The sequence below is a fragment of the Natrinema hispanicum genome, assembly GCF_900111485.1.
GTDB lineage: Archaea > Halobacteriota > Halobacteria > Halobacteriales > Natrialbaceae > Natrinema > Natrinema hispanicum_A.
In genome coordinates, this window is record NZ_FOIC01000018.1 from 1 (window position 1) to 57,117 (window position 57,117).

The 57,117-nt window shown below is 61.7% G+C and carries 56 protein-coding genes and 2 pseudogenes (1 of these 58 only partly in view); 37 read left to right on the forward strand and 21 right to left on the reverse strand.

The annotated features are described in order from the left end of the window. Together BSG09_RS14415 and BSG09_RS14420 are read left to right on the forward strand one after the other, a co-directional pair. Positions 1–291: transposase (locus tag BSG09_RS14415; RefSeq protein ID WP_175542210.1), on the forward strand; the 291-nt coding region annotated here is incomplete at its 5' end. A gap of 1,334 nt (positions 292–1,625) precedes the next feature. After that, positions 1,626–2,561, forward strand: coding sequence for a glycosyltransferase family 2 protein (locus BSG09_RS14420; protein WP_092934318.1), 936 nt, complete (start codon positions 1,626–1,628; stop codon positions 2,559–2,561). 46 nt (positions 2,562–2,607) lie between these two features. Here BSG09_RS14420 and BSG09_RS14425 read toward each other — a convergent pair whose 3' ends face one another. The 3 genes from BSG09_RS14425 to BSG09_RS14435 form a co-directional block, all read right to left on the reverse strand. Further along, a complete protein-coding gene (locus BSG09_RS14425; RefSeq protein WP_092934320.1) occupies positions 2,608–3,579 on the reverse strand; it encodes a hypothetical protein in 972 nt (323 codons plus the stop codon). Positions 3,580–3,594: 15 nt separating this feature from the next. Beyond that, positions 3,595–4,365: an alkaline phosphatase family protein gene (locus BSG09_RS14430; RefSeq protein WP_217650130.1), complete on the reverse strand. Its 771-nt coding sequence runs from the start codon at positions 4,363–4,365 to the stop codon at positions 3,595–3,597. A gap of 394 nt (positions 4,366–4,759) precedes the next feature. Then, positions 4,760–5,914, reverse strand: coding sequence for a glycosyltransferase (locus BSG09_RS14435; RefSeq protein ID WP_092934324.1), 1,155 nt, complete (start codon positions 5,912–5,914; stop codon positions 4,760–4,762). Positions 5,915–6,054: 140 nt separating this feature from the next. Here BSG09_RS14435 and BSG09_RS14440 point away from each other — a divergent pair, with 140 nt between their 5' ends. After that, positions 6,055–8,964, forward strand: a complete 2,910-nt coding sequence (locus BSG09_RS14440; protein ID WP_092934326.1) for an oligosaccharyl transferase, archaeosortase A system-associated — start codon at positions 6,055–6,057, stop codon at positions 8,962–8,964. Between the two features lie 453 nt (positions 8,965–9,417). Continuing rightward, complete coding sequence (locus BSG09_RS21600; RefSeq protein WP_277613173.1) at positions 9,418–9,552, forward strand: DUF7503 family protein; 135 nt, start codon at positions 9,418–9,420, stop codon at positions 9,550–9,552. Between the two features lie 91 nt (positions 9,553–9,643). Here the strand turns inward: BSG09_RS21600 and BSG09_RS14445 are convergent, their stop codons facing one another. The 5 genes from BSG09_RS14445 to glpA form a co-directional block, all read right to left on the reverse strand. Beyond that, positions 9,644–11,719 carry a hypothetical protein gene (locus BSG09_RS14445; RefSeq protein ID WP_092934328.1) on the reverse strand — a complete coding sequence of 692 codons (2,076 nt, stop codon included), beginning with the start codon at positions 11,717–11,719 and terminating at the stop codon, positions 9,644–9,646. Between the two features lie 66 nt (positions 11,720–11,785). Next, the gene (locus tag BSG09_RS14450; RefSeq protein ID WP_092934330.1) at positions 11,786–12,970 is read right to left on the reverse strand and encodes a Cdc6/Cdc18 family protein; all 1,185 of its coding nucleotides are present in this window, start codon (positions 12,968–12,970) and stop codon (positions 11,786–11,788) included. Next, the gene (locus tag BSG09_RS14455; RefSeq protein WP_092934332.1) at positions 12,970–14,301 is read right to left on the reverse strand and encodes an anaerobic glycerol-3-phosphate dehydrogenase subunit C; all 1,332 of its coding nucleotides are present in this window, start codon (positions 14,299–14,301) and stop codon (positions 12,970–12,972) included. The genes BSG09_RS14450 and BSG09_RS14455 overlap by 1 nt, the downstream gene beginning before the upstream one ends. Before the next feature lie 112 nt (positions 14,302–14,413). Continuing rightward, positions 14,414–15,700 carry a glycerol-3-phosphate dehydrogenase subunit GlpB gene (gene glpB, locus BSG09_RS14460; protein ID WP_092934334.1) on the reverse strand — a complete coding sequence of 429 codons (1,287 nt, stop codon included), beginning with the start codon at positions 15,698–15,700 and terminating at the stop codon, positions 14,414–14,416. Beyond that, positions 15,701–17,410, reverse strand: coding sequence for an anaerobic glycerol-3-phosphate dehydrogenase subunit GlpA (gene glpA / locus BSG09_RS14465; protein ID WP_092934336.1), 1,710 nt, complete (start codon positions 17,408–17,410; stop codon positions 15,701–15,703). A gap of 296 nt (positions 17,411–17,706) precedes the next feature. On the opposite strand from glpA, the gene glpK reads away from it, so the two are divergent. The 4 genes from glpK (at position 17,707) to BSG09_RS14485 (ending at position 21,730) form a co-directional block, all read left to right on the forward strand. Next, positions 17,707–19,248 carry a glycerol kinase GlpK gene (gene glpK, locus BSG09_RS14470; protein ID WP_092934338.1) on the forward strand — a complete coding sequence of 514 codons (1,542 nt, stop codon included), beginning with the start codon at positions 17,707–17,709 and terminating at the stop codon, positions 19,246–19,248. A 3-nt stretch (positions 19,249–19,251) separates the two neighbouring features. Beyond that, positions 19,252–20,325 (forward strand): hypothetical protein, encoded by a 1,074-nt coding sequence (locus tag BSG09_RS14475; protein WP_092934340.1) that lies wholly within the window; start codon positions 19,252–19,254, stop codon positions 20,323–20,325. A gap of 178 nt (positions 20,326–20,503) precedes the next feature. Further along, positions 20,504–21,007, forward strand: a complete 504-nt coding sequence (locus tag BSG09_RS14480; protein WP_092934342.1) for a cupin domain-containing protein — start codon at positions 20,504–20,506, stop codon at positions 21,005–21,007. 39 nt (positions 21,008–21,046) lie between these two features. After that, positions 21,047–21,730 carry an HAD-IIB family hydrolase gene (locus BSG09_RS14485; protein ID WP_092934344.1) on the forward strand — a complete coding sequence of 228 codons (684 nt, stop codon included), beginning with the start codon at positions 21,047–21,049 and terminating at the stop codon, positions 21,728–21,730. 1,312 nt (positions 21,731–23,042) lie between these two features. Here BSG09_RS14485 and BSG09_RS14490 read toward each other — a convergent pair. Continuing rightward, positions 23,043–23,408 (reverse strand): hypothetical protein, encoded by a 366-nt coding sequence (locus BSG09_RS14490; protein WP_175542211.1) that lies wholly within the window; start codon positions 23,406–23,408, stop codon positions 23,043–23,045. Positions 23,409–23,645: 237 nt separating this feature from the next. Between BSG09_RS14490 and BSG09_RS14495 the strand changes: the two genes are divergently transcribed. The 5 genes and pseudogenes from BSG09_RS14495 (at position 23,646) to BSG09_RS14515 (ending at position 28,830) form a co-directional block, all read left to right on the forward strand. Beyond that, positions 23,646–24,641, forward strand: coding sequence for a phosphate uptake regulator PhoU (locus BSG09_RS14495; RefSeq protein ID WP_092934348.1), 996 nt, complete (start codon positions 23,646–23,648; stop codon positions 24,639–24,641). 87 nt (positions 24,642–24,728) lie between these two features. Further along, a pseudogene (locus BSG09_RS21750) lies at positions 24,729–24,911 on the forward strand (RNA-guided endonuclease InsQ/TnpB family protein); the annotation flags it as partial. 152 nt (positions 24,912–25,063) lie between these two features. Beyond that, the gene (locus BSG09_RS14505; RefSeq protein WP_092934350.1) at positions 25,064–26,338 is read left to right on the forward strand and encodes a Single-stranded DNA binding protein; all 1,275 of its coding nucleotides are present in this window, start codon (positions 25,064–25,066) and stop codon (positions 26,336–26,338) included. Beyond that, positions 26,335–27,984, forward strand: coding sequence for an RPA family protein (locus tag BSG09_RS14510; protein ID WP_092934352.1), 1,650 nt, complete (start codon positions 26,335–26,337; stop codon positions 27,982–27,984). The genes BSG09_RS14505 and BSG09_RS14510 overlap by 4 nt, the downstream gene beginning before the upstream one ends. A gap of 9 nt (positions 27,985–27,993) precedes the next feature. Further along, a complete protein-coding gene (locus BSG09_RS14515) occupies positions 27,994–28,830 on the forward strand; it encodes a metallophosphoesterase (RefSeq protein WP_092934354.1) in 837 nt (278 codons plus the stop codon). A 26-nt stretch (positions 28,831–28,856) separates the two neighbouring features. On the opposite strand, the gene BSG09_RS14520 is transcribed toward BSG09_RS14515, so the two are convergent. Continuing rightward, positions 28,857–29,168, reverse strand: a complete 312-nt coding sequence (locus BSG09_RS14520; RefSeq protein WP_092934356.1) for a hypothetical protein — start codon at positions 29,166–29,168, stop codon at positions 28,857–28,859. Positions 29,169–29,336: 168 nt separating this feature from the next. Between BSG09_RS14520 and BSG09_RS14525 the strand changes: the two genes are divergently transcribed. Further along, a complete protein-coding gene (locus tag BSG09_RS14525) occupies positions 29,337–29,570 on the forward strand; it encodes a helix-turn-helix domain-containing protein (protein ID WP_092934358.1) in 234 nt (77 codons plus the stop codon). Between the two features lie 108 nt (positions 29,571–29,678). On the opposite strand, the gene glnA is transcribed toward BSG09_RS14525, so the two are convergent. Beyond that, the gene (gene glnA, locus BSG09_RS14530) at positions 29,679–31,034 is read right to left on the reverse strand and encodes a type I glutamate--ammonia ligase (RefSeq protein WP_092934360.1); all 1,356 of its coding nucleotides are present in this window, start codon (positions 31,032–31,034) and stop codon (positions 29,679–29,681) included. Positions 31,035–31,278: 244 nt separating this feature from the next. Next, on the reverse strand, positions 31,279–31,632 hold the full coding sequence (locus BSG09_RS14535; RefSeq protein WP_092934362.1) for a hypothetical protein: 354 nt from the start codon (positions 31,630–31,632) through the stop codon (positions 31,279–31,281). 203 nt (positions 31,633–31,835) lie between these two features. Between BSG09_RS14535 and BSG09_RS14540 the strand changes: the two genes are divergently transcribed. Beyond that, positions 31,836–32,186, forward strand: a complete 351-nt coding sequence (locus BSG09_RS14540) for a thioredoxin family protein (protein ID WP_092934364.1) — start codon at positions 31,836–31,838, stop codon at positions 32,184–32,186. A gap of 187 nt (positions 32,187–32,373) precedes the next feature. Here BSG09_RS14540 and BSG09_RS14545 read toward each other — a convergent pair whose 3' ends face one another. The 4 genes and pseudogenes from BSG09_RS14545 to BSG09_RS14560 form a co-directional block, all read right to left on the reverse strand. After that, on the reverse strand, positions 32,374–32,700 hold the full coding sequence (locus BSG09_RS14545) for a hypothetical protein (protein ID WP_092934366.1): 327 nt from the start codon (positions 32,698–32,700) through the stop codon (positions 32,374–32,376). A gap of 91 nt (positions 32,701–32,791) precedes the next feature. Further along, positions 32,792–33,028, reverse strand: a pseudogene (locus tag BSG09_RS14550) (hypothetical protein); the annotation flags it as partial. 6 nt (positions 33,029–33,034) lie between these two features. Further along, on the reverse strand, positions 33,035–33,274 hold the full coding sequence (locus tag BSG09_RS14555) for a hypothetical protein (protein ID WP_092934368.1): 240 nt from the start codon (positions 33,272–33,274) through the stop codon (positions 33,035–33,037). A 380-nt stretch (positions 33,275–33,654) separates the two neighbouring features. Next, positions 33,655–34,581, reverse strand: coding sequence for a PGF-CTERM sorting domain-containing protein (locus BSG09_RS14560; RefSeq protein ID WP_092934409.1), 927 nt, complete (start codon positions 34,579–34,581; stop codon positions 33,655–33,657). Positions 34,582–34,901: 320 nt separating this feature from the next. On the opposite strand from BSG09_RS14560, the gene BSG09_RS14565 reads away from it, so the two are divergent. The 15 genes from BSG09_RS14565 (at position 34,902) to BSG09_RS14630 (ending at position 46,709) form a co-directional block, all read left to right on the forward strand. Beyond that, positions 34,902–35,288, forward strand: a complete 387-nt coding sequence (locus BSG09_RS14565; protein ID WP_092934411.1) for a DUF5789 family protein — start codon at positions 34,902–34,904, stop codon at positions 35,286–35,288. 105 nt (positions 35,289–35,393) lie between these two features. After that, on the forward strand, positions 35,394–36,005 hold the full coding sequence (locus tag BSG09_RS14570; RefSeq protein WP_092934370.1) for a translation initiation factor IF-2 subunit beta: 612 nt from the start codon (positions 35,394–35,396) through the stop codon (positions 36,003–36,005). A gap of 121 nt (positions 36,006–36,126) precedes the next feature. Continuing rightward, the gene (locus BSG09_RS14575) at positions 36,127–36,759 is read left to right on the forward strand and encodes an HAD family hydrolase (protein WP_092934372.1); all 633 of its coding nucleotides are present in this window, start codon (positions 36,127–36,129) and stop codon (positions 36,757–36,759) included. Between the two features lie 40 nt (positions 36,760–36,799). After that, positions 36,800–37,765, forward strand: a complete 966-nt coding sequence (gene cbiB, locus BSG09_RS14580) for an adenosylcobinamide-phosphate synthase CbiB (protein ID WP_092934374.1) — start codon at positions 36,800–36,802, stop codon at positions 37,763–37,765. 1 nt (position 37,766) lies between these two features. After that, on the forward strand, positions 37,767–38,525 hold the full coding sequence (gene cobS / locus BSG09_RS14585; RefSeq protein ID WP_092934376.1) for an adenosylcobinamide-GDP ribazoletransferase: 759 nt from the start codon (positions 37,767–37,769) through the stop codon (positions 38,523–38,525). After that, positions 38,525–39,109: an NTP transferase domain-containing protein gene (locus BSG09_RS14590; RefSeq protein WP_092934413.1), complete on the forward strand. Its 585-nt coding sequence runs from the start codon at positions 38,525–38,527 to the stop codon at positions 39,107–39,109. The genes cobS and BSG09_RS14590 overlap by 1 nt, the downstream gene beginning before the upstream one ends. Next, positions 39,110–40,123 (forward strand): nicotinate mononucleotide-dependent phosphoribosyltransferase CobT, encoded by a 1,014-nt coding sequence (gene cobT, locus BSG09_RS14595; protein WP_092934378.1) that lies wholly within the window; start codon positions 39,110–39,112, stop codon positions 40,121–40,123. After that, entirely contained in the window at positions 40,113–41,177 is a 1,065-nt protein-coding gene (locus BSG09_RS14600) for a pyridoxal phosphate-dependent aminotransferase (RefSeq protein WP_092934380.1), read from the forward strand. Before cobT ends, BSG09_RS14600 begins: the two co-directional genes overlap by 11 nt. Beyond that, entirely contained in the window at positions 41,170–41,964 is a 795-nt protein-coding gene (locus BSG09_RS14605; protein ID WP_092934382.1) for an adenosylcobinamide amidohydrolase, read from the forward strand. The genes BSG09_RS14600 and BSG09_RS14605 overlap by 8 nt, the downstream gene beginning before the upstream one ends. 26 nt (positions 41,965–41,990) lie before the next feature. After that, positions 41,991–42,413, forward strand: coding sequence for a hypothetical protein (locus tag BSG09_RS14610; protein ID WP_092934384.1), 423 nt, complete (start codon positions 41,991–41,993; stop codon positions 42,411–42,413). Positions 42,414–42,470: 57 nt separating this feature from the next. Next, the gene (locus BSG09_RS14615; RefSeq protein ID WP_092934386.1) at positions 42,471–43,232 is read left to right on the forward strand and encodes a fumarylacetoacetate hydrolase family protein; all 762 of its coding nucleotides are present in this window, start codon (positions 42,471–42,473) and stop codon (positions 43,230–43,232) included. Positions 43,233–43,305: 73 nt separating this feature from the next. Next, positions 43,306–43,479 carry a hypothetical protein gene (locus tag BSG09_RS20870; RefSeq protein ID WP_175542213.1) on the forward strand — a complete coding sequence of 58 codons (174 nt, stop codon included), beginning with the start codon at positions 43,306–43,308 and terminating at the stop codon, positions 43,477–43,479. A 158-nt stretch (positions 43,480–43,637) separates the two neighbouring features. Further along, the gene (locus tag BSG09_RS14620) at positions 43,638–44,150 is read left to right on the forward strand and encodes a YkgJ family cysteine cluster protein (RefSeq protein WP_092934415.1); all 513 of its coding nucleotides are present in this window, start codon (positions 43,638–43,640) and stop codon (positions 44,148–44,150) included. A gap of 120 nt (positions 44,151–44,270) precedes the next feature. Further along, complete coding sequence (locus BSG09_RS14625; RefSeq protein ID WP_092934388.1) at positions 44,271–46,352, forward strand: hypothetical protein; 2,082 nt, start codon at positions 44,271–44,273, stop codon at positions 46,350–46,352. Positions 46,353–46,424: 72 nt separating this feature from the next. Beyond that, on the forward strand, positions 46,425–46,709 hold the full coding sequence (locus BSG09_RS14630) for a translation initiation factor eIF-1A (protein ID WP_074854731.1): 285 nt from the start codon (positions 46,425–46,427) through the stop codon (positions 46,707–46,709). A gap of 132 nt (positions 46,710–46,841) precedes the next feature. On the opposite strand, the gene BSG09_RS20875 is transcribed toward BSG09_RS14630, so the two are convergent. Both BSG09_RS20875 and BSG09_RS14635 read right to left on the reverse strand, forming a co-directional pair. Further along, positions 46,842–47,015, reverse strand: a complete 174-nt coding sequence (locus tag BSG09_RS20875; RefSeq protein WP_175542214.1) for a hypothetical protein — start codon at positions 47,013–47,015, stop codon at positions 46,842–46,844. Between the two features lie 98 nt (positions 47,016–47,113). Further along, entirely contained in the window at positions 47,114–47,305 is a 192-nt protein-coding gene (locus BSG09_RS14635; RefSeq protein ID WP_092934390.1) for a hypothetical protein, read from the reverse strand. A 195-nt stretch (positions 47,306–47,500) separates the two neighbouring features. Here BSG09_RS14635 and BSG09_RS14640 point away from each other — a divergent pair, with 195 nt between their 5' ends. After that, positions 47,501–48,592 (forward strand): sulfite exporter TauE/SafE family protein, encoded by a 1,092-nt coding sequence (locus tag BSG09_RS14640; RefSeq protein WP_092934392.1) that lies wholly within the window; start codon positions 47,501–47,503, stop codon positions 48,590–48,592. Positions 48,593–48,636: 44 nt separating this feature from the next. Here BSG09_RS14640 and BSG09_RS14645 read toward each other — a convergent pair whose 3' ends face one another. Next, positions 48,637–49,335: an SDR family NAD(P)-dependent oxidoreductase gene (locus BSG09_RS14645; protein ID WP_092934394.1), complete on the reverse strand. Its 699-nt coding sequence runs from the start codon at positions 49,333–49,335 to the stop codon at positions 48,637–48,639. 162 nt (positions 49,336–49,497) lie between these two features. On the opposite strand from BSG09_RS14645, the gene BSG09_RS14650 reads away from it, so the two are divergent. The 4 genes from BSG09_RS14650 to BSG09_RS20880 all read left to right on the forward strand — a co-directional run bounded on the left by BSG09_RS14650 (position 49,498) and on the right by BSG09_RS20880 (position 53,117). Further along, a complete protein-coding gene (locus tag BSG09_RS14650) occupies positions 49,498–50,994 on the forward strand; it encodes a phytoene desaturase family protein (protein WP_092934396.1) in 1,497 nt (498 codons plus the stop codon). An 88-nt stretch (positions 50,995–51,082) separates the two neighbouring features. Beyond that, positions 51,083–51,952 (forward strand): prenyltransferase, encoded by an 870-nt coding sequence (locus tag BSG09_RS14655; protein ID WP_092934398.1) that lies wholly within the window; start codon positions 51,083–51,085, stop codon positions 51,950–51,952. Beyond that, complete coding sequence (gene cruF, locus BSG09_RS14660) at positions 51,945–52,877, forward strand: bisanhydrobacterioruberin hydratase (RefSeq protein WP_092934400.1); 933 nt, start codon at positions 51,945–51,947, stop codon at positions 52,875–52,877. The genes BSG09_RS14655 and cruF overlap by 8 nt, the downstream gene beginning before the upstream one ends. A gap of 81 nt (positions 52,878–52,958) precedes the next feature. Then, positions 52,959–53,117 carry a hypothetical protein gene (locus tag BSG09_RS20880; RefSeq protein WP_175542215.1) on the forward strand — a complete coding sequence of 53 codons (159 nt, stop codon included), beginning with the start codon at positions 52,959–52,961 and terminating at the stop codon, positions 53,115–53,117. Positions 53,118–53,360: 243 nt separating this feature from the next. Here BSG09_RS20880 and BSG09_RS14665 read toward each other — a convergent pair whose 3' ends face one another. Then, positions 53,361–54,311, reverse strand: a complete 951-nt coding sequence (locus BSG09_RS14665) for a phytoene/squalene synthase family protein (protein ID WP_092934401.1) — start codon at positions 54,309–54,311, stop codon at positions 53,361–53,363. Between the two features lie 118 nt (positions 54,312–54,429). Continuing rightward, positions 54,430–56,028 (reverse strand): bacterio-opsin activator domain-containing protein, encoded by a 1,599-nt coding sequence (locus BSG09_RS14670; RefSeq protein ID WP_092934403.1) that lies wholly within the window; start codon positions 56,026–56,028, stop codon positions 54,430–54,432. 580 nt (positions 56,029–56,608) lie between these two features. Between BSG09_RS14670 and BSG09_RS21330 the strand changes: the two genes are divergently transcribed. Together BSG09_RS21330 and msrB are read left to right on the forward strand one after the other, a co-directional pair. Beyond that, on the forward strand, positions 56,609–56,770 hold the full coding sequence (locus BSG09_RS21330) for an anaerobic ribonucleoside-triphosphate reductase (RefSeq protein WP_223174735.1): 162 nt from the start codon (positions 56,609–56,611) through the stop codon (positions 56,768–56,770). A gap of 92 nt (positions 56,771–56,862) precedes the next feature. Continuing rightward, positions 56,863–57,117 carry the 5' portion of a peptide-methionine (R)-S-oxide reductase MsrB gene (gene msrB, locus BSG09_RS14680; protein WP_092934407.1) on the forward strand. The gene runs 144 nt beyond the window's last position, so only the first 255 of its 399 coding nucleotides appear in the window; its start codon is at positions 56,863–56,865; its stop codon lies off the right edge, out of view.

Sequence of the window (57,117 nt, forward strand, 5' to 3'; positions counted from 1 at the left end):
CCGCCAGATTATGCCCAAGCGTATCTTGATCGCTTCGAGTTTCACTACACTCCCAAGAGAGGGAGCTGGCTGAATATGGCCGAAATCGAGATAGGCGTCCTCAAACGACAGTGCCTTGATCGCCGGATCTACCACGCAGCGACCCTCCGAGCGGAGGTCGCTGCGTGGCAAAGGCGTCGAAACACGACCAATCGTCCCATTGACTGGCAGTTTACTACTGACGACGCCCGGATCAAGCTACGGCAGCTCTACCCAATTGAGATTGAAAAGGATCTACAGATTCAGACTTGAAGCTACACTTAGTCGACGAGTCGTCACCGTCATGCTCGTCGTCCATGCTCATACCGTTGTTCAACCGATTCAATAATCTATGGCACTCCGAGCTGAAACGAACACACAGTAAACTTGCACTGGCCGCAACCTCGCACGGATTTGTACGAAAACTCACGAATATGCGACTGTGAGGCAAGATATGTATATAAGAACACCTAGTATGTTCAAGCACAAGAACGATCCGAAAGCCGAGACGTAACCGAGCTACGACGAGTACGAGCGTGATACTAGGTCGATCGATAACATATTCGGACATGGCGACACAAAGTTTTTGCAATTAACCGCAATGTTTGGGTCGGTGGGCCAATCCTTCGAAGCTAAAGGAATCCACCGATTTGCGGTCTAAGTAGTGCTACGAACTCGAAACGAAATCGGAACTTCTGGATTCAGAACACTACTTCCCGTGTGTCGAGATTATCTGTGAGTTTGATCTGTGAAATTCTGCCGACTTGGAAGAGATTATCAAAAACGATCACTGGAAACCCCGTCATTGCCCCGAGTGTGGGACGGTTAGCTTCGGTGGCGTGCTCGGTGATTGGGAAATTGAGACGTTCGCGGAGATCGTTGACTACGTGCTTGACATCGTCGACGACTTAATCATGAGCCGTCACGAACGATGTCGAAACCATTTGTTCTATATAAAAATAATAAAATATAATAAATCAATTTAGAATGAGACATCAGCAACCTGCTAACAGTAGATAATTAAGTACTGATTTTTCATAACATAGGCAAGGCATGGACGGTGAGCCGCTGGTCTCAGCTGTGAACCGTTTTGTGTGTGATAGTCCCCGTGGTCTCGTTCGTCGGTGACAACTCGTTGCCTGCACTGGTACCGAAACGGAGGCGACGATGAACGTCTCGTATTATAACAATTCCGAGGGAAACAGTAGTATTGACTGGGTGGTTTGGTCTATCGGCTCCAGTTTGACCTCTGGCATCATGAACACGAGTTTCTAGAGCAATCACTTGTTGTACAATAACACGAGCAAAGACAATAACATTAACTCCTATTGCTTAAGATTGTATATTTTGTTTAGAATGAATCATTTGATCACTTTAAAAAACCCCCGACACAATATAGCATGTCTATACGGAACGATAGAAGTACAGGTCTGCAACTCTTTTCCTATATGTGAATTTAATACATTGAAAATAATGGAACAGATACAATTAGTATGTGACAAATTGGAAACTATCTACTCTGTACCTACTAATAGAATATAACAGTTCTCCTGACTGAGGACAATCCTTGCTACTTATCAACACTGTATGAGTATGGCGAAGCAAAGATGAGTAGCACATCCCCGCTTGTTAGCGTCGTGATTCCTACCTACAACCGTTCAGAGGTTATCGGAAACGCGATTTCAAGCGGTCTGAATCAAACATTCGATGACCTGGAGATTCTAGTTGTCGATGATGGATCAACGGACCAGACTAAGAAGGTCGTGTCTACCTTTACTGATGAGCGAGTTCGATATATCCCGCTAGCAGAAAACCAAGGCGCAAACGCCGCCCGGAATACCGGCGTACGGCAGGCAAACGGAGACCTCATCGCCTTTCTCGATGCTGACGATGAATGGCAATCCGATAAGATCGAGAAACAAGTTACTCGCTTCGACGAAGTCGGCGCGGATGTAGGTCTGGTCTATACTGGAATTACTCGGAAGGAAATCGATGGGCCGATCAAAGATAGCTCAGTGCATGAGTTCGAAGGTGATGTTACTCGTCAACTCCTTCTCGGTAACTTCATCGGGACATTCTCCACAATCATGGTCCGGAAATCCGTATTTGACGATGTCGGATATCTCAATGAGCCCCTTCCGAGCTGGCAAGATTGGGAGTTCTATCTACGGCTCTCGACGGAATACAACGTTGCCGCTGTGCCAGAAGCACTGACTGTTCGGCGGTCAGGCGCAGCCGAACAGATCAGTTCTAATTTTCAGACGAAGCAGCAGGTCTCATATCAAAAGTTACGGCCCATGTTTCAGGAGTTGACAGAAAACGAAGGGGTCCTCTTCCAACGACGGAGTTTTGCCGCGCTTGATCGCGCCCTCGGCGATGCCGCCCTGGTAAATGGACAGACTACTCAAGCACGGCAGATATTCCTGCGAGCAATTAAACAATATCCGTTTGATCCACTTTTGTACTCATATCTCCTCGTTTCTCTCACAGGAACAAGAGGATACAGAGCGGCGCTCCGAGTCAAACGTCGGATAGTTGGATAGCGATTTGAAGTTGAAAGCCGAGCAATGGATACCGTTGAATGCCGCCTCAGGTCCCCTGATAGAGCCGATTCGGTAAGACCGTTCTTACTGCCTGGTGGAGTCGCGATCGGACAGGATACGGGACAACACGGCCAGAGTGGGCCGAAATGAGATCCAGGGCCATTGAACTCCAGTCGGTCATAGATAATGTCTGTGATTCCCAACCATACCGGCGGAGCGTTGTGGCAATTGTCGGATTTCGGATTCGAGAGAGGTTTTTCCACTTCCCATAGTGAATAATCTGCACATCGTCGGGACAGTGTATACGGCCAAGGAGTGGGAAGTTCTGCTGATCCGTGAGGAGTTCGGTCTTCCGATTTCGAGCAGCGAGTGCGAGCGCAATTTGGTCGTTGAAAAACGTCTCGTCATGCTCTAAGAATTCAGCGTTGAGCGTGTCGCGAGTAATCGAAAGCCAATCGTCAGGAAAATTTTTATCTGACGTGACGATAACGCCTGCATTGAAATATGGTCTGATCGTTCGGTTGTCACAGCTGGTCTGAACGGTCGCCGAGGGAGGCGAGAGATCGTAGGCGTCGTACAATCGGTGCCAGTCGGCCTCAGAATATTCGCTCGCCCAATATTGGGTACCGACGAAGACTGGGCTGGCATACAGTTCTGCGCTCGAGCTCTCGAGAACCGGTGGTGAAAGAATAACTGTATCGGTATCTAGCCCGACATAGTAATCCGTGTCGAATTGCTGAACTGCCTTACGGAGTGCCTGCTGCTTGGCGGAGATTGGATATTCAGGAAGTGGGATTTCGCCAGTAACAACCGTCGAGTTTGCCTTAATATCCTGTAAAATCGGATCAGCAATCTCGTCAATCGAGTCTTCCGGAACGAAGGTAAGAACATTTGCATTTGGACACGTCTGGCGAAGCGATGTCGTGAGCAACCGTGCTTGCGTCGCTAATTGCCCGGCGTCCGCAGTCAACGAGTAGGTTGCGTTCTGCAACGAAACATGGTTTGACTCAGGAGCCATTGTTTCTAGACTTCGTCACAGGTATCCGAGATCTGCTAGTTTCGACTTGACATCATCTTGTTCGGCACTGTGGGACTGTGTCTGTGGATCATACGTCTCCTCGTCAGTTGCGGATGTTTCGATCCATGGGACAGTACGCAGGACGTCAGAATCAATCTCGCTTGGATGGCCGTAGATCCCGTGTTCACCGAGACCGTTCCCGTGATCGGAGGTGATAACCACCGATTGTGCATCAATGTTCTCAAGCAGTAGCTCAACATCGTCAAGGACGGCTCGTAAATTGTCTTTGTAAGCCTCCCATACGGTCTGTTTGGGAATTTCCCCATCACGAAGGCGCATCCAGACGTTCTTTTTTTCTCCGGTGTAGAGTTCTTCCCACGAATCAGGAGAGATGCCAGCCTGGAGGTCGTGATTGATGAACGGGGCATGCGGTTGCATGTAATGAACGATCATCTGTTCTGGTTGATTGTTGCGCCAGTGGTGGATTGCGCGGTCAGTCAATGACCGTGGTTGAATTGTTCCGATCTCTTCATCCCAGTCATAGCGCCAGACTTCATCTACTGCATGAAAGTCAGACTCTTGAACTGCTTGTTCTGAGTAAGGATTGCCAGTGATATACGTCGTATTTGCCATCTCGTCGGCGAAGTCTGGAGAGAAGTTCCGTTCCAACCACTGGAGCGAGGAACTTCCGAGAGAGCGAAATGACCCAATCCCTTCACAAAATCGATACTCCGGACCAACCTCGTTCATTAAATCGAGACGACAGGCATCGAGGACGAGAAGCACGTCCCAATCCTGCGAAAATACCTGCTGTCCACGAGTAACACGGTCAGTGGTAGTGTGATAGGTTCGGAGAAGAGATTCGTATGCGTAATATCCTCCCGATCGTACTAGTTGGCGAAAACCACTATTCTGTTGAATATCAATTCCGGCGCGGAGTAGCGATAAGAGTGAAGTCATAGATACTGTTCTAGTTGATCTTTCTCTGAGAGAGAGGACTCTTCTAATATAAATTTTCTCGAATACGATACTGGGTAGCCACTCTATTGACCACGTCGTGGATAAGAGTGTAGTGAAATAATACATATGAATTAGAATTGGGATATAATTTGTGTGAAAGAGTTCCCTGAGTCAACGTCGCGAGAATGTTGTTGACAGTATCTAATCTATCGGAAGTGGGTTATTCATACGCATCGCGTAGCTCATCGTCAACATCCCATACTGCCGATCCGTCTCCGCGGAGTAGTTTCAGAGTTGCAAGGAACAAGGATACCTGAGTATCGAAGATTGCATACAGCGGCTGGAGCAGGCCGAGGCGTTCTCGAGAACCAACTGTGATAAACATCGCTAGGCTCGCAGGGATCACCAATCCGAACGGGCCAGCAATCATCAGTCCAACTATGCTCAACAATCCGACTGACATTGTCAAAAGCCATGGTGACACGAGCATGAACCACCAATTAAATGGAAGAACGATTCGTCCGAATAAGCCATGCTGGCCGAGTGCATCGCGATGTTGGACTAACAGTCGAAGCAAACCCATTGCCCGGCGATCCTTCTGCGTGCGTCGCTTGCTGAACTGGGAATGAGATGCTTCTTTGTACTTGATGTCCGGATCGAAGAGTACGCGCTTTCCGTTCCGTCGAATCTTAAGTGCCAGCTCTGTATCATCGGCAATAGAATTCGGGTCAATAGAAACAATCTCTTCGTTCTCAAACGCAGAGAACGGGCCGTGGAAAATCAGAGTCGAATCGATGTGTGACTCCAGCGTCTGGATAGTCGCTTGCACGTCACGGTAGCCCGCTTCGATTTCACTCCCTCCAAGAACTTCGACATTCCGTCCAGTCACGGCACCTACATCCGGATCAGCCAAGTTTGCAGCAGCCTCGCGGAGAGCATCTGCAGCCACTTTCGAGTCGCAATCGGTTTTAACGACCATCTCGTTTGCAGCGGCTTCATAGGCGTCGTTTAACGCAGGTGCAAGCCCGCGACGCTCGTCCTCTTCGAGAAGGACTAGATCTGGATTTTCGCGGTTTGTAAAGAAGTTTCGGACAATATCACGTGTATTATCGTCACTGGAGTCGACGACGACAACCTCAATCTTCTCCATCGGGTAGTCCAGTGAAACGATGTCGAGAAGTTTGTTCTCAATGATCCGCTCTTCGTTGTATGTCGGTAAGACAATGCTGACAGTCGGTTCAGAGTGCTGTTTCTCCGCCGGCGATCCTCGTGGGTCCCAGACCTTCGCGAGTAGCAAGTAGATCGCGTAGGGAAGTCCCGTAAGAGAGAGAAGTATCGTTACGACGCCGATGAGACGCCGAGCCATTTTTCGCATATGCGCTCCTTTTCATACTGCCACAAAAATTCTGACGGTCCACCTGTTGTCGTATCTTACTACTTTCCGGTCGGCACAAACATGAAAGCTGCCCGAATAGATGATAAGGCTTATCCAAGCGATGCGTCTGTTGACTTCTAATGAGTACCGACACCGAACGCGTCGAGGAAGGGACTGAAACCTCCCTCCTCGAGTCGTGGCGAGACTGGTATCACCTCCCCGTACTCGGGGTCGTGATGCTGTTTATGCTCTGGGTACGCACCCAGGCGTACGAGCGGTTCGTAGAAGATGGCACGCCCGCGTTCGCGGGTATTGACTCGTGGTATCACTGGCGGACGATCAACTGGACAGCAGAGAATTATCCGCATACGATGCCCTACGAGGTTTGGACGGGGTTCCCGACCGGCACCTACGTCGGCCAGTTCGGGACGCTGTACGACCAACTCATCGTCACTGTGGCGATGATCGTCGGGTTCGGTGATCCATCCCAGCAAACCCTATACACGGTCTCGTTACTTGCGGTCCCAGTCATGGCCGCTCTCGTCGCGATTCCCGTCTTTTACGCAGGCAGACGGCTCGGCGGGACACTCGGCGGCCTCGTTTCTGTCCTCGTTATCGCGCTCTCGACGGGACAGTTCCTCTCTCGATCGACGGTCGGCCAACTCGACCATCAGGCTGTCGAGCCGCTCTTCATGGCCATCGCGGTCGTCGCGATGATGGTCGCCGTCACCGCAGGTGAACGCGAGAAACCGATCTACGAACTGGTCGTCGACCGGGACTGGACCACGCTTCGAACACCTGTGATATATAGCGTTCTTGCTGGAGTCGCACTGACACTGTATATCTGGGTCTGGCCGTCGGGGGTTCTTCTCGTCGGCATCTTCGGCGTTTTCTTTGCCATTCAACTCACTCTCGACTACGTCCGTGGTAGCTCGCCGGATCATATCGCCTTCGTTGGCGCAGTCAGTCTCGGCGTCACCGCCGTGCTAACGACGCTGTTGATAGAACAGCCCGGCAGTACGGGTTCGACGAGCCTCGGACTCCTCCAGCCTTTGCTTGCCTTCCTCGTGGCAGCCGGCTGTGTCTTCATGGCCTGGCTCGCCCGAGAGTGGAACGATCGCGGGCTCGGGCGCCGGTACTACCCCGCTGCCATCGGTGGTCTGATCGCTGCAACGCTGCTGGTGATGTGGCTTGCCCTTCCCAGCCTGTTCGATTCGATCGTGGGTAACGCGACGCGCCGTATGATCCCCATCGGCGGGACGGCGACTGACCTCACCATTGTCGAGGCCCAGCCCCCCGAGAACTTCTTCAACCGCGTCTTCGCTGAGTTCGGCAGTGCGTTCTACACGATGCTTGCCGGCCTTGCGTTCCTCGCTATCCGCCCACTCTTCGGCCGCAAGTTCCGCGCCGAACACACCCTCGTCATCGTCTGGTCACTGTTCCTGATCAGCATGGCCGCGACGCAGGTGCGGTTCATGTACTACCTCGTGCTCGCGGTCGCGATCGTCAACGCGGCGTTCGTCGCCGAACTCGTCCAGTTGTTTAATCTCGACCTCAAGAGCGGTCTCAACTCCATCAAGTCCCTCGAGACCTACCAGGTGGTCGCTGTCGTGCTCGTGGTCTTGCTCCTCTTTGCGCCACTCCTCCCGCCGCTTGCACAGGCCGGTGGAACGGCGTGGGAGGTCGGCGAAGCGACGGGTCCGAACTCCGACGCCACGACGTGGGAGGCGTCGAACGAGTGGCTGCAGGAGAACACGCCCGCGCCGGGGAACTACGGCGGAGCGGACAACGCTGACCAACTCGACTACTACGGTACCTACACGCCGGGTGATGGTGACTTCGAGTATCCGGAGGGTGCCTACGGCGTTATGTCGTGGTGGGACTACGGCCACCTGATAACGACGCAGGCCGAGCGGATTCCCCACTCGAACCCGTTCCAGCAGAACGCCCGCTCGTCGTCGGCGTTCCTGACGGCTGAATCCGAAGACCACGGGGAATTGATCCTCGAGGGGATCGCCGCCGGCGAACCCGTTGCCGGTCGGTCGACCGAAGACCTTCAGCAGACGGTCTCTGGCGACAATTCGGACGAGGAGATCCGCTACGTCATGATCGACTATGCGATGGCCGGTGGCAAGTTCGGGGCGATCACCCAGTGGACCGGTCCTGGATACGGCCATTACGTGACGCCGGAAGACTACAGCGGCCAGCCGATCAGCGCCGACGAGGTCGGACAGGTCTTCGGTGACCTGCCATACGACGACACGATGACGTCGAAGCTGTACTTCGATGACGCCGAGGATATGGAACACTACCGGCTCGTTCACGAGAACACCGACCCGGGAATGGCCTTTTTCGTCAGCTACGCGCAGGTCAGTGACGGTCAGGTCGTCCACATTGGCGAAAACGGCCAGCCGGTTCAACCCGGACAGGGACAGCCCGCCGTCGTCGTCAACCGACGCGTCTCCCAGCAGACGCTGCTCCAGCTTCGGAGCAGCCCGAACTACCAAGTCTTCGACGCCAAGAGCGCTGCCGCCGTGAAAACGTTCGAGCGCGTCGAGGGTGCGACGATTACCGGCACTGTCGGCGACGGCGTGTCGAACGCTGACAACGCCACGGCCGCGGCCACAGTCGAACTCGAGACGAATTCCGGCCGGACGTTCAACTACACGCAGCGTGCCGATCTCGCGGCCGACGGGAGCTTCGAACTGACCGTGCCGTACGCGACGAACGACGAACTCGGCGTCGAGGACGGCTACACCAACAGTAGCGTCGAGGCGACCGGTAACTACACCGTCAGCGTCGTTGCGACCGGCGACGGCGAGCCAACCTACTACAGCGGCGAGACGGCTGTCTCCGAGCCCGCAGTGGTGGACGGTGACAGCGTCGACGTCTCACTCGAGGAAGTCACAACGCGGCCGAGCGGTGTGACTGACGGAACCGAAACTAACGATGGATCGACCGACACGGAAAGCACCGACGCGTCGGGGAACGAAACGGAGGCCCCGCCCACCAACGCGCTCGCGCCAGTGACGGCCGAACCAGCACTCTGAGGGAAAGCCGGCCGCGACAGTTCGCGTCGCGGCTTGAGCATCGATCCTAGTTTGCCGTGTGGCTGTTTTTGATCGGCGCTACAATTGGACCGACAATACGCTCGCCGCTATTGTACACTGTGATCAGTCCTCGGGTCAGCCGACGACATCTGTTGCAGGGGAATCGATATCGCAGATTGCGTGTGATGAGACAGTGGTGTGATCTGTGACACGCGCGTACAAGTAGACTGAGACGGGCTGCTGTAACGATCTACCGGTGGGGCTGTAGCGATCGCGGTCCCTCCCAATGGCTTCAGTGGTCCGTCCGTCTCATTCTACCCAGCAATAATACCCGGCGAAGCCGCCGTAAGCTGCCGATTGTGGTGCCATGCGCGTTTTTCGCTCAATTATGTAACCTTATATATGTAAGTATAAGATAATTTTATTTCGATCGGTGACAACCATTGGAATGTAATGTCCGAAGCAGACAGCATGAAGGACTACCTCGCACAGAACCCTCGAATGATCGGCGTCCTGTTCACCCTGTTCGTCCTGCTTAGTCAGGCGGGTACGGTGGCTGCAGGGAGCATGTCCCAAGTTGGGCCCTAATATTGAATTAAGAAGACACCGTCTCGTTCACGCGTAACCTCGAGCCGAACCGAACCACGATTCGACCAGTCGTTCTTCGTCGTGCTGTTTCTCAGTCGAGTAGCGACGTTCCGATGCCCTCGTTCCAGCATAACTCGCTCTCGGATAGCACCGGTAATTCCGTCCAAGTCAGATATTCCCGGAGTTCTGCCGTCTCTACTGCTAACCGTGGAGTCGATCCCGGCGTGAGGTGACAGTCGGAAACCGAATCAAGCGGTGATGCGGTCACTGTCCCCAGTTTGAACTCCTTTGTCGAGTACGATTTGACGGCGAAATTGAATTCATTCTCGCCGCGAGACCCGATCTCGACGAGCATTGGTGCCCCACCATCTGACTGGGCGATATCAGCCGACCCATCGCCAACGATGAGATACTGCTCGCCGAGCATCGAGTTCTCGCGAGCGATCTCGAGGGCACCCCGAAGCGGGAAGCCGCGATTTAACAGTCTGGCAATGGTCTCGCCGGCTGTCACTGCCCGTTCGTTGATGACGTCGGCGTACGTGCTGACACCGCCGAACGCGCCCCGCCGGGTGAGCGCAAGCCCCTGTTCGTAGGAGCGACAGGCGTTCAGGAAGAAGACGCCCACGTCGACGGACTCGAGGGTCCGGATGTCGAGGTCGCCGTCGGGACAGCGGAGGCCGTCTTCGGTCGCGTGGCCGATAAAGTGGAAGAAGTCATAGCCGCCGTCGGTCAGCAGAGTCGCCAGCCGGTCGGCGTCAACGCCGAACTTCGAGTCGATCTCGAAGGGGAGATCCGACCGGTTACCGTAGCTGCCGTCGAGTAGGTCGTGTTCGTCTATCATGCGCGCGTCGTTACAGACGAGCAAAAGCTCGATCGATTCGACGGGTTCCCGGTGCTGGAGTTGATGTCGGTACGCCTCGAGCGTCGCTTTCGAGGCCTGCTGTGGCACGCCGTCGCCGAACCAGGCATGTTCGACGGATTCGCCCGTCACAGCCGGCACGATGAACTCCGACTCGGCCGGTCCCGGCGAGGACGAGCGTGCGGTCGTCGCTGAGCGGACGAGTTGAGAACTCGTCGCATCCGTGTTCGGGATCGACTCGGGCGGTTGACTCGTCGTGTCGCGAACGATCCCCAGTTCGTTGACGATGAACGGCAGCAACGTCGCGCTTTCTGGTTCGGACGGAACGTGGGCGGTCAGCGGCCACCGCGGAATGTGTGGTTCAAGCACGTCGAAGGGGACCGCGAGGTACTGCTCGAGGCGCTCGGCGAGTGAACGGTCGTAGGTGGCCGCGAAGTCAAAGGGGAGGTCGTCTTCCAGCATCGATCGCTCGAGGAGGTCGTACTGGAAGACCCCCTCAGTCCGAACGATGCAATCGAGGAAGAAAAACCGCTTCAGGAGGTCGGCGATCTCGTCTTCGAACGTATGGCCAGCCGAGATCGGATGGGTAAACGCCGGTGTTTCGAGTGCCGGCTCGTCACCCGGTTGTATCGTGGCACCCAGGAAAAACGCGAGCGGCGCGACCTGATACAGCGAGGCGTACGATCGCGGCACGGTAATCGTGATGTCGCTGGCCGGCCGGTCGACGGTGTCGGGGATCTCGAGTTGGTCGCCGAGTTCGATCAACGGGGGATGGCCACGCAGTGTCGGCCACGTCCGCTCGGGCGAGGTGGTCTTCAGTGCGGACGGGAGCGCAGAGACGGCGTCCATCATCGCGTCGATATCGGGTGGCGTGGTGATCGTTCCCCGCGGCTGGTCATGCAGCGACCGGACACCGAGCTCGATCGTCGTCTCGCGGTCGGTCGTGATCGTGATCGACGTCAGTCCGATATCGATCGTCCCTGGTGCGTCGATGCGACAGTAGAGCTTGATCGGGCCGCTCAATCCGACGAACTGTGTCCGATCCTCGAGTTGCCCCGTTTCGCTGGTGTCGAAGCTCGCTTCCGTCCGCCCGGCTGCGTCGTGGACGGTGACGGAATACAGCTGATTGAACCCGAGTTCGTCGGTCTCGAGCCGGCAGGTCCGATCGACCGGGAAGCAAAACTGTGCTGGCTCGCTGGTGTCGAACGAGACGGAGCCGGGGGTCTCGATCTGGAGGCGGCGTTGCTCGATCGAGTCGTACACCTCGAGCCCGGTCGGGGCTGCCGTTTCCGCAAACGAGATCGTCATAGCTCAGCTGGTAGTGATTGCACCCACTCACCCCATGGTCAAAAAGAATTGTATCGGCCGGTCGGCCTATGCCCTGTCGATCCCACTGGCCGACGGGACCGACGCCGCGGTGAGCGCTTGGAACGCAATCGTCGGGAACAGTGGGTTGACCGTACTCGGCTGGCGACCGCTGCCGCGATCGGGCGTCGACAGCGGTACCCGTTCGATGACGCCGCGATCCGCGAGTTCGTACAGAAACCGTTTGACCGTGCCGGCGGTCAGCGACGATCGAGCCGCGATCGCGGTCGCGATTTCGCGAATCGGGCGGTCGGTCGCATCGAGCTCGGTAAGCGTCACCAGCACCTGCTGGCGCGTTTCCGGAAGTGCCAGCGCGCGACCGACGTGGACACCGTTTTCGGGCACGTCGGCCCGTGCAGTCTCGAGGTGGCTGTGCTCGATTCGATCCGCGTCTGCCTCGCGTGCGAGGACGGCGGCCCCGAACAGCGCCGCGAGCGCGTCGTGAGCGTTTCCATCGGCCCAGGCGGCGAGTTCGCGCACGGCACCGTGATCGAGTGCGCCCGCTGCAAGCCCCGTCGAGGCGCGGTCGGTGATCACGTCGACGAGTTCGTGATCACGGTAGGCCGGCACGGTGACAGTCGCACCGTCCCACCCGTGGGGTTCGCGCTGGCCAACCGGGACGATCGCGACGTGCGCGTCGACTGGTGTCAGAAGGTCGCGAGCGTGCCCGATGTCGAGCGTCTCGGGTTCGTCGTGGTGATCGATCGCGACGATCACGCGCCGGTCGGGACGGTCGAGCCTATTGCACAGCCGCGTGCGCAGTTCCTCGGTCCCGATGCCGCTCTCGGGGACCGGCTCGCTCGAGATCAGCGAGAGGACAGCCCGATAAAACGAAAAGGGGCTCTCGATCCGACGACCGTCAACGGTCCCGAACCACGTGATCGGGCCAGCAGCTCCGGCCCGCGTCGTCGTGCCGATCGACCGCGCCGAGCCGCTGAACTGGTCGTTGAGCGCATCGAACAGCGCGGTCACGATCGCGGACGTGCCCGATCCCGGCGGGCCGACTACCGCGACCGGTGGCGGCAGTTCGTCGTCGAAGACCGGCTCGAGCGCATCGAGTAGTTGCTCTAAGACGGGGCCACGGCCCACCGGCTCCGGTCGGTGGACAACGGGACTGAGCTGGTCGCGGTCGACGATAATGCGCCCGCCCTGTCGCGATGACCGCCGGCGAGCGATTCGCTCCTGTAAGTCCATTACTGGCCGTCTGCCTCCGCCGGTCCGACGAGCGCTGCCTCGAGCACCTCGAGCGTGTGGGTAATCTCGTAGCCGGTGCCGTGTTCCATCTGCATCGAGCAGGTCGGACACTCCGTGAGCCCAGAAGTTGCGTCCGCGTCTTCCATGTGCTCGAACATTTCCGAGCCGATTTTCATGGAGGTTTCGTAATTCTCTTTCTTCCAGCCGTACGTCCCAGAGATGCCAGAACAGGAGTCACCGACATCGTGGGCCGTGATGCCGTCGATGGCGTCGAGTACTTCGACCGTCTGGCCGTCCAGTCCCTGGTTCCGGGCGTGACACGGCGCGTGATACGCGAAGTCATCGAACTTGTCGCCGACCGAGGTGCCCTCGAGTTCGCCCTCGAGGTCCTCGTGGACTCGGAGGTACTCGACGGCATCCCAGGTGTTGGCGGCGACCTCCTCCGTACCCTCGAAGTCGAACAGTTCGGGGTACTCCTGGCGGAGCGACATCGAACACGAACTGCAGGAGGCGATGATGTCCGCGCCGTCTTCGAGAGCCCAGGCGAGCTCGCGCACGTTCGTCTCGGCCGACCGGCGTGCGTCCTCGAGCATCCCGTTTGCGAACATCGGCGTCCCCGAGCAGTGCTGGTTGGGGACCATGATCTCGTAGCCGAAGTGTTCGTAAACCCGAACCAGTGCCTTCGCGACTTCAGGGGTGTTGTAGTTGGCATAGCAGCCGTGGAAGTAGGCGATGCGCTTGTCCGCGTTTTCGACCTGTGCACCGCCCCTTGCCGTCCACCATTCACGAAATGTTTCGGTCGCGAATTCGGGGAACTCCCGCTGGCCCGTGATCCCGAGGAGCTTCTCGCCGAGCCACTGCGTCGCAGACAGCCCCATCATGAAGTTCGTCGTCCGCGGGAACATCGATCCGAGCGGGGCGAGTCGGCGGTAGTTCGCGAGCATGCGGTTGCGCCAGTACTCCCGCGAGAGTTTGCTCATGTTCTCCTCGACGTACTCAGCGCGGGCGGTGTTGTGCATCTGCGAGAGCGGCACCTCCGAGGGACAGGCACTGTCACAGCGCATGCAGTTCGAACACTTCATCACCGAGTCGTCGATGTCGTGGTCGTCCTGGCGCTTGAGCCGCCACTGTTCGGGCCCCTGGAACTTCGGGCCGGGGAACTCGTCGTCGACCTCGGCGACAGGACAGTTGGTATCGCAGGTCGAGCACTTGTAACAGTTGTCCGCCCCCGGTCGGAGGTCCATCTCCTCGGCCTCTGGAAAGACCTGAATCGGCTCGAAGTCGTCATCTCCCGGTCCGCCATCGTCAGTCGGCTGTTGTGCATCGCTCATCGAATCACCTGAGTGGGTCGGTCGCTGTCGGTCGCATCACTTGCTCGAGTCCGTTCACTCACGCCCAGTCGATCGCGTTCGCGACTCGAGTCGCACGGTTCGCCTATGCCCGTCATTGTCTCGCCTCCATCCCTGCGCGCTGGCCCGCGACGTAGCCCGTCGCGAGCGAGACGCCGCTGCCGGATTTCTCCGCCGCGAAGTCGTAGCCACCAAGCACTGCCCCCGCCGCACGGAGGTTCGAAAATTCGGGCTCGTCACCAGGATCGAGCGGCCTGAGATCGCGGTCGACTGGCAGGCCGAATCGTGCGTAGGGCTGGTCGCCGAAGACGTCGTCGACGAACCAGTCGTAGCGGTCTGCCGGATGCGGGACGTGACAGTCGAAGACCGGCTCGAACACCCGCTTGCGCTCCGATCGCACGCCCTTGCCGACCAACCCGCCCGTCGCCAGCACGTACTGGTCGGCGCGATGGGGAATCTCGGTGCCGTTGCGGTCGACGACGACGTGGTCGATTTGCCCGCTGGTGCCGGTCTCGTACTCGACTACCGGCACCCCTGTCGTCACCCGGACGCTGGCGTCCTCGAGCGCGTCGTAGAGCAGGTCCTCGAGTCGCAGCCCGGGCAGGCTCGGTGGCCCCATCGGGACCTCGAAGACGTCGACGCCGAGTCGCTCCGCGAGATCGGCTCTGACCGCGTTCGCGTGGTCGTCTCCGAGGATCGCGGGGAAGCCGACGCGGGCCTCGTCCTCGAGCTGGGACCGAACGATGTCGGCCAGCGCGTCGCGGGCCGTCGTCTCGCCGGCCGCCGTCGTCACGGCTTCGTCCTGATCGAGCAGGTGTGCGTATCGCGTGACCTTCGCGTCGTCCCGGACGATGCCGGGGAACCGGACTGTGATCCCGCGGGCTGCGAAGGGAGCGCCGGCGGCCTCGAGATGAGATGCTGCCAGCGGGGCCTCGAAGTCAGGCAGCGTCTCGAAGCCGACGAGCAGGGTATCGCGGCCGTCGCTCGCGAGACCGGCGGCGGTCGAAACCGGGTATCTGGCGGTCGGCTTGACCGTGCCGCCGTGGGTCGGGACGAGCGCGTTCGCATCCGTGTGGCCACCGTCGTACGCGTCGCCTGCGATCTCGTCGAAAAACGAGAGGGCCTCACGGACCGCCTCGAGCCCCACGCGCTCGTAGGGGTGGCCTTCGGGGAGATCGACGAGCGCTTCGAACGGGTCCACGAGCGGGCCGTCACCCGTTGGTGTGTAGCCGAGCACGTCGATCAACCCGCTGGCGTGGCGGAGCGTACTTTGTTTGTACGAGACGAGCCGGACCTGTGCGCTCTGATCTGCGGCGGCAAGTGCGGCGGTTACCCCAGCGAGGCCGCCGCCGATCACGAGGACGTCGTCTTCGATCGCCATCTAGCGGCCCCCTCGGATCCCGTCGATCCGGTCTCTCTCGGCTCGGCCGTCGTCGAAGGCCGCGAAATCCACGGTCGACGTCGCGCTCGCGGGATCGTGATCCCGATTCATCGTCGTCGCGTGCAGTGCGTAGTTGAGCATCGCTTGCGAGAGCTGTTCGCCCCACAGCGCGTGACGCTCGCCTTTCCAGCGTTCCTGAAAGAGTTCGTCGAGCGCCTCGCGGACCATCTTTTCGTCGTATTCGGGGTGGAGTTCGTTCGCCATCGGTTGACAGCAAAAGCCACCCTGACAGTTCCCCATCGAGGCCCGTGTCCGGATGCGAACCGCGTTCAGGTCCGTCCCCGACTGGGCGATGGCGTCTTTAATCTCCGCGCGCGTGACGCCTTCACACTGGCAGATCACCGGGTTCGGCTCGTCGGTCTCGAGCACCTCGCGTGCCCGACTACCGAGTCGCTGTCGGCTCCGGCGGGCCACCGGCGAGCGCAGACCGAAGTCGTCCATCCCGGCCTCGAGCGTCGCGATGTTTTCGCTGCCGGGCAGTGGCTCGTCGGCAGTTGCACAGGTGGCGGTTACACCTAGTTTCTCGCAGACGTGATCCGAGATCTGTTCGGCCATCATCCGGTAGGTAGTGAACTTGCCGCCGACGATACTGGACATCCCCGTGACGCCGTCGCGGTCGGCGTGATCGAGCAGGAAGAAGTCCCGGGTGATGTCGGTCGGGTCCTGCGTGCCGGTTCCCGGCGGCTCGTAGAGCGGGCGCACGCCCCAGAACGAGCGGATCGTCCGGGCCTCTTTGAGGATCGGCACCAGTTCTGAGAGAGTATCGATCATCTGATCGACCTCCCACTGCTCTTCGGGATAGTCGTCCGGATCATCGACCTCCTCGTCGGTCGTGCCTAAGATTGCAGTCGTCTCGTGAGGAACGATAATATCCGCGTCGCCTTTCGGATGGCAGCGGTTGATCACGGTATCGACCTGCCGGACGTTCATGATCGTCATCACGCCCTTGGAGGGCCGGACCGCGATCTCGAGGTCGGCCATCGCGCCGATCTGACCGGCCCATGCGCCGGTCGCGTTGACGACGTACTCGGCGGTGATCTCCTCGGTGGTCCCGGACGTGGCGTGCGTGCGTTTGCCGGGGCCCGAGTCGTGGCGCACCTCGACCCCGTAAATATCGTCGCCGTCGCGCAGGAGGTCGATCACCTCGGCGTGGGTCTCGATGCGCGCGCCGTAGGTCTCGGCGTCGATCGCGTTCGCGACGCAGAGTCTGAACGGGTCGACCGCACCGTCGGGGACCTCGATCGCTCGTTTGATGTCGTCCGCGAGGTAGGGCTCGACTTCGCGGGCTTCCGACCCCGAGAGCACGCGGGCGGGAATCCCACACTCTCGACAGCCCTCGAGTTTCTGCCGGAAGTAGTCGTCCGAGTCCTCGGGTCGCTGGACGAACAGGCCACCGGTCTCCTCGACGCAGTGGCCGGCGATCTCCCGAAGGACCTCGTTTTCTTCGATACACTCAGTCGCGCTGGCCTGGTCGGAGACGGCATATCGCCCGCCGCTGTGGAGCAGGCCGTGCATCCGACCGGTCGTTCCGTCTGTGAGGTTGCCTCGCTCGACGAGCGTGACCTCGAGGCCCCGCATCGCCAGATCGCGGGCGATGCCACAGCCAGTCGAGCCGCCGCCGAGGACGAGAACCTCCGTGTCACGGGCCATTCCTTCAGAAGCCACTACGGACAGCCACATCTTTATTTTATCGGCGGCGAAGGAACAGCCATAACAATGGGTTGCTATCGGGATTGGTAGTCAGTTGATCGGAACAATATGCAGCGACCGCATGTCGGTTTTCTTCTGATAACAGCGCCTATAGCGTTCATACCTCCCAAATTCTCATACTCTCTTATGTTGGCTATGTTATGAGTTCGGTAACTTTTATAATGATTGTAGGAATTGTTTACCAGTAGAACGCGCCCGTCAGTAAAGACATCGCGCGCGAGTGTGGGATAACACCTATGACAACCAATACCTACGTCGGTGCGGTAGACCAGGGAACGACCGGCACCCGCTTCATCGTCTTCGATCACGAAGGACAGGTCGTCGCGAACGCCTACGAGAAACACGAACAGATCTATCCCGAACCCGGCTGGGTCGAGCACGACCCGACGGAAATCTGGGAGAACACCAAAGCCGTCATCAGACAGGCCCTCGGGCAGGCGGGTATCGGCCCCGATCAGCTCGAGGCCATCGGCGTGACCAACCAGCGAGAGACGACGCTGCTGTGGGATGCAGACACCGGCAACCCCGTCCACAACGCCATCGTCTGGCAGGACCGGCGGACGACCGATCGCGTCGAGCAACTCGAAGAGGAGGGAATGGTCGAGACCATCCGCGACAAAACCGGCCTCGAGGCCGACGCCTACTTCTCGGCGACGAAAGCCGAGTGGCTCCTCGACAACGCCGACCCGATCAAACTCGAGCGCACGCGCCCCGCGGACATCCGCGACCGCGCAGAGCAGGGTGAGGTCCTGTTCGGGACCATCGATACGTGGTTGATATACAACCTCACGGGCAACCACATCACCGAAGTCACGAACGCCTCGCGGACGATGCTCTACAACATCCACGACCTCGCGTGGGACGACGACCTGCTGTCGGAGTTTTCGGTCCCCGAGGCGATGTTGCCCGAGGTCCGTCCCTCGAGCGACGACGCGACGTACGGGTCGACCGATCCCGACGGCTTCCTCGAGGCCGAGGTGCCGGTCGCGGGTGCGCTTGGCGACCAGCAGGCGGCCCTGTTCGGCCAGACCTGTTTCGACGCCGGCGACGCGAAGAACACCTACGGCACCGGCTCGTTCTTCCTGATGAACACCGGCAACGAGGCCGTCGAATCCGACCACGGCCTCCTGACGACGATCGGCTTCCAGCGCGCGGGCGAAGACGTCCAGTACGCACTCGAGGGAGCGATCTTCGTCACCGGCGCGGCGATCGAGTGGCTCGAGGATATGACACTGATCGACGATCCCGCCGAGACGGCGGAACTGGCCCGAAGCGTCGACACGACCGATGGCGTCTACGTCGTCCCCGCGTTTACGGGACTTGGTGCACCCCACTGGGATCAGCGCGCACGCGGCACCATCGTCGGGATGACACGTGGCACCCGCAAAGAACACGTCGTCCGCGCGACCCTCGAGTCGATCGCCTACCAGACCCGCGACGTCGCCGAAGCGATGGAGGCTGACTCGGGGATCGAGATGACGTCGCTGAAAGTCGACGGCGGCGCGGTCAAGAACAACTTCCTCTGTCAGCTCCAGTCGGACATCATCGGCTCGGAGATCGTCCGCCCGGTGGTCGACGAGACGACGGCGCTCGGGTCGGCGTACGCGGCTGGCCTCGCAGTCGGCTACTGGAGTGATCCCGACGAGTTGCGGAGCAACTGGCAGATCGACGCCGAGTTCGAACCCGAGATGGATCCGGACACCGCCGATCGGCGATACGACCGCTGGGATGATGCCGTCGACCGAGCGCGCGACTGGGCGCGGGATAGTGAGGAGTAAGCGATGGTCCAGACGCTGCTTCAGATTCCGGTTATCGGAATGGAGACCGACGCGTTCGTCCTCCTGCTCATTACCGCTCTCGCCGGCGGCGCGTTCGGGGCGGCACTCGGCGCACTGCCGTCGTTTGTCTTTACAGGCTTCGTCGTCTTCCTCGGCGAAGGTATCGCGATCCTTCAGAACGAAGTCGGTGCGGTCGAGGGGATTCCGGCAGCCGAACTCGGCGCTGGCATTACCGGAACGATCGGCTTCGGCGCGGTGACCGGCCCCCATATCGCCTTCGCTGGCGGTGTCGCTGCGACAGCCTACGCCGGCCGGCGGTACCCCGAGATGGAACCCGCCGGCTGGGACTACCACTTCGGAAAGAACATCCTGTACGCCTTCGGGACCAAACCAGACATCCTCGCCGTCGGTGCAGTCTTCGGCGTCGTCGGGATGCTCATCACCCAGGTGCTAAACGGAATCGGCTTCCCGACGGACAACATCGCGCTCTCGGTCGTCGCAACGGCCTTCCTGGCGCGACTCGCCTTCGGCTACCCGCTGGTCGGCAAGGTGGCTGGTTCGAGCATTCTCGATATGTCGCCGTTCGAGCGCGAAGAAAAACGGATGGCTGCCGACGGTGGCACTGAGACCGACCGGTTAGCGACCGAGCCCTGGCTCCCCCACCAGTACGAGTGGTCCGGCGTGGCGACCATCGGCGTCATCGGTGGGATCCTCGGCGGATATATCTGGCTCGAGACCGGGAGCATCTTCTTGGGCTATGCGATTTCCGCGATGAGCCTGCTGTTTCTCAACCTCGGCGTCGAGAAGATTCCGGTCACCCATCACATCACGCTGCTTGGCGCGGTCGGTGCGATCATCGCGATGCCGGCTCTCGGAAGTGAACCGGTTGCACTGCTCGTCGCCGGTGTCTTTGGTGCGATCTCCGGCCTGCTCGCCGAGGTAAGCCAGCGAATCTTCTACTCTCACTCCGGGACACACGTCGACCCGCCAGCGATGGCAATCGCGGAGTTCATGTTCGTTCTCGGGGTGCTCTATCTGCTCGGGCTGCTGCCCAACGCGGGTTACCTCGCGCTCTGAATGCGAGACGGTTCATCCGAGGCCCCTTTCTACTACCTATCTGATAACTACCATACGGCGCTGTTGTCGCCCGCAGCAAGTGATCGATTTGCGGTCGGCAGCTCGACCGCCGTGTCGTTGGACTTCCCTAACCACTCTCACTACTATTTTATCGCACTGTGTGATGTGATACCTAGACATGGATACACAGACAAGTCCAGAAGCGATGCCGACAGTGATGGGCGCGACCGATGGGAAGGCGGTGTGGTCCGTCGGTGTGCTAATGCTCTTCAAGGCCGATGCCGAGCGAACGGACGGCGCGTTCACCTTGCTCGAGCACACTGCTCCCGCCGGCTACGAAACGCCGTACCACGTCCACCACGGCGAAGACGAACTATTCTATATCCTTGACGGTGAGATCGACTGTTACTATGGCGATGACGGCGAGACCGTGAGCCGGGCACGTCCGGGAGAGACAGTGTTCCTCCCTCGAGACGTCCCACACGGCTTCCGTGTCGTCAGCGACGATGCCTGTCGAATGCTCGTCCAGGTGACGCCGGCAGGCCTCGAGGAGTTATTCATCGAGGTCGGTGAGTCGGCGAAGCGACTGGAGACGCCGCCGCAAGCCGAACTGGACACCGCGGCGCTGGCTGAAGCGGCTGCAGCGTATCAACTCGATATTCTTGGACCGCTCCCGGATTGAACCGACCGTTTTAGGTCACCCAGCCCTCGAGTCACGGCTATGACCGCCGATCCGCCCCTCGTGCTCGACGTCGACGGCACCCTGACCCGTCCCCAGGGATGGGGTATCGATCCCCGCGTCTTCGATCCGCTCCGCGAGTGGAACGCACCAGTCGTGATCGCCACCGGGAAGGCCTTTCCCTACCCCGTTGCGCTCTGTCACTTCATCGGCATTCCCGAACTCGTCGTCGCCGAAAACGGCGGCGTCGTCTACACCGGCGACGACGTCTTCTTCACCGCCGACCGTGAGGCCGCCCAGGCCGTCACCGAAGAGTACCGGGCCGCGGGCTACGACCTCGGTTGGGGCGACGAAGACACCGTCAACCGCTGGCGCGAAACCGAGATCGCCGTCAACCTCGAACAGCCCCTCGAGCCGCTGCGCGAGATCGCCGCCAAGCACGGCCTCGAGGTGATCGACACCGGCTACGCCTACCACGTCAAGGACACGAACCCGAACAAGGGGGCGGGACTCGAGACGATCGCCGAGCAGACCAGTATCGATCTCGAGGACTGCGTCGCGATCGGCGATTCGATCAACGACGTTTCGACGTTCGAGGCCGTCGATCGTGGGTTCGCCGTCAACAACGCCGACGAGTCGGCGAAAGCGGCCGCCGACGAGGTACTCGACGAGGTCCACGCCGACGGGACGCTGGCGGTGCTCGAGCGGGTCTGCGGGACAAAGTAACTGTCCTATAGACGCTGTCTGACTCTGTCACCCTGATATCCCAGAACTCAAGGGCGGCGAGGGATTCAATGAAGTCGGCTTAGAGTTCCATCGTAATCTGGTGTGACAAGAGAGCCCAAGTAAGAAGGAAAAATCCAGGTCGTGGGAGAGAGCAGAATTAGAAACACCAGCCAATAGCAGACGTTGACTCCTGCTTACGGTTGATGCTACCGGAGAAATCCAATGTACGATTTCAGAAAATCTCATCCCACTTTTGATCTCCTCAGTAGGAGAATATATGTAACGGGGAACACTCTCACGGCTACTGCAGGGGATTTCTGACGATAAATACTGGAGCGTGTCACAGACCCTTCCTCCCAACTTGACCATCTCGGCCCGTTTGCCTTCTCGCTCGTAGTCAATGATCGCGACGCCAAGCCGAAGGCACAACGCCAAAACTGCCAGATTTCGCTACTGACTTGGATCCGGCATTTCGTCGGGTTGATTCCTCTTAACCCGCCAAGCACGGATGAGTTGGTGACGACTGCTTCCGGACTCCTCTCGATAGTCAATTGTGACCGGTTCGTTGGCATTGAACGCGTCTTGAAGTAGAGAGAACATTGCCCGCGCCGCAGGTAACTTGTCGTTATTCTTCAACGGAAGTCCATACACTCGAGAGCTATCGTTTTCTAAGCCTATGATAACTTCTGCATCGAGTCGGTCATCCGGAGGTCCGTACATCGTCCCTGCTTCGTGAACACGGAAGAAGTTGATCCTTCCAGTTCTCTGTTTTATTTCTGCCATATTAGCCATGGGCCGGCAGTTCGCCAACCCATAGAGGCAATCTGGAGAATTAGTAATAAGTGAGAACGGCCGTTCCAGCTATTAATTTAAAAATATCATGCTAATTCATATTGCATCTCTCTTAATTATAAAATTATATTTGGCATTTTGTCTACGTGAGGGGTATTGCGGTCGGTAATTCTGAACTCCCGATAACCGAGGGGAACTTCAGCCTTCAAGTAAAAGTAAACGGACAGGCGTGGAAAGAGTGTTCTCTCCCACGATATACTGACGATTCTCTTCCAGTTCTCCTTCAAATTGAAGGCTACTGGCCAGACTTCTGGTTTTCATACACTACGGCTGGTGACTGGTAAGCCGACGTGCTCACGGAGCTGTTTCTCAGTTTCGAGACGAACAATCAGTACAGCTGTAACACCCGGAGAACTGGTTCCAAGCCATCTCAATGCCGGCCTCCTCTTCGCAGTAGATCCAGGGGTACAATGACTGGGTCGGCACTCGTCGCGAAAACCGACTGTTCGAGTTCTTGATCTTAGCTTTCGTCGGCGCTCGAATCACCATCGCCAGCTGTGTCGGTGCTCTCGTCGGTTTCCTCGTCGACCGACGACTGGACATCGTCGATGTCGATAGGCGTGCCGAGTTCGTCCGTGTTGATCGCCTGCTCGAGCGTTTCTGTATCGGTCACCGCCTGCAGTCCCTGCTCGTCGACCGCGGACTGGATCTCCCCGGCGTCGATCGCCGAGTCGACTGTCTCGTCGTTCGTCGACGATTTCAGCGCTCGCCGGACGACAATGTATCCAGCCAGCGCCGCCCCGCCGGAGGCGATCGCCCCCGGAACTCCGTATCGCCTGTAGCCGAACGTGGCTGCCTTCTTGCCGATAGTATACGCTCCGATCATGGCCAACGGTTGTACTGGGACGCGCAAGAGAGCGAGGCTTTCGTACGGAAGCGAGGAGAAATCTCGGCACTCGCATACGCTCTATATAGCTATCAGATATTTTATGAACGTGATTGTGTGGCGTAGAGACGCATTCGAAAGCGTATCGAGCAGCCCATCGAGTCGAATTGAGGGTGCATCTCGGCAACACTCTATAGATTTGCCCATATTTATATTCGATCGGTCGAATCCCGCTATATGGAGACGCGAAAGGTCCAGGTGACGGGTGGATCGACCTACACCGTCTCGCTACCAAAGACGTGGGCGACCAAAAACAACGTCAGCGCCGGCACGACCGTGGAGTTCTACCCCGAAGGCGACGCGCTGTTGCTAACACCCCAGAGCGAAACCGAACGGCAGGAGGGGACCCTCGACATCTCGAGTCTCGAGGGTGAGCGGTTGACGCGGGCCGTGATGACGATGTACGTCAGCGGGTTCGACATCATTCGACTCGAGGCGGGTCGGATCACGACCGATCAGCGCCGGGCGATCCGCGGTGCGACGCAGGGGCTGGTCGGCGTCGAAGTCTTAGAGGAGACGACCGACAGCGTGGTCATTCAGGACTTACTCGATTCCTCGGAGCTGTCGATCGTCAACGCCGTCACGCGGATGCGTCTGATCTCCCAGTCGATGCTCGAGGATGCCGTCATCGCGTTGATCGAGGACGACGACGACATCGCACACGACGTGATCGAACGCGACGACGACATCGACCGGCTCTGGCTCGTCGTCTCGCGGATCTTCCGGGCGACGCTTCGCTCCCCGCGAGCGGCCGAAGAACTCGGCGTTCCCCGCGAGGACTGTTTCGACCTCCACTCGAGTGCCCGCCAACTCGAGCGCGTCGCCGACCACGCCGCCAAGATTAGCAATCTTGCGCTCAAACTCGACGAGATTCCCGCGGACGTCGCTGAGGCGCTCGAGGGCCTCCACGAGGACGCAGCAACGATCCTGGAGAAATCGATGGACGCGCTGTTCGCCGAGGAGACCGACGAGGCGAACCGGCTCGGGCACAGTGCTCGCGAGGCCGTCCTCGAGATCGACCAACACACCCGCCAGATCGACGATATGCTTCGGGAACTCGACCCGGTGCAGGCCCAGTCGCTCGGGTTGATCGTCGACTCACTGTCCAGAAGCGCCGACTACGGCGGCAATATCGCCGAGACGGCACTCCAGAAGGCCGCACCGCGGCCCTGACGCCCGCTTGACTGCTCGTCGCTGTTCACAGGCGGTACGAGGCGGATGCCCCGACCCTTGAGGTCGGGGAGGAAGCCGACACTCGATGAAACGTGTGGGTACGAGGTGAACGTGGATTACAACGCAGCGAAGAACATCGCGAATCGGTATTGCGGGTATATTCATCGCGGGCAGAAGTCTCGCGGTGGATGGGCTACCAGTCAGCTAGCCCTCAAGTCAGGGACGTTGAACGTGAACGGCGACTACACGCCTACCGAATTACTCGGGTAGAACGGGAGTTCACTGACAAGCCTCGGGGTCGTTCGGAAGATATTCGATCTTCCGTGATGACGAGACGCCGGAGGCGTCTCGAACCACTTGACCCCGAGGCGGTTGACCCTCCTGCGGGAACGCTTTTTAAGCCCCACCTCGAAAGGAAAACGATGGAACTCGACGAGCGTGCCGAGGATCTCGCCTCCGACCTCGGTGTCGACAAAGAGGAGGTCAAAGCTGACCTGCAGAATCTAGTGGAGTACAGCGTCCCGATCGACGAGGCAGTGCAGAGCCTCCGACGGAAGTACGGCGATGGAGCAAGTGGCGGAAGCGAAACACCATCGTCGAAAGACGTTGCGGAGATCACGCCCGAGGATAGTTCGGTCACCGTCACCGGCATCGTCCTGACGGCCGGCAAACGATCGATCCGCTATCAGGGCTCCGATCACGTCATCGTCGAAGGTCGACTGGCTGATGAGACCGGTACCATCGACTACACCGCGTGGGAGGACTTCGGCCTCTCACCGGGCGAGACGATCACTGCGGGCAACGCTGGCGTCCGCGAGTGGGACGGCGAACCCGAACTCAACCTCGGTGAGAGCACCTCGCTTTCCTTCCTTGAGGAGTCGCTCGAGGTCCCCGACCAGATCGGCGGCGACGCCCAACTGGCCGACCTGCAGACGGGCGATCGCGCCGTCACTATCGAGGTGTCCGTCCTCGAGTGCGAGCGCAAGACGATCGACGGCCGCGACGGCGAGACGGACATCCTGAGCGGTGTTTTCGGCGACGAGAGCGGCCGGCTCCCCTTTACGAACTGGGAGCCAGCGCCCGAAATCGAAGAGGGCGGCTCGGTTCGCATCGAAAACGCCTACGTCCAGGAGTTCCGTGGCGTCCCCGAAGTCAACGTCTCCGAGTTCTCGACGGTAACTGCACTCGAGCGCGAGATCGACGTCGGCAGCGACACCGCGACGATGGATATCGGCGACGCGGTCGCGACCGGCGGAGTCTACGACGTCGAAGTCGTGGGCAACCTGCTGGCGGTTCGTGACGGTTCCGGGCTGATCCAGCGCTGTCCGGAGTGTTACCGAGTTATCCAGAAAGGACAGTGTCGCACCCACGGCGACGTCGACGGTATCGACGACCTGCGCGTCAAGGCGATCCTCGACGATGGGACTGGTGCTGTCACGGTCGTCCTCGACGACGAACTGACCGCACGGGTCTATGGCGGAACCTTAGAAGACGCCTTAGAACAGGCCCGCGAAGCCATGGATCAGGAGGTCGTCGCCGAGACGATCCGCGAGCGCATCGTCGGCCGCGAGTACCGCGTGCGCGGACATCTCTCGGTTGACGAATACGGGGCGAATCTCGATGCCGAGATATTCGAAGAGAGCGACGACGATCCGGCCGCACGTGCGACGGCCTTCCTCGAGGAGGTGGACGCATGAGCGCGAACGGCAACGGGAACGGCGACGAGATTCCCGGACGGGAAATCGCTTACCGCCTGTTCGCGGCCGAGTACGATGACGCCTCGCTTTCGTATGCCGAAAGCGACGAGGAACGCGCGCCGAACTACGTCATCTCGCCGACCGGCGCGCGGCTCAATCGCGTGTTCGTCGTCGGGACGCTCACCGAGGTCACGTCGGTCAATGACGAGATGGTCCGTGCTCGCATCGTCGACCCGACCGGCGCGTTCGTCGTCTACGCCGGCCAGTACCAACCCGACGAACTGGCCTTCCTCGAGCAAGCAACACCCCCTGCCTTCGTCGCGGTGACGGGCAAGGCTCGGACCTTCCAGCCCGACGATTCTGACCAGGTCTACACCTCGATCCGGCCCGAGAGCATCGCGGCGGTCGACGCCGACACCCGCGACCGCTGGGTCGTCAGCGCGGCCGAGCGGACGCTCGAGCGCGTCGGCACCGCTGCTAGGGCAGCCGAACTCGATGTCGAGGGCGACGCCCTGGCAGACACCCTCCGCGAGGCTGGCGTCGAATCCGGCCTTGCAGCCGGGATCCCGCTCGCACAGGACCACTACGGCACGACGCCGTCGTATCTTGCGGCGCTTCGTGACTGTGCACTCGAGGCGGTCGAAGTCGTCGCGGGCGAACGCGACCAGGTAAGCGGCCTCGATCTCGTCCCCGACGCAACGAGCCCGGACTCCGACGCGACGGCGGCGTCGCTTGCTGACCTCGCCGGTCTCGAGCTCGACGCGCTTGATGCCAGCGTCGAACCCGAGCCTGCCACGCCGTCCGACGACCGATCGGCGGAACCGGTTGCGGCGACGGCCGGCGATACGGCGGATGCGGGTGCCGGGTCCGCGGCCGGCACGGCGACGAGTACGCCTTCGGAGACGGCAGCTCTCGAGCCCGATCTCGAACCCGAAACCGAGACGGTCGACGCCGACAGCGAGGCAGCCGTTGACGAGACCGCCGAGCCGGAGACCGAGCCCGAATCGATGGCCAGTGAGCCAGCGAGCGACGAACCAGCGGAGATCGATGCCATAGCCGCCGACACGCTCGAGACCGAGGACGAAGGCGACGACACGACGGACGACCTCGGTGACTTCGACGCCGGCGACGTCGACGACGGGATGTACGAGATGGACGAGGCGGAACGCGAACAGCTCGAAGAAGAGTTTGGCGCGGAGTTTACGACCGGGAGCGAGGTCGACGATCCCGGCGAGGCCGATATCGAGGTCCCCGATCCGGACGACACTGACGACGCACTCGTTGAGGAATCAGCAACGGAGGACGCCACCGAACAGGACAGCGAGATCGGCGCAGCGCCCGAGTCCGGCCTCGACACAGCGGAGTCCGACGAATCGGAACCCGAGACCGAGGAACCGGAACCCGCCGCGGACACAGACGACGCTGCGAGCGACGACGAACCAGCCGCCGACGTCGACCTCGAGGACTACGTCGTCGAGACGATGGAGGAACTCGACGACGGCGACGGTGCCGACCGAACCGCGGTGATCGAGACGGTCGTCGACGACACTGGCGTTCCTGCCGACGAGGTCGAAGACGCGATTCAGGACGCGCTGATGGGCGGGCAGTGTTACGAACCCGACGACGAGACGCTGAAAGCGATCTGATCGACCGCGATGCGAGGCGATTCAGCTCGTTCCGATCCGGGGGGTGTGCCGCCGCCCGCACACGTCGAACCCGTCCCCGGTGAACCGGCCGCGACCGCCACGATCGCGGGCGAGCGCGCGTTACTCGTCGCCGACTACCACGCCGGCTACGAGGCCGGCCTGCGATACGACCGCGGCGTCGCGGTTCCAAATCATGCGGCCGACCGCCGGGAGCGATTGCTGGCGCTGTGTGACCGCACCCAGCCCGATCGGCTTGTCGTCCTCGGCGACCTCATGCACTCGATCGGAGACCCGGGTGGGGCCGAACGCGGCGAGCTCGAGGTGTTGTTCGAATCGTTCCCGGCCGACCTCGCGGTGACAGTCGTCAAGGGCAACCACGACGGGCGCATCGAAACCTGGCTCGACGAGAGCGACGAAATCGACGCGACGGTCGACATCGTCCCCGGCGGAGGGATCGCCCTCGGCAACCTCGGCGTCTGCCACGGCCATACCTGGCCCGATCCGGCGGTCCTCGAGACCGAGGTCATCTGTCTAGGCCACGAACACCCCTGCGTGCGGCTCACGGACGACGTCGGCGGGAGCCGCGTCGAGCGTGCGTGGCTTCGCGGTCGGCTCGAGCCCGAGCCGTTTCGCAACCGGCCCGAGTACGAGGGCGTGTCGTGGCTCGTAGCAGAGCCGGACCCACCGCGCGTGGTCGTCATGCCCGCGTTCAACGACCTCGTCGGTGGGACGTGGATCAACGTGGCTGGCCAGTCGTTTCTCTCGCCGTTTCTGCCCGCGGGGTTGGCTGACGGCGAGGCGTACCTGCTCGATGGAACGCGACTCGGCGCGTACGAGTCGGTTTGACGGCGCGGTCGATCAGCCGATAGAAACTACCGTCGTACCGTTTCCGACCGAATCTCGTCGCCGTCACGCCACTGATAATAGTAGTACTCGGTTCCCGCGATCTCCGTCACCGAGACTGTCGCTCGTTCCGGGACACCGTCGGGATACGTCTCCGGCTCGAGACCGTCTGCAGATGACGCGTCCTCGCCGTCGTGCTGGTCTTTCCACGCGGCCAGCGTTTCGAGATAGGAACTCACGGCACGCAGCGTCGCTTCGTCTTGTGCGATGAGTTCGTCGCGCGTCTCGTCGCTTACGCTGTCCAGTTCCGGCGGCGGAGTCGGTCGCTCGTCCGGAGTCATATCTCCTGCTGGGAGCGGGAGGCCCGTAAAACGTCGTTTTTGCGTTGTGGGCGGGTCGCTCGACGCAGTTTGTTACTCGATGGCACAACACATATAAAGTCATAATATTCACTAGTACCCCAACTACGTGCAAGTTTATATACAAGAACGTGGCCCGTTCTGTCGACAATGACGTCACAAACGCACCATCCTGCGACGCAGATCGGTCCAGTTCCGGACAACCTCGAGTCAGCCCGCGCGAAACTCGTGTATATCTATCTCGAAGCTAGCGGCGGGGCAACGGCCGACGAACTCGGCGAGTTCCTCTCGATGAAACAGATCAACACCCTGAGTGTGCTCAACTCGCTGTCGAAGAACGGCTACGTCGAGCAGTCGGGATCGGAGTACGTCGTCGCGAACTGATCGCCGAGACGTGGCGTGGGAGACGCGGGGGTCGTCGCTCGTTCTGTCGTGTGATCACCACTCGTCGGAAGCCGTGTCGCCGCTCGACGCGCAGAAACGCGGGCGGTCTCAGAACGTCTCGAGGTAGCGGTCGAGTTCCCACTGGGAGACGTCGATGAGGTACTCCTCGAACTCCTGGCGTTTGGCCTCGACGAACTTGGCGGCGACGTGATCGCCGAGTGCGCTGTAGATCACCTCGTCTTCCTCCAAAGCGTCGACGGCGTCGCCGAGATTAGACGGGAGCGTGTCGATCCCGTACTCCTCGCGTTTCTGTTCGTCGAAGTCGTAGATGTTCTCGCGAACCGGATCGGGACACTCGAGGTCGCGCTCGATGCCGTCGAGACCGGCGTGGATCATGACCGCGAGCGCGAGGTAGGGGTTACACGATGGGTCGGGCGAGCGCAGTTCGACACGTGAGGCGGCGGGGACACGGGCCGCTGGCTTGCGGATCAGCGCCGAGCGGTTGCGGTCGGACCAGGCGACGTAGACCGGTGCCTCGTAGCCCGGCACCAGCCGCTTGTAGCTGTTGACGGTGGGGTTTGCGACCGCCGTGATCGCTGGTGCGTGCTCTAAGATGCCGGCGATGAAGGCGTGGGCTGTCTCCGAGAGGTCGAACTCGTCGTCCGGATCGTGGAAGGCGTTCTCGCCGTCCTCGGTGAACAGCGAAAGGTGGGTATGCATCCCCGAACCGTTGATCTTCGGGATCGGTTTGGGCATGAACGTCGCGTGCTGGTCGTGCTGGGCAGCGATCGCACGGACAACGGTGCGGAAAGTGCCGACGTTGTCGGCCGTCGTCAGGGCGTCGTCGTACTCGAAGTTGATCTCGTGTTGGCCTTCGGCGACCTCGTGGTGGCTGGCTTCGATCTCGAAGCCCATCTCCTCGAGACCATAGATAATGTCCCGGCGGACATCCGAGGCGAGGTCCTTGGGTGCGAGATCGAAGTAGCCACCGTAGTCGCCGGTTACCGTCGTCGCACGGCCCTCCTCGTCTTCCTCGAAGAGGAAGAACTCCGGTTCGGGGGCGGCGTTGACCGTATAGCCCAGCTCGTCGGCGCGCTCTAAGGCGTTTTTGAGGACGCGACGCGGGTCACCCTCGAACGGCTCGCCCGTCGAGGTGTCGATAACGTCACAGATCATCCGGGCCGATGCGCCGTCCTCGTGGTTTTGCCACGGGAGGATTGCGAAGGTGTCGGGATCGGGCTTGAGCCGCATGTCCGATTCCTGAATGCGAACGAATCCCTCGATCGAGGAGCCGTCGAAGTAGATCCCCTCGGTAAACGCCTTCTCGGTCTGTCGAGCCGGCACGGAGACGTTCTTGACGGTTCCGAGAATGTCGGTAAACTGCAATCGGAGGAAGTCGATGTCTTGCTCCTCGATCTCGTCTAGTACGCTCGTTTCCGCAGCAGTTAAGTTTCCGTTCGTCATCTTTTGCTCGAGTCAAAGAACGGATTCTACTATTAAAGCTCTGCTGTTGTGGGCGAATATACGCAAATAGCTGAAAAAGTAGTCATACGTAGCGTATATTATGATGTTGGTCGAGAGATAGTTGATACTGGCTGAAAGCGGTCGAGAAAACTGGACAAACGTGTGCCATTCGATCGACAGGACGACTCATCTGATACTCATCTTCGCTCGAGGCCGCGGTTCGATCGTCGGGTTCCGGTCTCGGTCACTGGATCTCGGAATAGGGCTGTGAGCCGGCGGCTGCAAACTCGGTCAGTGCCGTCAGGTTCGAGAGGCTGGCAGTGATCGATGCCCGCCAAACCGTTGCTGACGCACGGAGTGTGCGTTGCCACGCGACGAACGGTCCCGACAACGCGCGGGGTGGTGCGATCTCGTTCGGCCGTGGGCGCTTGGCGAGCGTGGTCTCACATTCGGGGCAGACGTACGCGAGAGACTTTCCTCGTGGGCGCAACTGCCAGTCGCCGTCGATGGTACTCGTGTGATCACACTCCCAGCAGAACAGCGTTGCTTTCCGCTGGGTCGGCGTCCCGCCATCGTGGCCAGTTGCGGATCGGATCATCGAACGCGAGTACAGGCCCCACCCATAAAGATACAGCCGGTCAGCAGTTCACGTAATCATATCTTTCAGTGAATATTCGCTCTGATACCGTCAACTGATTCGAAACATAAATTGTGTTACCATGTACCGATTTACGGACGAAATTCGGTTCGACACCAACGCACGGCGTCACAGGTTTCCGTGATGGGGCGCTATGTCTCTCTATGACTTCGCCCAACAAGCCACGTCAGCTCGAGACCGGCGACGAACTCGACGAGTTCGTCGCGACACACGACGTTGCACTCGTCGAATTTTACACCAGCGGGTGTGCGATGTGTCAGGCGATGGAACCGGTACTGGGGAACGTCGCCCGTGCGACGGACATCGCAATCGGGATGGTCAACCCCCGCGACGACGCCGACCTCGTCGGCCGCTTCAACGTCCAGTCGGTGCCGCTGTTGGTCTTGTTCGAGGACGGAATGGAAACCGCGCGACTGGCGGACGGATTCCAGGGTGGCGACGCCGTCACTGACTTTCTGGCAACGAACGTCCCGGACGCCGTCGACGCAAGCTGACGTCACCGCTCGCTTGGACGTCCCCGATCGCCCGGTTTCGGCTGAGCCACACGACGCTGGCACAACATCGAGCGAAGCCGCGACACGTTGGATCGAACGGCTCTGCGGCCTCGCTGGCCGGTGAGCGACCGGGCGCGTGCCAGCCCACCGTGGGTGCGTGTAAGCGAACTACTGTTTGTCTCGGTCCTTACTCGTCTGGTTCGAGTTCGCTCGGGTCGAGCTCGCCGTCGAGATACTGTTCGCCTCGTTCGGATACCTCGTAGACGCCGGTCATGGGATTGTTCAGAAGGCCGTACTTGGTCAGCTCTCGACACCGGTAGGCACCGAAGTTGCCCGGACAGAGTCCCGCCTCGTCAAGCTGGGAGGGTTCGAAGGCGTCTTCGGATTGCAGGAACTCGAGGATCGGTTTGTCTGCGGGATCCATCCACTCGGCGTCCGTTTCCTGTTCCGCTTCGTTCTCGGATTCGGTCTCGGCTGCCGGTTCGTCCGACGTATCGGTCGTGGACTCGTCCATAGAGAACCCATTGCTCTCCTCGGAGGAATGTGTTTCTGAAACAGCCGCGAGCAGCACCGGGAACCACCGCGACGGGGAGCACAACTGACGGTCACTGCCGCCGTTCGTATGGCAGCCCGTCGATCGACGTTGCTATGGGCTCCTGCGTCGGCACACCGTAGTCGACGTGTACGTTCGGGATCGTCGCCGGTTCCTGCCCTGTGATACCGCGGTCGACGAACGTGACAGCAGTCAGGTCGCCGGTAAACCGGAACGTCACGGTTTCGGTCTCGATCGTCTCGTCGACGGTCAGTTCGAACCTCGAGGGCGACCCCTGTCCACTGATCGACTCGTTTCAGCTGTGACTCTCGTCGGTGTCCTCGAGAAGACCGAGTTCGGTGGCGACGAGATCTGCGATTTGATCGGCGATATCGGGATCGACCTCAGCGACGTCGTCACCGTCGTGGAGTTGCTCGTTGTGTCGCTCGACCGCGTCGGCTACGTCTGCAAGCGGGATACGGGAGGTCGTCTCGCAGGCAGCGCAGACGATCGGGACACGCGGGCCGGCCTCGTCGGCGTCGTTCGTATTCGCCATTTGCTGGGAGTCTCGCGCCGATCGTCAAAATCTAATTGATTCGACGCTCGTGTGTCGACCGCGGTATCGAGCTGTGACGCTCCAGATCAGCCATACCCCTGTCATTACAAACATATGTTAGAAGCAACGAATTTGCGCCCGTGTTCATCGCTCTCCGCCGATTTCGGCCAGCAGTATTATAGTGATACAATCGAATTATCAGTCAGACGGGGGTACGACAATCTGTTGGTGGGCTCTCCTACCTGATCCGTTCGCCCCGTCACCACATGCGAGGAGCTCCATGGTTCCGGGCTACATCTGTAGCCATTCCCTGTCTTTTGTCCCGACATCACGTTCGTCGGTGAGCCGTCACAGCGTCTCGAGCCGGGTGGCCGTTTGCGTTAGCTGCGATAGCGTGCGAAGACGGCAACTGACAGTGCGATGATGGCCGTGAGCACGCCGAATCCGGGCATCATATCGTCCGCATTGGCTGATTCATCGTCGTCATCAGTCGTCTGTGAGTCGGTCGGGTCGGTTGAGTTCGACTCGGTTGGATCAAACCGCTCGTCGGCCGGTGCGTCGAGTTGGAGGACGACGACGACCTGCGCGTGGGTCATGTTCTCGGCCGCGTCGTAGGTCCAGCCACCGCCCGCTTCGTCGTACGGTTCCGCAGCGTCGATCGGATCGATGTCCGTCTCCCAGCCGTCTCCCTTTGGAACCTGCTGGATGTAGCCGACGACGTCGATCCGGTCGGCGTACTCGCCACTGATCTGGGCTTCACCGTACGTGAGCGTCGCGTCTTCGGCGTTTCCGTGGAACTCGAGGCAGTGTGCGTCCATGTAGCCATCACCCTGTGCGACGTCCGGACTCGTCCCGAACTGGTCGCCGTCGAGCGGGAACTCGTAGTGTTCGTCCATCGGGAACTCGACGGTCATCGGGTCGGCCTCGGAGTGCCACGTCGTCGCGCCACCGGTCGGGATCGTCACCGTCGTGTTCGGTACCGACTCACCGATGACTGGATCGCCGTTCTCGTTGAGCAACGTGACGCACATTTTTCCGGACCCTTCACCGAGGTACGGCTCTCGATACTCGTCGCGCGGGTTCTCGTAGCTGACCCAGCTCCCGTCGTCGGCCGCCGCCTCGAAGTACGGATCACCCCGCTCCGGCGCGGGCTGGACGTACGCTTCCTCTGACACTGTTTCGTTCCCGTCAGGCTGGGCACTAACAGCCCCGGTCGCAGCGAGCCCGACGATCACGCCTAAGGCGACTCCGAGTGCGAGCAGTCGTCGGCCGGCGGACGCTGCTCGAGGTTGATTACGTCCCGCCATGGTCATACCTCATCTCCAGCGATGCCTGCTGTGAAGTCGATCACATATCTGTTCGACCGCAATGACTGTCTTGATGGGATACCGGTCATCGGACTGACGTACCGGATAGTATGCCCTATATATGAGTCGCCTATACCGAGGGTAAGCGGGGTCTACGTGGAGTAGGTGCCGTCTAAACGGCTGTTTCAGAACCGTCAGTGTTCGATACGGACGCAGTTCACAGCACCGTCTTCTGTGGATTGCACGCGATGGACCGGCATAGCTGGGTCCACGCGAGCGCCGGCCAGCCGCTTTTCCGATCGGTCACGATACCACCACCGGTGAGCAACGAGCACCCGGATCGCGACCGCGTTCAGAATCGTGCCGAACAGCGCCAAGCCGACCGGGCCGATCACACCGAATCGATCTTCGATGCTGTCGAACGCGACCTCGGCGACCTCGAGTATCCGGTCACCAGCGAAGAACTCGCCACGGAGTACGCCACTGAGCCGATCGACATCCCAAGCGAGACGGAGTCGATCGGCAGCGTCTTCGATCGACTGGTGGACGAGCAGTACGACTCACCCGCGGCGGTTCGCGAAGCCGCCTATGGCGAACTCACCGGCGAGGCTGACAGCCCCAACGAGGCCAACCTCGAGCGCGACCTCGACGAACTGGACGACGAGAACGCGGGGTCGGTCAGCGAGCGTGGCGGCGACACGGACTAGTCTGGCGGGCTAGCGGTCACGTCTCCACGATGCGATTGATCGTCATTCCGAGAGACTGATCGTGATAGCAGAACGGATTTACGTCCCGGTCACCACCTCTCGTGTATGGATTACGAATCGAGTCTCGACCGTGCGATGGAGGACGTCCCCGATATCGGGGGCGACGAAGAGCGACTTCAGATCCCCGATCCAGAGACACAGAAAGACGGCGCGTTCACACGCGTGAAGAACTTGGACGAGATCGCCGACGTGCTCTCGCGGGAGACCGAACACCTCCACCGGTTCATCCAGCGCGAAATGGGAACCAGCGGCAAACTCGAGAACGGCCGCGGCCGGTACAACGGGACCTTCTCCCAGAAGGACTTCGACGCGGCGATCGACGCCTACGTCGACGAGTACGTCCTCTGTTCGGAGTGTGGGCTGCCGGACACCCGCCTCGTACGCGAAGACCGCACACCGATGCTGCGCTGTGACGCCTGTGGGGCGTTCCGCCCGGTCACCAAACGGTCGACCAGCAGCCAGCAGCAACAACAGCAGGATGCCGTCGAGGAGGGCAAGACCTACACGGTTGAAATCACTGGCACCGGCCGTAAGGGCGACGGTGTCGCCGAGAAGGGCAACTACACGATCTTCGTTCCCGGTGCCGACGAGGGCGACGTCGTCGACATCTACATCAAGAACATTTCGGGCAACCTGGCGTTCGCCCGCCTCGACTGAAGCGAATTGCGCTGCCGAGTGAGTGGCGGATCGACCGCGCTTCGAATCGTTCTCGCCGACGCTGTCGCGCCGTCGCCCGCGGACCGCGAAATTAAAGTCAGCTTGTCCTAGTCACACTACCGTGGGAGTATCGTTCGACCTCTTCGGGACGCTCGTGACCGCCGATCGACCGGCCGACCCGGCCGCAGCCGTCGCAACGGAACTCGAGAACCGCGACGTCGCGGTCCCCAACGACTGGGCCGACGCCTACGCCGAAGCCCACGTCGACGCACCCGACGGCGCGGAAGTACCGCTGCCGGCACACGTCTCGCGTGCACTCGCGAGCCGCGGTGTCGACTACAATCACAACGCGGCGAGACGCGCGGTCGTCGCGGCGTTCGATCCGACCGTCGAGACCAGACCGGGTGCGCTCGAGGCGGTTGACGCCGCTCGAGAGCACGGGCCAGTCGCGATCTGTTCGAACTGTAGCGTCCCCGAACTGGTCGGCCGGACGCTCGTCCGCTCGGATTTCGCGCGCGACGACTTCGATGCGATCGTCACGAGCGTCGGCTGTGGCTGGCGCAAGCCTGCCCCCAAGATCTTCGAACTGACAGCCGAGGAACTCGGCGTCGTCCCCGATGAGTTGATCCACGTCGGTGACGAGCCCCAGGCAGACGGCGGAATCGAAGCCGTTGGGGGAACGGCGCTGCTCCTCGAGGACACCTCACTCACGGACGTGCCGACGCGGCTGGCGACGCTTGCAGCGCAGTCATGAGCATGCGAACACCGGCTGGCGGTGTGGCGGTGATGCCGTCGTGCTGACGGCGCTTGCGGTTATCGGGCTGGCGGTCAGCCTGGATCTGCTCGTCGGCGAACCGCCGACCCCCGCCCATCCGGTGGCGTGGTTCGGCCGACTCGTTGGCGCGCTCGACCGAGAGTGGACCGTGACCGAACGTGGCCAGCGACTGGCCGGCGTCGGCATCGCTGCACTCGCCCCGCTCGTCCCCGCCGCCGTCGCCGGTGGGGCCGTTCTCGCCGCGACGGCAGTTCATCCGCTGGCCGGCGGCATCGTCGCCGCCGTCGTCCTTTTTCTGACGATCAGCATCCGCTCGCTGCTCGAGCTGACCCAAACTGTCGTCGCGGCCACTGACGGCGACCTCGCGGACGCTCGCACGCAGGTCCGGGGATTGGTCGGCCGGGACGCGTCGACGCTATCGGCCGGCGAACTTCGGAGCGCCGCCGTCGAAAGCGCTGCCGAGAACCTCGCCGACGGGCTGGTCGCGACGGTACTCCCGTTTGCCGTCCTCGCACCGGCCTCGCTACCGGCTGCCGCGGCGATTGCCGCGTGGGTCAAAGGCATCAACACGCTCGATTCGATGCTCGGCTACCCCTCGAAACCGGTCGGCACCGCGAGCGCGCGTCTGGACGATCTGGTGATGTTCCTCCCTGCCCGAGTCGCGGCGGTCGCGATCGCCATCGCCGCGGCCGATCCGCTTGCGCTTGCCCGTGCTCGAGCATGGGCGCAGGTGCCGCCGTCGCCCAACTCCGGCTGGCCGATGGCGACGCTCGCCTGTGTGCTGGCGATCCGCCTCGAGAAGCCGGGCGTCTACGTCCTCAACTCCGACGCCGACCTGCCGACGCTGGCCGACGGCGAGCGAGGCGTCTCGCTCGTTGGCCGGGCGGCCGGCGTTTCGATCGTCATCGCTACCGGCTTCGTCGTGTTCGTGTCGACGGGGCTGGGACTCGAGTCGAGTCCGCTCGTGGAGGTGTTTCTGACATAGTATGATCGGCCGTTGGCTCGGGGCCGTCCGCGGGGCACTCGGCTTTCTCACACGGCTTCCGGTCGGCTTCCGAGACGGTGATTGGGATGCGTTCCGGGCGACGCCGGCGGCGTTCCCGATCGTTGGGCTCGTCGCTGGCGCGCTGGCGGCGGTTCCGCTACTCGCTACGGAGACGCTTACAGCCCCGACCGTCGCGCTTGGCTACCTGCTTTCGGTGTACGCTGTGATGGGGATCCATCATCTCGATGGCGTCGCGGATCTGGGTGATGCGCTGGTCGTCCACGGCGGTCAGGAGCGCCGCCGTGAGGTGCTCAAAGACACCACGACCGGCGTCGGCGCACTGCTGTCGGTGTCAATCACCGTCGCTGCGCTGGCGCTTGGCGGTCTCGGGCTGGCGGGCCTCCCTGTTCGCGCGGCGATTGCCATCGCGGTTGGTGCCGAAGTCGGGACGAAACTCGGGATGGCCGCGCTGGCCTGTTTCGGCACCGCAGTCACCGAGGGCATGGGGAAGCAGTTCACCGACGGAGCCACCGCCAGGTCGTTCCTCGCGCCCGCAGCGATCGCCGTCGCGACGGTTGTCGTCCCGCAGCCATCGCTTGGTGCAGTCGCTCTCTGTGGGGCCGTCGCTGGCGTTGGCCTCCCCTGGTACTGGGCGAACCGCCAGCTCGGGGGGATCAACGGCGATATTTTCGGTGCAGCCAACGAGATCGGCCGCATTGCCGGGATCCATCTGGGGGTGATCGCATGGACGCTCTCGTGATGTGTGGCGGGAAAGGGACGCGCCTCGAGAGTGCCCACGAGAAACCCCTTCACCCGATCGCCGGGACGCCGATGGTCGATCGAGTCCTGTCGGGCCTTGCAGCCAGTCGACTCGAGACGATTTATGCCGCCGTCTCACCGAACGCACCGGAGACGCGAGCGCATCTCGAGGCGGTCGGCAGCGTGACGACGGTTGAGACGGCCGGTGAGGGCTACGTGGCCGATTTGATGAGTCTCCTCGAGCGACCCGCCCTCTCACCGCCGCTGCTCACTGTTGCTGCGGATCTCCCGTTGCTCGAGGCCCCCGTTATCGATCGCGTGCTCGCGGCCCACGGCGATAGCGACGCCTCGCGGACCGTCTGTGTCCCCGTCGCGCTCAAGCGCCGGCTCGGCGTCAGCATCGACACGCGACTCGAGTCAGCGGACCACCTCGCGCCGACCGGGGTCAACGTCGTCGGCACTGCATCCGATTCCACATCCATGATCGACGTACACTACGACGCGCGACTTGCAATGAACGTGAACCGGCTCGAAGACGCTCGTCTCGCGGCTGATCGGCTGTCCCGGTCGGCGGAGGGCCGCTAGATGCGGGTCCTCCTCGCCGCCGGAACGACCGAGACGGCGCTGATCGACGGCATCAGTGCTGCCGGGGCCGCCTCCGAGCTGATGGCGCATACGCCCTCGGCGGACGTCGAAATCCTCACCTACGGCGAACCGACCGTGTCGCCGGTGACGCCGGTAAGTCCGACCGGCTGTCCGACGCCTGCGGCCGTGACCCGCGCAGTCCGAGAAGTCGTCGGCTTCGACCTGTCCGTGATCGATGCGGGACTTGCCAAGTCGACGGCCGCGCCGACGGTCGACCTTGGCGTTCAGCCGGGCGTCGACGTCCGTGAGTCGGCAGCCGTCCCCGACGCGAACGCCACGTTCGACCGCGCCTACGACTACGGCGCGAGCCTGCCGGACGACGAGGTCATGATCGGCGAGACGGTCCCCGGCGGGACGACCACTGCACTCGGCGTCCTCACCGCGCTCGGCGAGCCAGCCGCCGTCTCCTCGTCGCTGCCCGAGAACCCGATCGAGCGCAAGCGTCAGGTCGTCGACGAGGCGCTGGCCGAAAGCGACCTCGAAGCCGGCGACTGCAACAGCGCGCCAGTCGAGGCCATCGAAGCCGTCGGCGACCCCGTCCAGCCGACAGTGACCGGAATTGCAGCCGGCGCGCTCGAGTCAGGGACCGACGTGACGCTGGCCGGTGGCACCCAGATGGTGGCCGTCGCGGCCCTGTTGCGCCATGCCGGGGTCGACGCGGACCTATCGATCGCGACCACCTCATTCGTCGCCGACGAGCAGGGTGACCGACTCGCCGAGACCTGCGACCGCCTCAACTGTGAGCTTACTGTGACCGATCCCGGCTTCGACGAGAGCGACCACGTCGCCATGGAACGCTACTGCGCCGGCGAAGCCAAGGAAGGCGTCGGGATGGGCGGCGCGCTCTCGATGGTTCCCGACGGCCAGATGAGCGAGGTCAGAGACCGACTCGAGACAGTCTGTGACCGGCTGGGCATCGAAAACGACGCCGCAGAGGGAAACAGTGGACCCTGACGCGATCCGCGCCGGCTCGCGGGTGCCCCATGGCGGCGAACCCGACCGCGACGTGCTGGACTTCTCGGCGAACACCAACCCTCGGACGCCAGACGGGGTCGGGGACGTGTATACCGCCGCACTCGAGGAATCACGGCGCTATCCGGACGACGACTATCTCGAGTACCGGGCGGCGGCAGCGTCGTTCGTCGGCTGCGAGCCCGAGCAGGTGATCCCGACGCCCGGTGGACTCGCCGCGATCCGGCTGGCAATGGAGCAGGCGCTCGAGCCCGGCGACGAGGCGCTGGTGCCCTACCCGAGTTTCGGCGAGTACGCCCGCGAAGTCCGGCTGCAGGGGGCGACGCCGCGATTCGTTCGCTACGACGAACTACACGAACTCGGCCCCTCAGTGCTCGAGCCATGTGCGCTTGCGATAGTCTGTACGCCGAACAACCCGACTGGCGACGCAATCGCGCCGGACGCACTCGAGACGCTCGTCGATCGGTGTGGGGCCGCCGACACGACCCTGCTGGTCGACGAGGCGTTTCTCGGTTTCACCGACCGGCCATCCGCGGCCGAACTGGGCCGTGACCACGTTATTGTCGCCCGTTCGCTGACCAAACTGTTCGGCCTGCCGGGACTCCGCGCGGGCTTTGCCGTTGCACGCGGTGAGCGGCGGGATGCGCTTGCGACCGCCCGCCGTGCGTGGTCGCTCGGGACGCCGGCCGCTCGCGTCGGCGCACACTGTCTCCGACAGGACGAGTTCGTCCGCGAGACCCGCGAGCACGTCGAACGTGAGCGCGAGCGGATGTGCGAGGCGCTCGAGCAACGATTCGACGTCCACGACTCGGATGCACCTTATCTCCTCTGTGACGTCGGTGACCGCGACGTGGCGACGGTGATCGCCGACGCACGAGCGGCTGGCGTGGCGATCCGGGACGCGACGACGTTCCGCGCGCTCGATTCACACGTTCGTGTCGCGGTCAAGGATCGTGCGGCCAACGACCGACTGCTGGGCGCGTTGGGCGTCGGCGACGCTGACGAGGGGACAGTCGAACCCCACGAAGATGACTGACGCTGAGTCAGCCTACCGCGCGATCCGACGGGACGGCGTCTTGCAGGTCAGCCGACCGAAGACGGAATGGCTGTCGACCGGTTGGAACGGCGGCCGCTGTACGGCTGACTGCGTGTACAACGTCTCTGTCCCCGATGAGTGGGAGCGAACCGATCTCGGTTCGTACGTCGACGAACGCCTCGAGCGTGCGGGATTCGAACCAACAGCCGCGGACGCAACCGGGCCAGCGCTGCTGACCGGCGTGGACATCGACGACGCTCGCGGTGCGCGCTGTGGCCCCGTTACGGCCTACGCAACTGCCGGGGTGTCGAACCCTGCCGCGTTGCCAATGGAGTCCGGGGCCGACACTGGTTCGGATGAGACCGTAGGTGACGACGTGGTGTCCGACCTCAAGCCCGGCCGCGGCACCGTTAACGTCATCGTCGGGACGACGCGGGCGCTCGCACCCGGCGCGCTGGCGAACCTGATCGCAGTCGTCGCGGAGGCGAAGGCAACGACACTGCTCGCCGAAACCGGCTTTCCGGGGACGACCACGGACGCGGTCGTCGTCGGCCACGACCCGGCTGGCCCGCCCGCTGACTTTTCGGGCAGCGGGACCGAGGTCGGCGCGGCGACGCGTGCCTGTGTGCGGGACGCGCTTCGGGAAGCGCTGCGTGTCCATTACACTGACAGCGACGTTACCTGTCCGGACTCGGTTTCGGACGCAGTCTACGGCGTGTCGACTGATACTCGAGCCGAGGTCTTCTGCCCACCAGCCGCGGACGAAGCGGTCGAACCGGAGTCTTAACCCATCCTACCACCTACCCCTTTCCGATGGTAGGAGACGACGATCCGACAGCGATCCGCTCACTTGCGCTGTCGCCAGCAGACGCCACCGACGCCTACGTCTACAGTCAGGAAAATCCCGGGGAGGCCGTCCTCCGCGCGACGCCGCCGTTTCACGGCCGAATGCGCGCCCGGATTCATGTCTATCACGTCGACGACACCGAACTGACCGGCGCGGTCCACGTCTCGCCCGCTGCACTCATCGCAGACGACATCGTCGCCGACTATCCCGACCTCGAGTCCGCACTCGCCGACGCGGATGCCGACCCGGACACGGCCGACGAAATTCGCGAACGTCACGCTGAGGCCGTCGAGAAGTGGCAACAGCGCGCCCGCGAGTCGATCGTCGACAGCGTCACGCTCGAGACCCCCGACGGCCCCCACCGCGTCGCGGTCAAGACGCTCGGCTAGAACTCGAGCCAAAGCCAAACCGGTATCACTAATTCTCCGGACTCGAGAGCGCCGATAATGAAACTCGCGCGGATCGCGACGGACGATGGACCGGTCGCCGGACGATACGAGGACGGCGTCGTACACACGGACGACGGCGTTTACGAGGTGGGAACGGACGCGGATTTCCTGCCGCCCTGCGAACCCTCGGCACTGTACTGCATCGGACGGAACTTCGCGGCGACAATCGACCAGATGGAGTACGAACGGCCCGACGAACCCGACTTCTTCATCAAGCCGCCGGCGTCGCTCGTCGGTCACGGGGACCCGATTCCGTATCCCTCGTTCAGTGACGAGGTGACCTACGCCGGCGAACTCGCAGCCGTGATCGACGAGCCCTGTCGGAATCTCTCCGAAGACGAGGTTCCCGAGGTCGTCCGTGGCTACACGATCATGAACGACATGGATGCGCTCGACCAAGGCGGGCGCACGCCCCGGAAGGCGTTCGACGCCTCCGGCCCGCTCGGCCCGTGGATCGAGACCGCCGTCGATCCGACCGGGATCGACATGTACACCGACGTGGCCGGCGAGCGCCGTCAAGAGGCCAACACCGAACTCATGCTGTTCGACCCCTACGAGATCATCTCGCATCTCTCCCAACGCGTCACCTTCCGCCCCGGCGACGTGGTTTCGTTCGGCAGTCCCGCCAACCCTGGCCTCGTCGAACCCGGCGACACAGTCGAGATCACTTACGAGGGCGTCGGCACGCTCCGGAATACCGTCGTGGACTCGAGCGAGCGCGAACGGCTGGCGCTCGAGGGCGAGCTGGGTCAGCCGTAGCGGCTCGGCTGTTCCGGACGTCTTTGTGACATACTAGAAAATATTTACTTGTTATATACTACGAGATGTAAGTATGCGCAACGTTGTTCGAGGAATCGGATCGATCGGTATCAGTTTCTATCTCGGTTTCGGTATCGGATTCGTAGCCAGTCCAGATCCAACGGGGACGATGCCGGTTCTCATTGGATTGCTGTCCACTGTCGTCGTAACACCGGTTCTGTACTACAGCATCGGGAAACTGATGTGAACGCACCTCTGTTTTTGCGCACTCTGTTGAGTACGTTTCCTGTACTGAACGGCTGGCGGATCGTCTAGCGAGACTGCGCGATTCGTTCGATAAAGGCCAACACCAACCCAAACCGACGTGTAGAAAGGCACTTGGCGACGACCACCTTCCCACGACACGTGAGCGCTGACGCCCCGCGACGCGTCGAAGTCCACCCCGGCCGCGAGGTCGTCGTCGAGTTCGACCCTGATCTCACTTTCGAGTGTGTCGACGACTGCACGTGGTGTTGTCACCACGGCGTGTTGCTGTACGACCGGGACCTCCTCGAGTTAGCCCAGCGAGCAAACCTCGCCGAGACCACGACGGAGTTCCGCGGCGAGAAGTTCGTCACCCGCGAGGGCAAAGACCGCGACGCCCACGTCGCTGAGGACGGCTGTGCCTGTGCCTTTCTCCGCGAGGACGGTCTCTGTACGCTGCATCTCGAGGAAGACTGGAAACCGACCCGGTGTTCGGTCTTTCCGCTGGGAGTCTGGCTCGAGGACGGCGACCTCCACGTCGACATCCGGGAGTCGGCCCACGACCACTGTGAGGGCTTGAACGTCAGTGAACGGCGGGTCATCGACAATCTCGAGGCGTTCTTGCCCGAACTGCTCTGGGACCTCGAGAATCCCGATTCGGATCGCGAACTGTGAGTTTTGTGAACGGTCAGTACAGAAGGTTCTTGAGAAAATAGCGCCACGCAGCGGTATGGCTGGCACAGGTATTGTCGTGCGCTCATCGACGGTTGGGCCTCCGAGAGGGCGTGATAACTCGTGACCGACACTCTCGAGTTCGACGTGGATCGCCGGACTGTCCTCGGCACACTCGCCGGTATCGGCGGGACGGCGCTGGCTGGCTGTTCGGCGTTCGAGCGTGAGACCGACGGCCAGACGAGCCGCCTAGACGGCGAAACGGCTCGAGAACTGGCAACGGAGTTCGCTCCGACGCTGTACTTCGACGCGAACGAGCCGTGGTTTCCGACGGACCCACGGCCCTACACCAGCGAGCGGGACGGCGAGACCGTCGTCACCGGGTTCGATGCTCTCGACGGGTACCACGAGCAATACAGCGACGGCGGCCCACCGAAGCCGACGGTGTTCTACAACGCCGTCGAGTACGAGGGCTCGTCACTCGCCGTAGTCCAGTTCTGGTTCTACTCGGTGTTCGACCAGTTTACGACCAACTTCCACTGGCACGACTGGGAAGTGCTGCACGTCTTCGTCGACACGGAGACCGGAGAGCCACAGCTGTACGTCGCTAGTTCCCACTCCCGGTCGGTGCCGAACAACGAGTTTCTGGACCCGGACCCGTCGAAGGTGCCGCGTATCCTCTCGGAACTCGGCTCCCACTCGAGTGCGCTCTCGATCAATGACGTCCCTGATCGCTTCCAGCGGGTTGCCATCGAGGACTTACTGGCGGATATCACGAATACGGCGATCGAAGGCATCGAGGACCTCGCGGACCTCGAGATCCCCCTCGCGTACGGGCTGCCGCGAGACGAGGGGTCGCGACTTCCGTTCCTCGTGCCGGAGTACGAGGGCGTGCCGATCTACGAGCACGAACGCCTGCAGTCCGTTACCCGCGAGTCGCTGATCGACGACGATCTGACGATCCGGTCGTACGACGCGCTGACGTCGCCGCCGACGGGCCTGCCGACGCGCGAGACGGGACTCGTCTTCCGACATCGCGAGCGCGAGGCCGACACGGACGTCGAGTACGACCTCGTTCCGAGCAGCGAGATCGAACATATCGCGGCCTTCACCGGACCACAGCTGAGCTTCGAGTTCACGGTCCCCGACATAGTCGAGGACGCTGTTGCTGGTCACATAACGACGACTGGTGTCCCATGGAGCCAGCCCCGATATAGTAATCCAGCGGCTGACATCTCCGTTCCCAACCATCGGACGGCACTGGCCGACCGATACGACGTAATCGGCGAGGCGGCCCCGATAAACAGCGTGATCACTCGCGTTACGGAGGCGGTCACAACTGATGATGCGCCGGAGAACGAGGGGCTGACCACGACGGAGACGACGGTCGAACCGGTCGTCCTGCTGGAGAGCGATCCCGAGGCCGTCCCGACGTTCGGTGGCGTCGTGGTCGTCCAGGACGTTCCGGCCGGCGAGCACCGACTGACGGTCAACGGTGCGGGCCGCGCGCCACACAGCGAACACGTCGCCGTTGCAGATGACGGCACACCGACCGCGGCCGGTGTCGGCGGCGAGATTCCGCTGGTCGCCAACGATCGCGCGACGAAACTCGAGATCGGCGGTGAGAACGCTGCGACCGAGCTCTCGGCGGTCGCGCTCGAAGACGATTTCGCCGGGCGGCTGTACGAGTCGCCAGTAGACGGGACCGACGCTGTCTACGTCCACGCAGGCGGAGCGTACACGACCGAGGTTCGGGACAGCGACGACGCCATCGGTGCGTACCGGGTTAACCCGACCCCCGGGGATGAGTCGACGGTCCGCATCGAGCGCCCCGAGACTGGCAAAGCATCGCTTGCGACGTTCGTGGCCGATATCGCCGACGAGACGCGCGCAGCGGTTGCGGCGCTGAGCGATGACGACGATGCTGATCGCAGCGGCGGATCGTCGAACGCCGTCAACGGACTCGAGCGCGCCCTCGCAGCGGTCGCTGAGGCCGCACGAAGGGCTGCCGAGCGGGCACGCAACGGCGAGCGAGGCAATGCTGGCAAGCAGCTTACCACCGTTGCTGAGCGGCTCTTACGGGTGGAGAACCGGCTCACCGAGGCGAGCGATGATCTGCCAGCGTCGCTCTCGAACGCGACGCAAAACAGACTCGAGCAGGCCAATCGGCGCACGGAGCAAGCCCAGAACATCGAAAAACTGTGAACGTACACTCGATGTGTGTCACGATACCGTGACTCTGCAACCATTTAAACGTCTGCCCCACGTAGATAAGTTGTGACAGAAGACTCCGGGCGACGGAACCTCCGTATGCCCAACAACGATGAGGTATTCGCTGTCGTCACCGAGCACCTCGGTGGCAACCACGTCCAGCTCCGCTGTGAGGACGGCAAGGAGCGACTCGGCCGCATTCCCGGGCGCATGAAATACCGCACCTGGATCGAGCAAGACGACATCGTCGTCGCCGAGCCCTGGGACTGGCAAGACGAAAAGGCCACCATCGAGTGGCGCTACACCGGCCAGGACGCAGATCAACTGCGTCGCGAAGGCCATATCGATTGAACCTCGGTAGCGGCTTCGTTCACTACTAGATTTCTGCGACGTGATCGATTATACTGAGCGACCGCGATCGCTCACCAGTCCCGTCTTTTGCTTGCCACGGTCGAAAAATCGGCTGTTCGACGCGCTTGAGGACTAACAGAAGTATACCCAGTAGGTATGGCCTTCCGAACACGTGACCGTCGTGTGCTCGCCGAACGCTGCGACCGAGTGCCGTACTTTCAGCTCCGTCTCCTCACTGGGGAGCGAAACGCTCGCTTCGTCCCCGCAGTGCGGACAGGTGACTGCTTCCGTCGCGACTGTTTGCATCTTCGACCACCATGGTATCATACGGCACAGAAACGCATAGTCGTTGGTAGCGATCGAGCCGACAGTCACGAACGCGGTCTAAAAACCGTGCGGGGTCGTCACTCCCGACTGTCGAGGCGCGCGTCGAGACGCATCTCGACGTAGCGGTCTGCCCACGTCTCGCTGTGTGTCCGAAGCGCTTCGCGTGCGGTCGCGATGAGTCCGTCCGTCGGGGCGTGGTCGACTGCGTCAGCGCCGTCATCTATCGCAGACTGCTCACCCGGCTTGCGTGGCCCTTCTGGAAAACTCATTGTGATAGTAAATACCATAGCCGACCCCATAAATATTGAGGATGCGCTGACTGTGTCGGTCGACCTGCACGCGCCAGCCAGATGCGTTACTGTCTGCCAGTAGTCACCCCATATACACCATACGAACGGTTCACAGGGCGGAAAGAGACGAAAATACTCTTATTTCACCCCTCCAAAGGCAGCGCTCACGGCTCAATGACAGCCTCATCATCGGCTTCGCGGATTCAGAAGGCGTTCCTGAAGTATCAACACGTGTTCGTGTTCCTCGCGCCACTGGCGTTTGTCGTCGGCGTTTACTTCTTTGCGCCCACGCCAGCGGACGCCGGAACCGGCTACTGGCTCGAGTACTGGTGGCTGTTTATCGCGTTCGCCACCGGCGCGACGATCGTCAACACCGTCGGGATCAGCGGCTCTGCGCTGTTTGTCCCCTTCCTCATCTTCATCTTCCCACTGGTTGCGTATCCCTTGGAACCGAATACGTTGGTGAAAATCGGCCTCATCAGCGAGTCGTTCGGCCTCTCGAGTTCCGCACTCGCCTTTATCCAGTACGGACTGGTCGACCGGCGACTCGGCACAGCGCTCGTCCTCGGCGGGATTCCGTTCGTCGTTGGCGGGGCGTTGCTCTCGTTTGTCATCCCCGAACCGCTGTTCCACGCGTTACTCGGGATCGCACTGCTTGCAGCGGCGTTCCTCCTCTTCAAAGCTGACCTCGGCCACGAGGAGCCCGGTGGTGGCTCCGGCGGCGAAACGGTCGCAGCCGACGGCGGCACCACTGGCGACCTTCCGAACGACGCCTCCAAACTCGGCCCGGCGGGTGTCGAAACGGACGAGGGCGGCACCGTTACCCGCGTCGATCGTGACGGAAACGACTACCGCTACTCCCGGTCGGGCTATCTCGAGCGCTTTGCCAACTACAGCATCGGCGGCGTCTTCCAGGGACTGGCCGGCTTCGGGATCGGCGAACTCGGCATCATCTCGATGCTCCGGACGGAGGTGCCCGTCCGTGTCGCAATCGGGACCAACCACATCGTCGTTGCGACGACGGCCGTGCTCGCCTCGGTCGTCCACGTCTTCGGCGGCGGGCTGGTTCCCGGCGGCCACACGATGGACCTCGCGTCGACGCCCTGGAACATGGTCGTCTGGACGGTTCCCGCAACGACGCTGGGCGGCCAGATCGCGCCCTACGTCTCGACGGCGCTGGATACGGGAACGATCAAGAAAGGCGTCGGCGGCCTGTTCGCGATCATCGCCGTCGCGCTATTCCTGATGGCCTTCGGCGGGTTCTGAGACGGCAGGTCCACGTCCAAGATCGTCGACCATTGCGATGGCCCTTATCGGGTCGCTTTTTTCCACTCACCCAATCCGACGACGGTGCCGTCTACCACGTTGGGGTCGGCCTCGGTCGCCGCCCAGACGAACATCGGCGCGACAGTCTCCGGATCGCGGCCGTGCCCGCCAGTGAGTTCCGTTGCGACGACGCCGGGGTCCAGACATCCCACGACGTACTCGGTATCGGCAGCGAACCCGCGAACGATCGCTTCTGCCGTCGCCTTCGAGATGGCGTAGGAACCATAGCCTGCCGTGCCGTCGCTGGCGATCGACCCTGTCGGAACGAGGACCCGTGCCCCGTCGTTCAGATGCGGAATCGACTCGCAGATCGTCACGTACACGCCGCGGCCGTTCGTCCGCCAGTGATCGTCGAACGCAGCATACGATTCGTCGTCGGTCGGTGTGTGGCCGGCCTCGCCGTGATAGACACCTGCCGCGGGGACGACGATATCGATGCCAGCCGTCTCACCCGCCCGCGAGGCAGTTCTGGCCAGCCGTTCCACGTCGTACTCATCCCGGACGTCGGTTCGACACCCGTCCGCAGTCGCGCCCGTCGCCTCGAGTGCGTCGACGGTTGCCTCGACTTCCTCAGCGTCTCGAGCGCCGATGACAACGGTTGCCCCGTCGGCTGCAAATGCGTCGGCGACGGCGCGACCGATGCCGCGCGTCCCGCCAGTTATCAGAGCTGTCGTCCCGTCCATACATCTGGTACGGTACCAAACCACACGAATACATCGGTCAGCTTCGTTGGCCTCGACTGCACAGTTGACGCGCTCGCGCTCGAGGACCCATACCGATAACTGATCGCATTCCCTACCTATGTATGACACACGCTTAACATCGATCGTATACTCATGTTGGGCATGGAATCGCTGGCCGGCGTGTCGGTCGTCGTGATCGGAGGCGGAATCGGTGGGCTCTCGACGGCCTGTTATCTCGCCGACGCAGGAGCGGACGTGCGCGTCATCGAGAAGAACGAACAGGTAGGTGGCCGAGCGAGTCGCCTCGAGCGAGACGGTTTTCGGTTCGATATGGGTCCCTCGTGGTATTTGATGCCCGATGTCTTCGAGCGGTTTTTCGCCGCCTTCGACCGGACGCCGAGTGACTACTACGAACTTACCCATCTCGATCCACACTACCGGATCTTCTTCAAGGACGGCGATCAGGTCGACATCACGCCTGACCTCGAGCGAACGAAGGCCATCTTCGAGGAGTACGAGCCGGGTGCGGGCGAGGCCTTGGAACGGTACCTCGAGAAGTCCAAGGAGAACTACGAGGTCGGGATGAAACATTTTGTCTACGAAGACCGCGAGCGCCTGCGGGACTACATCGACCTCGACGTGGCCCGACAGGCGCGTGGCCTCTCCTTGCTCGGGTCGATGCAGGGCCACGTCGAGGGGTACTTCGACCATCCGAAGCTCCAGCAGATCATGCAGTATACGCTGGTATTTCTGGGTGGCTCGCCGACGAACACGCCGGCGCTGTATAATCTGATGAGCCACGTCGATTTCAACCTCGGTGTCTGGTATCCCGACGGCGGCATCGGCGCGGTCGTCGACGGAATCACCGAGCTCGGCCGCGAGCTGGGTGTCGAGTACGAGACCAACCGGCCGGCGACCGAGATCAAGGGCCGTACCGGTGGGTTCGAGGTCGAAACGCCGGCCGGCCCCGTTCGGTCGGATCTAGTCGTGAGCAACACTGACTACGCCCACACCGAGCAGGACCTGCTCACGCCCGAACGCCGCGGCTACGACGCCGACTACTGGGATGAGCGGACCTACGCCCCCTCCGCGTTCTTGCTCTATTTGGGTGTCGAGGGTGACGTCGACGAGTTGGCCCACCATACCCTCGTGTTGCCGACCGACTGGGACCAGCACTTCGAGCACATCTTCGATGATCCACGCTGGCCTGACGATCCCGCCTATTACCTGTGTGTCACGTCCGAGACCGACGATACCGTCGCCCCAGACGGTCACAGCGCCCTGTTCGTCCTCGTGCCGATCGCGCCCGGCCTCGAGGACACGCCCGAGATTCGCGACCAGTACCGCGACATGATCCTCGAGGATATCGCCACGAACACCGGGACCGACCTCCGCGACCGGATCGTTCTCGAGGAGCGGTTCTGCATCGAGGACTTCGCCAGCCGATACAACAGCCACGACGGGACGGCGCTCGGACTGGCACACACGCTCCGACAGACCTCGCTGTTCAGACCGCCCCACCGATCGAAGGAAGTCGACGGACTCTACTTCGTGGGGGGCGATACCACACCTGGGATCGGCGTCCCGATGTGTCTCATCAGCGGCGATCTGACCGCCGAGAAAGTGCTCGCAGACCACGGCGGCGGACTCGAGCCGTGATGGGGCCGGCGAGCAGCGACTCGGTGGCACGACCGCGCGCTCGCTGCGGCGGTGGACACGCCACGAACATGAACGTGAGCGATCACCGATGAATTCGAACTCGAGGGGGACCGACGGCGGTATCGGCGCACACCTCTCGTACCTGCTGGTCCTGTCGCGGCCGCGGTTCTGGCTGTATCTGGCGGGGCCGGTACTGGTGGGTGCAGTCTACGCCGCAAACACTGCCAGTGACTTGTTCGCCCCCGCTCCAGTCACCCTGTTCGGCTATTTCCTCCTGCCGGCGAACGTCTTCCTCTACGGGATCAACGACGTCTACGATCAGGAGATCGACGCGGCAAACCCGAAAAAGGACGACCGGGAGGCACGCTATCGTGGGCAGGGATACGTCCCCGCCGTCGTCGGACTCTGTGCAGCCGTGCCGCTGCTATTCGTTCCACTGCTTCCGACCGCTGCGATCCCCTGGCTGGTCGCCTTTCTCGTCCTCGGGGCAGCCTACAGCGCTCCGCCGGCGCGGTTCAAGACGACCCCGTTCGTGGACTCGCTCTCGAACGGCCTCTATATCACGCCGGGCGCGGCTTCCTACGCCGCCGTTGCCGGCAGCCAGCCACCCGTTCTCGCCGTCGTCGGCGGCTGGTTGTGGGCAATGGGCATGCATACCTTTTCGGCGATCCCGGACATCGAACCCGACCGTGAGATGGGAATCCGGACGACTGCGACGGTGTTAGGTACGCGTGGCACGTACGTCTACTGTAGCATCTGCTGGCTCGCCGGCGCGGCCGCGTTCGGGGCCCTCGACGTTCGGTTGGGCGCGCTCATGCTCGTCTACCCGGCGCTCGTCGCTGCGATCGCCACCGCGAGCGTTGCCGTCGACCGAGCGTACTGGTGGTTCCCGGCAATCAACACCGTCGTCGGTGCCGTGCTGACGATGGGCGGGCTCTGGAGGGTACTCTATGGATAGCAGCGAGTCGAATACGTCGGCCTCGAGTACTGGGACGGATACCAGCACCAGCCGGACACCATCGGTCCACGACGGCACCACCGACGAGTCGACGCGAGCCGTCGTGCAGCGACGCTTCGAGGCCCTCATCCGCGAGAATCGGTTTACGATCGCGGTCGTCTTCCCGGTCATCGGCGCGGTGACACTGGTCGCAAGTGCGGAGGGGCTCTTGCCGCCGCTGCTGTCGTACAACCCACTGTTGATCCTGTTTGGGACGCTGGTGATGCGCTCGCCGCTGGTGGTGGCTCTCCTTCCCGAACTCGACCGCCGGGCGCTCGTCCCGCTCGTGATTCTGACGGCGTATACGTACGCGATCGAACTCGTCGGCATACAGACGGGCTGGCCCTATGGGACCTTCGAGTATGGCATTCGCCTCGGGCCGATGCTGGGCGGGGACGTGCCGCTTGCCCTGCCGCTGTTTTTCGTCCCGCTGGTTCTCAACGCCTATCTGCTTACCCTGTTGGCCCTCGGCGCGCGGGCCGGCCGGCTCGTCCCGCGTGCCTTCTCGGCGATCACTGCCGTCCTCGCGATCGACCTGGTGCTTGACCCCGCGGCCGTCGCTATCGGCTTCTGGTCGTACATCCCGCCCGGTGGCTACTACGGCGTCCCGGCGTCGAACTACTGGGGCTGGCTCCTGTCGGGTGCGATTGCGGTCGTCCTCGTCGACCTCGCGTTCGATCGGGCGGCCGTCCGGGAGCGCATCCGAACGTGTGAGTTCGCGCTGGACGATCTAGTGAGTTTCGTGCTCCTCTGGGGAACGATCAACGCGCTGTACGGACAGTGGCTGGCCGCCGGCATCGCCGGGCTGTTCTGTCTCGTCCTTCTTCGGACCGAGCGCTACGACCTCTCGATACCCTCTGTCGTGCGTTCCGGTGACAGAAACTGATCGACCCGGACTCGAGACTGATAGGTGTCCGTCTGCGATTTCCAGCAGGAGCCTTTTGCTCATTGATAGCTAACTGCTAGCATGGCTCAAAAGGCACCGGTCGAATGTCCGGTCTGTCGCGAACCGCCGGCCGCTGGCGAGCAACTCGAGGAGCACCTCCTCACAGCCCACACCAAACGCAAGCTAGCGACGTTCATCGTCGCCGAGACGAGCCTGCTGGTGGACGGCGACGCCAGATAGCGTCCACGTCGCGTGCCGCGACCGTTAGACGACCAGACTCGAGAGTGGGTCGCCAAACAGGAGCAATAGTACCACGGCCAGCACCGTCACGGCGAGCCACGCGCCGAGACTAATCGCAATCGTTCGTGCCATCTGTCGTTCCTCCTCTATGAACTCGGAGTTCTGCGCGACGGGCATATATGGCTGGATAACGCCCGGGACAACGAAACGAGGGCCACCATACCGAGGGGTTTGATGAGCCTTCTAACGAGTCGGAACGCTATCCCCGTGTTCGGGGCCGCGGTGGTCGGGCTCGCGCGAGGGGATTGCCGACACTCGCTGGAACACGGCCTCTGGATCGCGATTCCAGTGCCAGTGCCAGCGCGTCTTCGCGAGACACCACAGCTTTCGCGTCGTCGACAGCGACGGTTCGTCCGTGAGCACGTCGTATCCCTGTTCCCGGATGAGACTGTGATGTTCCGCATAGAGGACCGCCGCTAGCAAGACCGGCAGCTGACAGTCTTCGGGAAGGTAGCGGATACCGGCGACACCCTCGCGGTAGAGGTCTTCGGTTCGCTGGAGTTCGGCAGCCATCGCCGACGCGAACGACTCGTCGAATTCGAGACGTTCAACCTGTTCCGGATCGACGTTGTGTTCTCGAAGCGTTTCCTGTGGGATATAGATGCGGTCCCGATCGAGGATGTCCTCACGGACGTCTCGCAGGAAGTTCGTCATCTGGAAGGCTTCGCCGAGTTTGATCGCGTGTGGCAGCGCGGTCGCCTTGTTGTCGGGTTCCATGATCGCAGTCATCATCACCCCGACGGCTGCGGCCGACCCTCGCATGTAGGACTCGAGGTCGGCGTAGGTCTCGTAGCGGTCGGTGTCGATGTCGGTCGCCATCGCGTCGATGAACTCGTCGACCTCGTCGTCGGTGATACCGTATCTCGTCCGGAGCTCTTGGAAGGCCTCGAGGACTGGATCGTCGGGCGTGCGCTCGCCGAGAGCCTCTGCGCGAAGTTCCTCGAGTCGGGCGCGTTGCTCCTCGGGGGGGACGCCGTCGGCGTCGTCGACGACCTCATCAGCGATCCGAAAGAACGCATAGAGGACATGTGTGGCATGTCGCACGCGCTCGGGGAGAAACCGCGTCGCGAGATAGAACGTTTTCCCGGTTCGTTTCTGTATCGCCTTGCCTGCGTCGATGTGTTCCTGTTGCATCCTCTGCCTCGCTGACCCTGACCGATAGCACTCGGATGTACCTCCTACGACATGTACATATAAAGGATCAGTCCCTCACTATGTATACTAAAACGAAACTTGATACGTGGCGAGGAGATCAATCGAACAGTTCAGCGAGGACTTTCCGCTGGGCGGCCCGCAAATGCTGGTGGAACGTCGACCGAGAGATATCCATGGACTCAGCTAGTTCTTCCCCCGAGATGTCGCGGGGCCACTCGAAGTAGTTCGCGTAGTAGGCCTTGCGCAGCGCCATCAGTTGCCGGTCGGTCAGGGACGACTCGAGACGTGCCGTGACGTCGTGTGGCGTCTGGGCGGGCTCGTCCCGCTCGTAGTAGCTGAGGAGTTCAACCCGATCGTACCGTCGCTCGAGCAGGTCGTAGGCCGACCGCGCGGATCGCCCATCCGGAAGGTCGACTGCCAGGTCAGCGACGCCGTCAGTCACGATCAGTTCGCGAATCACCGCGCCGTGCTCGCTTAGTGCCGTCACGAGCCCGTCCGTGGTGGCAACCTCCAGGAGCGTCCCGTCGTCGGTCGTCGAGAGGATCGTCACGTCGTGTGCGATTCCAGTCTCGTCGACCGCGTCGTCCTCGAGCGGCCGGTCGACGTGGAGGACGACCAGCGGTGTGCCGTCGTCGGCCTCGGTCAGGCCGCGATAGCTGACCGTGGCGTCGAACGTCGCCGACAGCGCGGTGACGAACAGCGAGGGGTCTTCGATCGCGACGTCGACGGCGATGACGGCCTCGGTCGTCAGCATTCGTCTGACCTCGAGTGCGTTCATCGCGGTCGCGACCGTTCCGGACAGCGAGTCGAGAACGAGCAGTTCCCGCTCGTCGAAGGCGTCGGGCTCGTCAGCAAACACGACCAACACGCCATAGGTAACGTCACCGTACGTCAGCGGCAGGGCGGCGACCGACTGGAAGTGGTCGCCGGCCCCTCTCGGCCACAACCGATCGGCGGCGTCGTGTGCTGTGACGTCCGCGATCACCTGTGCATCGTCACGTTCGAGCGCCTGGACGGCGGGGTGTGCGCCGTCGGCATCGAGGACGAGACCGTTGTCCTCGAGGGGAACGTCGTCGTCGCTGGCCCACTCACGGGGCGAGAGCCGGCGGTTCGTCACGTCGACGCGGCCGATCCAGGCGAGCACGTAGGGGTCGGTCGCGGCGAGTCGCTGACAGACGTCGCGTTCGATCTCGGCTCGTGTCTCCGCGCCGACGGCCGCGTCGGTGACTGTCCGGACGAGGCCGTCGACGCGCTCGAGGACGTGCTCGACGGCCTGCCGTTCTTTCTTGACCTGCTCGGCGTTTGCTTCGGCGGCGAGTTCGGCCAGCTTTCGCTCGGTGATCTCGAGGTGGACAAGCGACGCCAACCGCTGGTCGTCGTGGGGAAACCGGGTGACACGCATCAGGAACCAGCGCTTTTGATCGGGTGTGTGACAGGGGTACTCCATCGAAAACGAGTCACGGTCGCCAGCAAGCACAGCCTCGATCCCGTTGACTGCCTGCTGGGCGTACTCGTCGTCTGTCGTCGCGGCAGCCGCGAGATAGTTTGCGCCGATATGTTCGTCGTCGCGCTCCGCGCTCTCGAACTCGTTCCATGACTGGTTCGTTAGCAGAATCTCCCCCTCGTCGTCGATGATCGCGACGGTGATTGGGAGCGTGTCGAGCGCCGTTGCGGCGAGTTCGTGTCCGGGACCCATTTACTTTCGATTCGGCTGGCGTACCCTTAACCCAACTGGAATTCACAGCGACACGTCAGTCCGGTTGATTGTCGGTTGCGAGCAAACCCGAGAGGCTGACGGGGAAACCGGGCCAGCGGCATATAACAGACAATTGAAATATTCGACAATGTTTTTATAACTGTTTGTGGACACTTCCGACGGAGATCGGGTACCGTGGGAGACAGTTCCCGGAGACGACGCGAGCGTTGGACCCGGATGGGGTCGGTAACCCGCCGGAACCATCCGACAACGGGCGCTCGATGGTGGTGGCCGAGCCGACGAGGCGATCTCCGATCGATCCACGCGAACGGATGGGCGCTTCGGTGACGAGTATCGTCGGAGCCCCCTCCCAGTAGCGCCGTCCACGTTCCATTCCCCTGTCATACTGTCGGACACACGGCACGGCTCACACCGATCGGACGCGAGACGCGCGAGTACTCGCGGACCGGTGTCCGACAGTCTATCCGCAACTGACATCGGTCGTCCGACTCATCGACATCGTTGAAAGTCACTATTCAGTGAACCAACAACTATGACACCCTCCGACATATGTCGGGACATGGCAAGCGAACTTTCAGCACACGAACGGTCACGGTGCCGAAATTGTGGGTTCGAAGCGCCCGGCGGAGACGACGCATGGCTTCGAATCGAGGTCCCCAAACTGGGCCGCATGACACAGTGTCCGAACTGTGGAAGTACGGACATCATTACCAGCCGGTGACCGGACGCCGTCGGGTGGCTCGAGTCGCTCTTGAGACGAACAGCGGTCGCGCCGGAGATAGACTCTTGAGTCGTTCGACCCTAGCACTGGGTATGAGCAACGAGGGCGACCACGCGACGAGCGACGAGGAGTGGCACAACCGGCTGAGCGATGAGGAGTATCGGATTCTCCGCGAGGCGGGCACCGAACCGCCGTTCAGCGGCGAGTACGTCGACCATACCGACGACGGGACGTACGTCTGTGCCGGCTGTGGGGCCGAACTGTTCGACTCCGAGACGAAGTTCAAGTCAGGGTGTGGCTGGCCGAGTTTCTACGACACCGACGACGACCGGATCGAAACGCGACTC

Coding starts and splice junctions, on each gene's coding strand:
- BSG09_RS14420 (WP_092934318.1), top strand. CDS start 1,626: ATGAGTAGCACATCCCCGCTTGTTAGCGTCGTGATTCCTACCTACAAC.
- BSG09_RS14425 (WP_092934320.1), bottom strand. CDS start 3,579: ATGGCTCCTGAGTCAAACCATGTTTCGTTGCAGAACGCAACCTACTCG.
- BSG09_RS14435 (WP_092934324.1), bottom strand. CDS start 5,914: ATGCGAAAAATGGCTCGGCGTCTCATCGGCGTCGTAACGATACTTCTC.
- BSG09_RS14440 (WP_092934326.1), top strand. CDS start 6,055: ATGAGTACCGACACCGAACGCGTCGAGGAAGGGACTGAAACCTCCCTC.
- BSG09_RS21600 (WP_277613173.1), top strand. CDS start 9,418: ATGTCCGAAGCAGACAGCATGAAGGACTACCTCGCACAGAACCCTCGA.
- BSG09_RS14445 (WP_092934328.1), bottom strand. CDS start 11,719: ATGACGATCTCGTTTGCGGAAACGGCAGCCCCGACCGGGCTCGAGGTG.
- BSG09_RS14450 (WP_092934330.1), bottom strand. CDS start 12,970: ATGGACTTACAGGAGCGAATCGCTCGCCGGCGGTCATCGCGACAGGGC.
- BSG09_RS14455 (WP_092934332.1), bottom strand. CDS start 14,301: ATGAGCGATGCACAACAGCCGACTGACGATGGCGGACCGGGAGATGAC.
- glpB (WP_092934334.1), bottom strand. CDS start 15,700: ATGGCGATCGAAGACGACGTCCTCGTGATCGGCGGCGGCCTCGCTGGG.
- glpA (WP_092934336.1), bottom strand. CDS start 17,410: ATGGCCCGTGACACGGAGGTTCTCGTCCTCGGCGGCGGCTCGACTGGC.
- glpK (WP_092934338.1), top strand. CDS start 17,707: ATGACAACCAATACCTACGTCGGTGCGGTAGACCAGGGAACGACCGGC.
- BSG09_RS14475 (WP_092934340.1), top strand. CDS start 19,252: ATGGTCCAGACGCTGCTTCAGATTCCGGTTATCGGAATGGAGACCGAC.
- BSG09_RS14480 (WP_092934342.1), top strand. CDS start 20,504: ATGGATACACAGACAAGTCCAGAAGCGATGCCGACAGTGATGGGCGCG.
- BSG09_RS14485 (WP_092934344.1), top strand. CDS start 21,047: ATGACCGCCGATCCGCCCCTCGTGCTCGACGTCGACGGCACCCTGACC.
- BSG09_RS14490 (WP_175542211.1), bottom strand. CDS start 23,408: ATGATCGGAGCGTATACTATCGGCAAGAAGGCAGCCACGTTCGGCTAC.
- BSG09_RS14495 (WP_092934348.1), top strand. CDS start 23,646: ATGGAGACGCGAAAGGTCCAGGTGACGGGTGGATCGACCTACACCGTC.
- BSG09_RS14505 (WP_092934350.1), top strand. CDS start 25,064: ATGGAACTCGACGAGCGTGCCGAGGATCTCGCCTCCGACCTCGGTGTC.
- BSG09_RS14510 (WP_092934352.1), top strand. CDS start 26,335: ATGAGCGCGAACGGCAACGGGAACGGCGACGAGATTCCCGGACGGGAA.
- BSG09_RS14515 (WP_092934354.1), top strand. CDS start 27,994: ATGCGAGGCGATTCAGCTCGTTCCGATCCGGGGGGTGTGCCGCCGCCC.
- BSG09_RS14520 (WP_092934356.1), bottom strand. CDS start 29,168: ATGACTCCGGACGAGCGACCGACTCCGCCGCCGGAACTGGACAGCGTA.
- BSG09_RS14525 (WP_092934358.1), top strand. CDS start 29,337: ATGACGTCACAAACGCACCATCCTGCGACGCAGATCGGTCCAGTTCCG.
- glnA (WP_092934360.1), bottom strand. CDS start 31,034: ATGACGAACGGAAACTTAACTGCTGCGGAAACGAGCGTACTAGACGAG.
- BSG09_RS14535 (WP_092934362.1), bottom strand. CDS start 31,632: ATGATCCGATCCGCAACTGGCCACGATGGCGGGACGCCGACCCAGCGG.
- BSG09_RS14540 (WP_092934364.1), top strand. CDS start 31,836: ATGACTTCGCCCAACAAGCCACGTCAGCTCGAGACCGGCGACGAACTC.
- BSG09_RS14545 (WP_092934366.1), bottom strand. CDS start 32,700: ATGGACGAGTCCACGACCGATACGTCGGACGAACCGGCAGCCGAGACC.
- BSG09_RS14555 (WP_092934368.1), bottom strand. CDS start 33,274: ATGGCGAATACGAACGACGCCGACGAGGCCGGCCCGCGTGTCCCGATC.
- BSG09_RS14560 (WP_092934409.1), bottom strand. CDS start 34,581: ATGGCGGGACGTAATCAACCTCGAGCAGCGTCCGCCGGCCGACGACTG.
- BSG09_RS14570 (WP_092934370.1), top strand. CDS start 35,394: ATGGATTACGAATCGAGTCTCGACCGTGCGATGGAGGACGTCCCCGAT.
- cobS (WP_092934376.1), top strand. CDS start 37,767: ATGATCGGCCGTTGGCTCGGGGCCGTCCGCGGGGCACTCGGCTTTCTC.
- BSG09_RS14590 (WP_092934413.1), top strand. CDS start 38,525: ATGTGTGGCGGGAAAGGGACGCGCCTCGAGAGTGCCCACGAGAAACCC.
- cobT (WP_092934378.1), top strand. CDS start 39,110: ATGCGGGTCCTCCTCGCCGCCGGAACGACCGAGACGGCGCTGATCGAC.
- BSG09_RS14605 (WP_092934382.1), top strand. CDS start 41,170: ATGACTGACGCTGAGTCAGCCTACCGCGCGATCCGACGGGACGGCGTC.
- BSG09_RS14610 (WP_092934384.1), top strand. CDS start 41,991: ATGGTAGGAGACGACGATCCGACAGCGATCCGCTCACTTGCGCTGTCG.
- BSG09_RS14615 (WP_092934386.1), top strand. CDS start 42,471: ATGAAACTCGCGCGGATCGCGACGGACGATGGACCGGTCGCCGGACGA.
- BSG09_RS20870 (WP_175542213.1), top strand. CDS start 43,306: ATGCGCAACGTTGTTCGAGGAATCGGATCGATCGGTATCAGTTTCTAT.
- BSG09_RS20875 (WP_175542214.1), bottom strand. CDS start 47,015: ATGCAAACAGTCGCGACGGAAGCAGTCACCTGTCCGCACTGCGGGGAC.
- BSG09_RS14635 (WP_092934390.1), bottom strand. CDS start 47,305: ATGAGTTTTCCAGAAGGGCCACGCAAGCCGGGTGAGCAGTCTGCGATA.
- BSG09_RS14640 (WP_092934392.1), top strand. CDS start 47,501: ATGACAGCCTCATCATCGGCTTCGCGGATTCAGAAGGCGTTCCTGAAG.
- BSG09_RS14645 (WP_092934394.1), bottom strand. CDS start 49,335: ATGGACGGGACGACAGCTCTGATAACTGGCGGGACGCGCGGCATCGGT.
- BSG09_RS14650 (WP_092934396.1), top strand. CDS start 49,498: ATGGAATCGCTGGCCGGCGTGTCGGTCGTCGTGATCGGAGGCGGAATC.
- BSG09_RS14655 (WP_092934398.1), top strand. CDS start 51,083: ATGAATTCGAACTCGAGGGGGACCGACGGCGGTATCGGCGCACACCTC.
- cruF (WP_092934400.1), top strand. CDS start 51,945: ATGGATAGCAGCGAGTCGAATACGTCGGCCTCGAGTACTGGGACGGAT.
- BSG09_RS20880 (WP_175542215.1), top strand. CDS start 52,959: ATGGCTCAAAAGGCACCGGTCGAATGTCCGGTCTGTCGCGAACCGCCG.
- BSG09_RS14665 (WP_092934401.1), bottom strand. CDS start 54,311: ATGCAACAGGAACACATCGACGCAGGCAAGGCGATACAGAAACGAACC.
- BSG09_RS14670 (WP_092934403.1), bottom strand. CDS start 56,028: ATGGGTCCCGGACACGAACTCGCCGCAACGGCGCTCGACACGCTCCCA.
- BSG09_RS21330 (WP_223174735.1), top strand. CDS start 56,609: ATGGCAAGCGAACTTTCAGCACACGAACGGTCACGGTGCCGAAATTGT.